Source organism: Chitinophaga lutea, assembly GCF_003813775.1.
GTDB lineage: Bacteria > Bacteroidota > Bacteroidia > Chitinophagales > Chitinophagaceae > Chitinophaga > Chitinophaga lutea.
In genome coordinates, this window is record NZ_RPDH01000002.1 from 1,959,917 (window position 1) to 2,017,587 (window position 57,671).

The 57,671-nt window shown below is 54.7% G+C and carries 47 protein-coding genes and 1 riboswitch (2 of these 48 running past the window's edge); of the genes, 25 read left to right on the forward strand and 22 right to left on the reverse strand.

Going from position 1 to position 57,671, the window contains the following annotated elements; translation table 11 throughout:
* The 3 genes in view from hemF to hemL are tightly spaced (at most 31 nt apart) and all read left to right on the forward strand, a layout consistent with a single transcriptional unit that may run on beyond the window.
* Positions 1–358: the end of an oxygen-dependent coproporphyrinogen oxidase gene (hemF, locus tag EGT74_RS20160; RefSeq protein ID WP_123848361.1), read on the forward strand. The gene continues 560 nt to the left of window position 1, outside the view; 358 of the gene's 918 nt are visible here — the last part of the coding sequence; its start codon lies off the left edge, out of view; it ends in the stop codon at positions 356–358.
* A 31-nt stretch (positions 359–389) separates the two neighbouring features.
* A complete protein-coding gene (hemB, locus tag EGT74_RS20165) occupies positions 390–1,361 on the forward strand; it encodes a porphobilinogen synthase (RefSeq protein WP_123848362.1) in 972 nt (323 codons plus the stop codon).
* A gap of 10 nt (positions 1,362–1,371) precedes the next feature.
* A complete protein-coding gene (gene hemL, locus EGT74_RS20170; protein ID WP_123848363.1) occupies positions 1,372–2,658 on the forward strand; it encodes a glutamate-1-semialdehyde 2,1-aminomutase in 1,287 nt (428 codons plus the stop codon).
* 125 nt (positions 2,659–2,783) lie between these two features.
* On the opposite strand, the gene EGT74_RS20175 is transcribed toward hemL, so the two are convergent.
* A complete protein-coding gene (locus tag EGT74_RS20175) occupies positions 2,784–5,576 on the reverse strand; it encodes a S9 family peptidase (RefSeq protein WP_123848364.1) in 2,793 nt (930 codons plus the stop codon).
* Positions 5,577–5,722: 146 nt separating this feature from the next.
* On the reverse strand, positions 5,723–6,523 hold the full coding sequence (locus EGT74_RS20180) for a hypothetical protein (protein WP_123848365.1): 801 nt from the start codon (positions 6,521–6,523) through the stop codon (positions 5,723–5,725).
* A 151-nt stretch (positions 6,524–6,674) separates the two neighbouring features.
* Between EGT74_RS20180 and EGT74_RS20185 the strand changes: the two genes are divergently transcribed.
* Both EGT74_RS20185 and EGT74_RS20190 read left to right on the forward strand, forming a co-directional pair.
* Positions 6,675–7,271 carry a DUF4142 domain-containing protein gene (locus EGT74_RS20185; RefSeq protein WP_158618238.1) on the forward strand — a complete coding sequence of 199 codons (597 nt, stop codon included), beginning with the start codon at positions 6,675–6,677 and terminating at the stop codon, positions 7,269–7,271.
* A gap of 9 nt (positions 7,272–7,280) precedes the next feature.
* A riboswitch (TPP riboswitch) is annotated at positions 7,281–7,376 on the forward strand.
* A gap of 63 nt (positions 7,377–7,439) precedes the next feature.
* Positions 7,440–8,435: a family 43 glycosylhydrolase gene (locus EGT74_RS20190; protein WP_123848367.1), complete on the forward strand. Its 996-nt coding sequence runs from the start codon at positions 7,440–7,442 to the stop codon at positions 8,433–8,435.
* A gap of 60 nt (positions 8,436–8,495) precedes the next feature.
* Here EGT74_RS20190 and EGT74_RS20195 read toward each other — a convergent pair whose 3' ends face one another.
* The 4 genes from EGT74_RS20195 to EGT74_RS20210 form a co-directional block, all read right to left on the reverse strand.
* The gene (locus tag EGT74_RS20195) at positions 8,496–10,178 is read right to left on the reverse strand and encodes a RagB/SusD family nutrient uptake outer membrane protein (protein WP_123848368.1); all 1,683 of its coding nucleotides are present in this window, start codon (positions 10,176–10,178) and stop codon (positions 8,496–8,498) included.
* Positions 10,179–10,206: 28 nt separating this feature from the next.
* Entirely contained in the window at positions 10,207–13,365 is a 3,159-nt protein-coding gene (locus tag EGT74_RS20200; RefSeq protein ID WP_220392914.1) for a SusC/RagA family TonB-linked outer membrane protein, read from the reverse strand.
* A gap of 177 nt (positions 13,366–13,542) precedes the next feature.
* A complete protein-coding gene (locus EGT74_RS20205; protein WP_123848369.1) occupies positions 13,543–14,607 on the reverse strand; it encodes a FecR family protein in 1,065 nt (354 codons plus the stop codon).
* A gap of 67 nt (positions 14,608–14,674) precedes the next feature.
* Positions 14,675–15,235: an RNA polymerase sigma factor gene (locus EGT74_RS20210; RefSeq protein ID WP_123848370.1), complete on the reverse strand. Its 561-nt coding sequence runs from the start codon at positions 15,233–15,235 to the stop codon at positions 14,675–14,677.
* A gap of 166 nt (positions 15,236–15,401) precedes the next feature.
* Here EGT74_RS20210 and EGT74_RS20215 point away from each other — a divergent pair, with 166 nt between their 5' ends.
* The 11 genes from EGT74_RS20215 to EGT74_RS20265 all read left to right on the forward strand — a co-directional run bounded on the left by EGT74_RS20215 (position 15,402) and on the right by EGT74_RS20265 (position 23,394).
* Positions 15,402–16,376 (forward strand): ankyrin repeat domain-containing protein, encoded by a 975-nt coding sequence (locus EGT74_RS20215; RefSeq protein ID WP_123848371.1) that lies wholly within the window; start codon positions 15,402–15,404, stop codon positions 16,374–16,376.
* Positions 16,377–16,456: 80 nt separating this feature from the next.
* Positions 16,457–18,760, forward strand: a complete 2,304-nt coding sequence (locus EGT74_RS20220; RefSeq protein ID WP_123848372.1) for a putative monovalent cation/H+ antiporter subunit A — start codon at positions 16,457–16,459, stop codon at positions 18,758–18,760.
* 3 nt (positions 18,761–18,763) lie between these two features.
* A complete protein-coding gene (locus tag EGT74_RS20225; protein WP_123848373.1) occupies positions 18,764–19,177 on the forward strand; it encodes a Na+/H+ antiporter subunit B in 414 nt (137 codons plus the stop codon).
* Position 19,178: 1 nt separating this feature from the next.
* Positions 19,179–19,532: a Na+/H+ antiporter subunit C gene (locus EGT74_RS20230; RefSeq protein ID WP_123848374.1), complete on the forward strand. Its 354-nt coding sequence runs from the start codon at positions 19,179–19,181 to the stop codon at positions 19,530–19,532.
* On the forward strand, positions 19,529–21,052 hold the full coding sequence (locus EGT74_RS20235; RefSeq protein WP_123848375.1) for a proton-conducting transporter transmembrane domain-containing protein: 1,524 nt from the start codon (positions 19,529–19,531) through the stop codon (positions 21,050–21,052). Before EGT74_RS20230 ends, EGT74_RS20235 begins: the two co-directional genes overlap by 4 nt.
* An 11-nt stretch (positions 21,053–21,063) precedes the next feature.
* The gene (locus tag EGT74_RS20240; RefSeq protein ID WP_123848376.1) at positions 21,064–21,540 is read left to right on the forward strand and encodes a Na+/H+ antiporter subunit E; all 477 of its coding nucleotides are present in this window, start codon (positions 21,064–21,066) and stop codon (positions 21,538–21,540) included.
* Entirely contained in the window at positions 21,537–21,809 is a 273-nt protein-coding gene (locus tag EGT74_RS20245) for a cation:proton antiporter (protein ID WP_123848377.1), read from the forward strand. The genes EGT74_RS20240 and EGT74_RS20245 overlap by 4 nt, the downstream gene beginning before the upstream one ends.
* Complete coding sequence (gene mnhG, locus EGT74_RS20250; protein ID WP_123848378.1) at positions 21,806–22,195, forward strand: monovalent cation/H(+) antiporter subunit G; 390 nt, start codon at positions 21,806–21,808, stop codon at positions 22,193–22,195. The genes EGT74_RS20245 and mnhG overlap by 4 nt, the downstream gene beginning before the upstream one ends.
* 120 nt (positions 22,196–22,315) lie before the next feature.
* Positions 22,316–22,606, forward strand: a complete 291-nt coding sequence (locus tag EGT74_RS20255) for a DUF6922 domain-containing protein (protein ID WP_123848379.1) — start codon at positions 22,316–22,318, stop codon at positions 22,604–22,606.
* A complete protein-coding gene (locus tag EGT74_RS20260; RefSeq protein ID WP_123848380.1) occupies positions 22,607–23,020 on the forward strand; it encodes a nucleotidyl transferase AbiEii/AbiGii toxin family protein in 414 nt (137 codons plus the stop codon).
* Positions 22,990–23,394: a hypothetical protein gene (locus EGT74_RS20265; protein ID WP_123848381.1), complete on the forward strand. Its 405-nt coding sequence runs from the start codon at positions 22,990–22,992 to the stop codon at positions 23,392–23,394. Before EGT74_RS20260 ends, EGT74_RS20265 begins: the two co-directional genes overlap by 31 nt.
* Positions 23,395–23,431: 37 nt before the next feature.
* On the opposite strand, the gene EGT74_RS20270 is transcribed toward EGT74_RS20265, so the two are convergent.
* Both EGT74_RS20270 and EGT74_RS20275 read right to left on the reverse strand, forming a co-directional pair.
* Complete coding sequence (locus EGT74_RS20270; RefSeq protein ID WP_246008263.1) at positions 23,432–24,223, reverse strand: O-methyltransferase; 792 nt, start codon at positions 24,221–24,223, stop codon at positions 23,432–23,434.
* Between the two features lie 2 nt (positions 24,224–24,225).
* Positions 24,226–24,963: a glycosyltransferase family 2 protein gene (locus EGT74_RS20275; protein WP_123848383.1), complete on the reverse strand. Its 738-nt coding sequence runs from the start codon at positions 24,961–24,963 to the stop codon at positions 24,226–24,228.
* Positions 24,964–25,132: 169 nt separating this feature from the next.
* On the opposite strand from EGT74_RS20275, the gene EGT74_RS20280 reads away from it, so the two are divergent.
* Positions 25,133–26,350 (forward strand): hypothetical protein, encoded by a 1,218-nt coding sequence (locus EGT74_RS20280; RefSeq protein WP_123848384.1) that lies wholly within the window; start codon positions 25,133–25,135, stop codon positions 26,348–26,350.
* A 109-nt stretch (positions 26,351–26,459) separates the two neighbouring features.
* Positions 26,460–27,413, forward strand: a complete 954-nt coding sequence (locus tag EGT74_RS20285) for a hydrogen peroxide-inducible genes activator (RefSeq protein WP_123848385.1) — start codon at positions 26,460–26,462, stop codon at positions 27,411–27,413.
* Between the two features lie 188 nt (positions 27,414–27,601).
* On the opposite strand, the gene EGT74_RS20290 is transcribed toward EGT74_RS20285, so the two are convergent.
* Both EGT74_RS20290 and EGT74_RS20295 read right to left on the reverse strand, forming a co-directional pair.
* Positions 27,602–29,728, reverse strand: a complete 2,127-nt coding sequence (locus EGT74_RS20290; protein ID WP_123848386.1) for a carboxy terminal-processing peptidase — start codon at positions 29,726–29,728, stop codon at positions 27,602–27,604.
* A gap of 259 nt (positions 29,729–29,987) precedes the next feature.
* Complete coding sequence (locus tag EGT74_RS20295) at positions 29,988–31,175, reverse strand: PQQ-dependent sugar dehydrogenase (protein WP_123848387.1); 1,188 nt, start codon at positions 31,173–31,175, stop codon at positions 29,988–29,990.
* 86 nt (positions 31,176–31,261) lie between these two features.
* On the opposite strand from EGT74_RS20295, the gene EGT74_RS20300 reads away from it, so the two are divergent.
* Positions 31,262–32,518, forward strand: coding sequence for an MFS transporter (locus tag EGT74_RS20300; protein WP_123848388.1), 1,257 nt, complete (start codon positions 31,262–31,264; stop codon positions 32,516–32,518).
* A gap of 644 nt (positions 32,519–33,162) precedes the next feature.
* On the opposite strand, the gene EGT74_RS20305 is transcribed toward EGT74_RS20300, so the two are convergent.
* On the reverse strand, positions 33,163–33,657 hold the full coding sequence (locus EGT74_RS20305; protein ID WP_123848389.1) for a YkgJ family cysteine cluster protein: 495 nt from the start codon (positions 33,655–33,657) through the stop codon (positions 33,163–33,165).
* Between the two features lie 194 nt (positions 33,658–33,851).
* Here EGT74_RS20305 and gcvP point away from each other — a divergent pair, with 194 nt between their 5' ends.
* Together gcvP and EGT74_RS20315 are read left to right on the forward strand one after the other, a co-directional pair.
* Complete coding sequence (gcvP, locus tag EGT74_RS20310) at positions 33,852–36,728, forward strand: aminomethyl-transferring glycine dehydrogenase (protein ID WP_123848390.1); 2,877 nt, start codon at positions 33,852–33,854, stop codon at positions 36,726–36,728.
* 92 nt (positions 36,729–36,820) lie between these two features.
* Positions 36,821–37,378: an RNA polymerase sigma-70 factor gene (locus EGT74_RS20315; protein WP_123848391.1), complete on the forward strand. Its 558-nt coding sequence runs from the start codon at positions 36,821–36,823 to the stop codon at positions 37,376–37,378.
* Between the two features lie 167 nt (positions 37,379–37,545).
* Here EGT74_RS20315 and EGT74_RS20320 read toward each other — a convergent pair whose 3' ends face one another.
* The 5 genes from EGT74_RS20320 to EGT74_RS20340 form a co-directional block, all read right to left on the reverse strand.
* Entirely contained in the window at positions 37,546–38,919 is a 1,374-nt protein-coding gene (locus EGT74_RS20320) for a S41 family peptidase (protein WP_158618239.1), read from the reverse strand.
* Between the two features lie 4 nt (positions 38,920–38,923).
* The gene (locus tag EGT74_RS20325; RefSeq protein ID WP_123848393.1) at positions 38,924–39,718 is read right to left on the reverse strand and encodes a hypothetical protein; all 795 of its coding nucleotides are present in this window, start codon (positions 39,716–39,718) and stop codon (positions 38,924–38,926) included.
* A 173-nt stretch (positions 39,719–39,891) separates the two neighbouring features.
* Positions 39,892–41,124: a hypothetical protein gene (locus EGT74_RS20330; RefSeq protein WP_123848394.1), complete on the reverse strand. Its 1,233-nt coding sequence runs from the start codon at positions 41,122–41,124 to the stop codon at positions 39,892–39,894.
* A gap of 61 nt (positions 41,125–41,185) precedes the next feature.
* Complete coding sequence (locus EGT74_RS20335; RefSeq protein ID WP_123848395.1) at positions 41,186–44,482, reverse strand: TonB-dependent receptor; 3,297 nt, start codon at positions 44,480–44,482, stop codon at positions 41,186–41,188.
* Between the two features lie 56 nt (positions 44,483–44,538).
* Positions 44,539–45,474 (reverse strand): FecR family protein, encoded by a 936-nt coding sequence (locus EGT74_RS20340; RefSeq protein ID WP_158618240.1) that lies wholly within the window; start codon positions 45,472–45,474, stop codon positions 44,539–44,541.
* A 231-nt stretch (positions 45,475–45,705) separates the two neighbouring features.
* Here EGT74_RS20340 and EGT74_RS20345 point away from each other — a divergent pair, with 231 nt between their 5' ends.
* Entirely contained in the window at positions 45,706–48,522 is a 2,817-nt protein-coding gene (locus EGT74_RS20345; RefSeq protein ID WP_123848397.1) for an outer membrane beta-barrel protein, read from the forward strand.
* 48 nt (positions 48,523–48,570) lie between these two features.
* Here the strand turns inward: EGT74_RS20345 and EGT74_RS20350 are convergent, their stop codons facing one another.
* Entirely contained in the window at positions 48,571–49,296 is a 726-nt protein-coding gene (locus EGT74_RS20350) for a hypothetical protein (protein WP_123848398.1), read from the reverse strand.
* A 12-nt stretch (positions 49,297–49,308) separates the two neighbouring features.
* A complete protein-coding gene (locus EGT74_RS20355; protein WP_123848399.1) occupies positions 49,309–49,818 on the reverse strand; it encodes a DinB family protein in 510 nt (169 codons plus the stop codon).
* A 71-nt stretch (positions 49,819–49,889) separates the two neighbouring features.
* On the opposite strand from EGT74_RS20355, the gene EGT74_RS20360 reads away from it, so the two are divergent.
* The 3 genes from EGT74_RS20360 to EGT74_RS20370 are packed head-to-tail and all read left to right on the forward strand — an operon-like array spanning position 49,890 to position 53,260.
* Entirely contained in the window at positions 49,890–51,779 is a 1,890-nt protein-coding gene (locus tag EGT74_RS20360; RefSeq protein ID WP_123848400.1) for a CocE/NonD family hydrolase, read from the forward strand.
* A gap of 26 nt (positions 51,780–51,805) precedes the next feature.
* Complete coding sequence (locus tag EGT74_RS20365; RefSeq protein WP_123848401.1) at positions 51,806–52,507, forward strand: membrane or secreted protein; 702 nt, start codon at positions 51,806–51,808, stop codon at positions 52,505–52,507.
* Between the two features lie 36 nt (positions 52,508–52,543).
* Complete coding sequence (locus tag EGT74_RS20370) at positions 52,544–53,260, forward strand: FKBP-type peptidyl-prolyl cis-trans isomerase (RefSeq protein ID WP_123848402.1); 717 nt, start codon at positions 52,544–52,546, stop codon at positions 53,258–53,260.
* A 286-nt stretch (positions 53,261–53,546) separates the two neighbouring features.
* Here the strand turns inward: EGT74_RS20370 and EGT74_RS20375 are convergent, their stop codons facing one another.
* The 4 genes in view from EGT74_RS20375 to EGT74_RS27080 are tightly spaced (at most 24 nt apart) and all read right to left on the reverse strand, a layout consistent with a single transcriptional unit that may run on beyond the window.
* Complete coding sequence (locus EGT74_RS20375; protein WP_123848403.1) at positions 53,547–54,542, reverse strand: chorismate synthase; 996 nt, start codon at positions 54,540–54,542, stop codon at positions 53,547–53,549.
* Positions 54,539–55,813 (reverse strand): 3-phosphoshikimate 1-carboxyvinyltransferase, encoded by a 1,275-nt coding sequence (aroA, locus tag EGT74_RS20380; protein ID WP_123848404.1) that lies wholly within the window; start codon positions 55,811–55,813, stop codon positions 54,539–54,541. Before aroA ends, EGT74_RS20375 begins: the two co-directional genes overlap by 4 nt.
* Positions 55,814–55,822: 9 nt before the next feature.
* Positions 55,823–56,848, reverse strand: coding sequence for a 3-dehydroquinate synthase (gene aroB / locus EGT74_RS20385; protein WP_123848405.1), 1,026 nt, complete (start codon positions 56,846–56,848; stop codon positions 55,823–55,825).
* A 24-nt stretch (positions 56,849–56,872) separates the two neighbouring features.
* Positions 56,873–57,671 carry the 3' portion of a chorismate mutase gene (locus EGT74_RS27080; protein WP_123848406.1) on the reverse strand. Its footprint extends 287 nt past the window's final position, so the window shows 799 of its 1,086 coding nt (coding positions 288–1,086); the start codon falls outside the window, past its right edge; it ends in the stop codon at positions 56,873–56,875.

Sequence of the window (57,671 nt, forward strand, 5' to 3'; positions counted from 1 at the left end):
TTATGACTACCTCCGCCCGCAGCCCGGCCGCACAGCCGAACAGCTGCTGCAGTTCCAGTTCGCCAACGGCAACGCGTTCATTCCATCGTACCTGCCGCTGGTCGAAAAAAGGAAAGACCTTCCTTACACCGAGGCGCAGGTGCACTGGCAGGAATACCGCCGCGGACGGTACGTGGAATTCAATCTCATTCACGACCGGGGCACGCTCTTCGGGCTGAAAACCAACGGGCGCATCGAGTCCATCCTCATGAGCCTGCCCGCCAAAGCACGCTGGGAGTATGATTATCATCCCGCCCCCGGCAGCCCGGAAGCGGAACTGCTCGAATATCTCAAACCGCGCGATTGGGTAAAAGAATAGACTATATTGTTGAATATAAAATCAGAAGACGATGATCAGAAGAAACAGGATTTTACGCAACACGCCCGCCATCCGTGCGATGGTGGCCGAGACCATACTGACCCCTGCCGACTTTATCGCACCGCTGTTCGTAACGGAAGGCAAAGGCGTGAAAGAAGAAATTGCTTCCATGCCGGGTTATTACCGCCATTCGCTCGACCTGATGGCCAAAGAGGTGAAGGAATTGTGGCAGCTGGGCATCAGGAGCGTATTGCTGTTCATTAAATGTGCGGATGAACTGAAAGACAATAAAGGCACCGAGGCGCTGAACCCCGACGGCCTGATGCAGCGCGCCATCAAAACCGCCAAGGAAGCGGCGCCCGGCATGGTGGTGATGACCGACGTAGCGCTCGACCCTTACTCTTCTTTCGGCCACGATGGCATCGTGGAAGGTGAAGAGATCGTGAACGACGCCACCGTGAACGTGCTCGCCGAAATGAGCGTGAGCCACGCCCGGGCCGGGGCAGACATCGTGGCCCCCAGCGATATGATGGACGGCCGCATCCTGGCCATCCGCGAGGCGCTGGAAGACAACAACTTTACCAAAACCGGCATTATGGCCTACAGCGCCAAATATGCCAGCTGCTTTTACGGCCCCTTCCGCGATGCGCTCGATTCCGCTCCCGGCTTCGGCGATAAAAAAACCTACCAGATGGATTACGCCAATGCCCGCGAAGCATTGAAAGAAACCCTGATGGATGTGGAAGAAGGCGCGGATATTGTGATGGTAAAACCGGCCATGGCTTACCTAGACATCATCCGCCTCATTAAAGACAGTGTGACCGTTCCGGTAAGCGCCTACCACGTCAGCGGCGAATACGCCATGATCAAGGCAGCGGCCAAAATGGGATGGCTCAACGAAGAAAAGGCCGTTCTCGAAAGCCTGACCAGCATCAAGCGGGCCGGCGCCGACCTGATCGCCACCTATTTCGCCAAAGACGCCGTTCATTTACTGAATCAATAAAATTATCCGCATGTTTACAAAAAGCAAAGCCCTGTTTGAAGAAGCCGGCAAAGTGATTCCCGGCGGGGTGAACTCGCCCGTCCGTGCATTCAAAAGCGTTGGCGGCACGCCTGTTTTTATGCAGCATGCCAAAGGCGCTTACATGTATGATGTGGACGGCAACCGTTATATCGACTACATCAATTCCTGGGGCCCCATGATCCTCGGCCATGCCTATGAGCCCGTGGTGAAAGCCATCCAGGAATACGCCGCGTATTCTACCTCTTTCGGTGCGCCCACGCAGCTGGAAGTGGAAGTGGCAGAGCTGATCGTTGGCATGGTGCCCAACATCGACATGGTGCGGATGGTGAACTCCGGCACGGAAGCCTGCATGAGCGCCCTGCGCCTTGCCCGCGGCTTCACCGGCAGGAATAAAGTGATCAAATTCGAAGGCAACTATCACGGCCATGCAGACTCGTTCCTCGTGAGCGCAGGCAGCGGCGTGGCCACCCTGGGCATCCAGGCGGTGCCCGGCGTAACGGCCACCGTAGCGGCAGACACCCTTTCCGTGGCTTACAACAACCTGCCCGCCGTAGAGCAGCTGATCGCCGAAAACCCGGACGAAATCGCCGCCATCATCGTAGAACCGGTGGCCGGCAACATGGGCTGCATCCTGCCCCAGCCGGGCTTCCTGGAAGGGCTGCGCAGCCTCTGCGACCAGCACGGCATCATATTCATCATGGACGAAGTGATGACCGGTTTCCGCCTCGCCAAAGGCGGCGCACAGGAGCTGTTCAACATCAAGGCAGACATCGTGACCTTCGGCAAAATCATCGGCGGCGGCATGCCCGTGGGCGCATTCGCCGGCAGACGCGAAATCATGGAGCACATCGCCCCGGCCGGTAAAATATACCAGGCCGGCACCCTCAGCGGCAACCCCATCGCCATGATCGCCGGTTATACCCTGCTGAAAACACTGAACGAACATCCTTCCATCTATACCCAGCTCGAAGAAAAAACGAACCAGCTGGTAACCGGCCTCCGCGCCGCCCTGGGCGCCGCGGGCGTAGTGCACCAGATCAACAGCATCGGCTCCATGATGAGCGTGCACTTCGCCGAATATCCCATCGTGGATTTCACGGCCGCATCTGGCGCCAACAACGAACTGTTCCGCCGCTTCTTCCACGCCATGCTCGAAAGAGGGGTATACCTGCCGCCGTCCGCATTTGAAAGCTGGTTCATCAGCCACGCGCTGGGCCAGGAAGATATCGACTTTACCATCGATGCCGCCAAAGCATCCATGCAACATATTCTGTAAAGAAGTTAACGATCAATCCAGTTATGTGTGAGTGAAAAAGCTGCCTTCCGGGGCAGCTTTTGTGTTTATGAAAATGCCCCGCCATACAGATACGGCGGGGCATTTTACAGTTTATATCCTTTGTATTATTTCGCAGCCTTCTCCTGCACCTTCATCTTCTCCACATAACTCACGCCTTCGGTGATCCACTTCGCCGCCGGTTTTCCCAGCAGGTAGTGGTCGAACCATTCGCGCTGCCGCTGCTGGTAGTCGATCTGGTTTTCTTTTTTCGCCAGGCCGTGGTTTTCGTCGGCGTACACCAGCATCACGTGCGGTTTTTCCATGCGGCGCATGGTGCCGTACATTTCGATGCCCTGGTGCCAGTCTACCGCGCCGTCTTTATCCCCAAAAGCAACGAGCAGCGGCGCTTTGATGTTGGCGGCCTGGTAGATGGGCGAGTTGCGCATATGCTCCTGCATGCGCTCGTACCACGGGCCATCGAAGCGGCCCTGGCTGGTTTCGAAAATCTTCTGGTCGGGGATGCCGCTGTTCCAGTAAATGGAAAGCGACATGCTGATCAGGTTGGTGAGCGGCGCACCGGCGCAGGCAGCTTTGAAAAGGTCGGTTTGCGTGATGATGAAGCTCGTCTGGTACGCGCCCCAGCTATGCCCCATCAGACCCACTTTGTTTTTGTCGATCATGCCGGTTTTCAGCACTTCCTCCACGGCCGGCACCACACAATCCACGGCGCTCATACCAGGGTCGTTGATGTCGTACACGATGTCAGGACGGAAAATGAAATAACCGCCGGTGGTGAAGTTGGTGGTATTGTAAGCGCTTCTGCGGTTGGGCTGGGTATAAAAATGCACGGTGTTCGACAGGGTTTCATAAATGTACACCACCATCGGGTACTGTTTGCCAGGCTGGTAATCGGCGGGGTAAAACAGTGCACCCTGCATCTTTTTGCCTTTCTTGTTGGTGAAAGATACCAGCTCGCTCCTGCCCCATTTGTAATCTTTCTGCTGGGGATTGGTGGAGGCTACTTTGTCTTCGCCCTGGAAAGCCTTGCTGACATAAAGCTCGGGGGACTGGTCGTAGTCCATTTTAACGTACGAAAACACATCGGCTTCCTTCGCTTTGATGAGGCCGGTGTACATCACGTTGTCGTATGCCAGCCGCGAGAATTTGCCTTTCTCTACTTTGCCGTAGCCGAAATATTTTGTTTTATCGCCGTAGAGGTTCATGAATATCGGCTGGCTGTCGTCGAGGTAGGGCTCTTCATAATCTACGCGGGTTACGCGGTGCACGATCTCCTCTTCGCGGCCGTCGGTCAGTTTGCGGGCGCCCTTTCCGTCGGGTTTAACAGCGTACACGTCGAACTCGTCGTACAGCAGCACTTCTTTATCGCCCTTCGTCCATCCGCCCATGCCAAACGGCGGTTTAACGGCAGGATGATCGTCTTTGTAATTCTCGAACGTTTCGCCGATGTGCTGTGTGAGGTTCACGGTAGCACCGGTACCGGTATTGTAGGAGAACCAGTGTTTGTCTTTGTAGTACAGCACGTATTTGCCATCGGGGGAAATCTGCGGGGCGTAACCATACGACAGTACGATCTTTTCGCCGAACAGTTTCTTGTCGCCATTGCGTACGTTCACGATGTAATAATCCGCATAGTCTTCTTTAAAGGCCGGCCGGTATTTGGCATCGTTGGCCAGCAGGGTGTAGTGCTGGTTGGCGCCCATCATGGACGACGGCGTGGTATCGCTCGCCAGCTGGAAATAGCGGCCGGTGGCGGCATTCCAGACAGACTGGAAACTGCGCTCCTTGTCCTGCATGTAGGTGATTTTCTGGCGGGGCTGGATTTCCTTGTCTTTCCAGTGCCACACGTCCACTGCGGCGGGTTTGTCTTCTTTTTTAGCAACGGCCGGCGCGGATTTTTTCGCGGTATCCGTTTTGGCGGCCAGCGCTTTGGCGGTATCCGCTTTGCCGGCGGTTTTGGCCGTATCTTTTTTAGCGGCGTCTTTTTTCTTCGTCCAGTTGCGGATATTGAAGAACACGAGGCTGAGGTCGTCGCTCACGCGCAGCGAGGAAGCCGGGTTGACGCGTAAGCTGTCCGGGAAACCGGCCTGTTTGGACGGGTCGAATATTTTCAGGGAAGGATTTTTATACAACGGCGCATAGAGATATACCTGCGCGTTTTCTTCCTCGTATTTGTCGTTTTTCACGGTTTTGAAAAACGTCAGCCCGTCGCCTTCTTTCGACCAGGTGAGCTTCGAGAACTTGCAGGTATCGCTGGCCAGTACTTTCAGGGAATAATTGCCGAGGTTGAACAGCTCCACGGAGTTGCCGGCCTGGTTGGCGGATTCCACGATGTAGGCGAGGTAATCGCTCTTTTTATTGAACTCGAAGGCCGTGACGTTCCCGATGGTGCGGGTGGTACTGTCTGCCAGGTTGCGGAGCAGCACCACGGAGCCTTTGTCTTTATTTTCTTTCGGCGGCGTGAGCTGCACGGCGAGGAATTTCCCGTTTTTGGAGAAACCAAAATTGTCCACATCCGAGATCACTTCCTTGCGGCCCGTGTTCAGGTTGAGCAGGCCCATGTTGGTTTTGGGTGGCATCTTCTGCTCGCGCAGTTTTTCGGCCTCCTTGTACGACACGCCGATTTTGTAGGCCACCCACTGGTTGTCTTTCGAAAACTCCGGCGCGCTGGCGAACTCCAGGGCAAAACGTTTGCCGTTGCCGTTGTTCACGAGGTAGAGGGTATCATTGTCTTCCTGTACGGTGATCTGGTAGCCGATCCAGTGGCCGTTGTGGGAAAGTGCGGTGCCGGCTATGTTCTGCCATCGGGCATAGTCGTCGGGCGACAGGTCTTTTTTTTGTTGTGCGCTGGCGGAGATACCGGCCGTGAGCGCCAACAACATCACATAGAAACGTTGCATTATTCAGGTTTAGGTTGATTCAAAGAGCGAATGTAACGGTAACCAACAGCAGTGCGGGTCAAAAAGTGATGAATGGGGCCATTTTCGTGTCAGGCCGGTATCAGGAATAGGATGACTGTACGCAGGCGCATTGATTGTACAGTAATTTACGGATTTGGGGGCAGACTTTTACCGGTATGCTGCCAGGAATATCCTTTTACCTGGCTGAAAGCCATCAGGCTGCTGCTTTTGCGGGTGTGGATCTGTACCCCGGAGAAATGCCGCCCGTACTTCATGGCGAAAAATACGGCGCCCAGCGTGGGCGCGTCCGCATCGGCATACTGCAACTGTACCTCACGCGCCTTCCCCAGCCGGAACCCTTTGAAGCTGCCCTGGTAATACTCATTGCGGCTGAGTATGGAAGTGCCCGAAGGGTCGAACAGGTAATGGAATTCCGCACCGTACAGGGCGATCTCGTTGGGCGCCAGCGCGGGCATGAGCCAGACGGAGACGGTTTTATCGCGGTGATACCGCACGAACTTGTTGAACTTCACATACGACTTGCCCAGCACAAACCCTGCTTCGCGGTAGGCCAGCCCGATGGCGCGCGACACGGCGTTGAGCATCACCGTATCCGGCGGGTCGCACACCACATCGACACTGTCCGGCCGCCATATCTTGTAATGCAGCACTACATCGTACCGCCCGTCCTTATACTTGCCGAAGATGCCGTTCCACAGGCTGTCGTCCCCTTTGTAACAAAACCATTCACGCCCCATGCGGCCGAGCTCCTCCCAGCTCACGGTGGTCACCATTTCAGAGAGGCGCCAGGCAACGGTGTCGTAATCCACCATCCAGCGGGCGGTTTCGAGTTTACTGTTGAAAGAGGACAGCGGGAACGGCGCAGGCTTTTGCGCGTACAATGTTTGCACAAACAGCAGTGCAGCTATCAGGCAGGTGCATTTCATAGGACAGGGCGGTAATTCCTCATAAATATAGTGTTTTTATTTAATCTAATATACAATCCGTGCATACAATTCCCCATTTGGTCTGACAAACAGCTATATGCGGTTCGTGGCATACTATTTTCACTACAGTAGGAGCACCAAAACCATCCACATGAGAAAGATATTATTGCCGCTCGCTTTTGCATGCCTTGCTGCCGTAGCCTGTAACAACCAGGCCAGCCGTAACGCACAGGACACACTCTCCGGAGAAGACACCGGGATGACGAAAGACATGGCACAGGACGTAAACAAGGAAACATTCGAGAATGATTCAGTGCGCGGGGCTACCAATAATATTTCCAAGGCAGCGGAAGACGGGCTTTATGAAGTAAAACTGCTTTCAGACGGGCAGGCGAAAACCACCAACGCCGCCATCAAAAAAATGGCGGCGCACATGCTGAAAGCACACGAAAAACTGAACAAGGAACTGGCTGAGCTGACTGCTAAAAAAGGCATCACCATTCCTACGGTTTTAGAAGACAGCAAGATCAGGGATATTCAGCAGATCACCGACAAAACGGGTACTGATTTTGATAAAGCTTTTGTAGACGAATTAGTGGATAAACATGAAAAGGCTATCAACCTGTTTGAGAATACGGCCAACGATGCAACAGACCCGGATATCAAACAGCTGTTCACGAAAGCGATACCCGAATTGAAGGAACACCTGACAATGGCGAAGAAAGAACAGGAGAAGCTGAAAAAATAACTATTTCCGTCTTTTCTTCAAGGGTGGCAACTCAAAGCCTGAGATTAAACCTTTAGCACCTGATCCGGGTAATGCCGGCGAAGGAAATGAAAAGATTGGAATATAGCTCCGGCCTCTTAGGAGGCCGGAGTTTTTTTTATTACTTTGGCAGAAACGTCTGCATTCCACATGAAAAATTTACTCCCCTTCCTGCTGTGTATCAGCATGATACACCAGGCGGCCGCTCAGGCCACTTACACCAATCCGGTATTCGATCACGACTTCCCCGACCCGAATGTGCTCAAAGGCAAAGACGGGTACTTCTACGCCTACTCCACCCAGTCCGACTGGCGGCGCCAGAATGCGGGCGGTCCCTACATCATGCCCATCCTGCGTTCCAAAAACCTCGTGCAATGGGAACATGTGGGCGACGCCCTCTCCAAACGCCCCACCTGGAAAAAGGAAGGCGGCATCTGGGCCCCGGACGCACTGGTGTACCGCGGCAAGTACATGCTGTATTATTCGTTCTCCACCTGGGGCGATCCCAATCCCGGTGTGGGCATTGCCGTGAGCAACGACCCCAAAGGGCCGTTTGAAGACAAAGGCAAACTCTTTCTCAGCGAAGAAGTAGGCGTCAAAAATTCCATCGACGCCTTCGTGTATGAAGATAAAAACACGCCGTACATTTTCTGGGGCAGCTTCAAAGGCATTTACTGCGCGGAGCTGTCGAAAGACGGCCTGCAGCGGAAAGGCGATACCATCCGCATCACCGGCGATAAGTACGAAGGCAGTTATGTCTACAAAAGAGGCGGCTACTACTATTACTTCGGCTCCGCCGGCAGCTGCTGCGAAGGCGCGAAAAGCACCTATCATGTGATGGTGGGCAGATCAACATCCATCAAAGGCCCTTATGTCGACAAAGCCGGCGTTCCGCTGCTGAACAACGGCGGCACGATGCTGCTGAAAGCCAATACGGGAGAAGAGGGCTTTCTCGGCCCCGGCCATAACGGCGATATCATCACCGATAAGAACGGCGATACCTGGATGTTGTACCATGCCTTCCACAAAAAGAACGATAAAAGAGGCCGTGTGATGCTGCTCGATAAAATCGAGTGGGTAGACGGCTGGCCTGTGATCAAGGGGGCCGCGCCCAGCGTAGGGCCGCAACCCGCACCGGTATTCTGATAAAAAAAGGGTGTATCAATAACTGATACACCCTTTTTGTTTTTACGCCTTTCCTTCCCGTTAATATCCGTCGTTCTGCTTCAGGTTGTTGTTCCCCGAAATAGCCTGTGTAGGCACCGGGAAGCGGTTATAATGCCTGGCAGAAGGCTGATGGTCCCACCAGGTTTCCGTTGTAAATTTTTTCCAGCGTATCAGGTCTGTTCTGCGGCGGCCTTCGCCGAGGAACTCGATGCCCCATTCGCGGAGCATGCGGTATTCGTCGAGGTTGGCGGCAGTCACCGGGTCGGGGTCTGCACCGCCGGTGAAGGCGCGTTTCCGCACGGGATTGATGAGCGCGGCAGCGCCGGCTTTATCGCCTTCGCGCAGCAGGCATTCGGCCAGCATGTATTGTATCTCCGTCAGGCGGATAGCGGGATTGTCCGCGCCCCAGCGCAGGCTTTTATCGGCATTGTTCGGCACCGGTACCTTCACGAGGCGCACGCCGGTATTTTCTTCTCCTTCAGACATTTTTGAGGGCAGCACGTTTACGGAAGCATACCGTTTGCCGGGGCCTACTTCGGAAAAACGCCCCACCTGGTCTACGAACGTCAGCGGCAGGTTCTTGTATTCTTCGCCGCCGTTGATCACCGCACCGGAAGGCGTGAGGTGCGGGCCTACGATGAACATGCCTTCGTAGCGGCCACCGCCGAGGTATTTGTAAGGTTTTTTGCGGAGGTCCTGGTCGCTGAACTGCTCATAAGGCGAGCCCAGTTTGAAATCCGCCGTATACAGCTCCCCGGTCGGTTTGCGGGAAGGCTGCAGGTGGCTGCCGTTATTGTTGCCGCCGTCGATGTCGAAATACTTGTTGGTGTTGTAGTGATAAAAGTTCGCGTAGAACCAGTCGTATTGCAGCTTGTTGAATTCAGAGGGGATCGACCAGATGATCTCGGGCGATTTGTCGTTACTGAAAGCGTGCGGACCGTACCAGCTGGCATCCAGGCTGTATTCACCGTAGGTTTTGGCAAGGATGTCCTGGCAGAGTTTTTTGCATTCGGCGAACATCGGTTTGTTGATGTAGGCTTCCGCGTTGAAATAAAGCGTTGCCAGCAAGGTGGCCGCGGCGGCCTGGCGCAGTGCGCCTTCTTCCTTGTCGCCCGCTTTTTTCTTCGGCAGTTTTTCTATCGCGGTTTTGAGCAGCGTTTCGATGTGGGTGAACGTTTCGAGATCGGTGTTACGCGGCAGCGACTCCCCTTCCAGCGATTCGAACACGGGCAGCCCGCCGAAATAATCGAGGCCGCGCAGGTAGAAAAACGCGATGAGGGTATTGAGCTGGTTCAGGTGATCGTCTTTATCCGCCTGTGTGAGCGCAAACTTCGTATAGTCGAGTTTCTCCAGGTCTTTTTTGGTATCGAGCGCCAGCGCCACGCCCATCAGCGTACCGCGCCAGGTGCCCCAAATCCAGCCGTCATCGGGCGTCCAGCGGTGGTAATGGTAGCGTTCGTTTTCGCCGCCGTTATACCAGTGGCGGCCTTTAGTGGTGATGGCAAAATGGTCGGCCGTATACTCCTGGAGGTTCCAGCGGTCGGCTCCCAGGTACCAGCGTGCGTGTGTGAACGGGCGGTAGAGTGCGGCCTTGATGTCTTTTTCGCTTTTGTAAAATGTTTCGGGCGTCACCTTGTCGTAAAACGTCTGGTCGAGTTTGGTGCAGCCTGCCGATAGTATGAATGCGGCGGTGAGAATGTATATGCCGAATATTTTTTTCATCAGTACTTTTTTTGAATGGAAACCTTGTTTAGAAATTAGCCTGCAGGCCGAACATGAACGTGCGTGTTTCAGGATACACGTTCCTTTCTTCGAAGCCGGGTTCGAGCCCGTTGATGTTCACCTCGGGATCGAGCCCGCTGTATCTGGTGATCACGAACAGGTCGCGCACGGTGGCATACAAACGCAGGCCTTTCAGGGGTTTCACGGTTTGCTGGTTGAAAGTATAGCCGATGCTCAACGCATCGAGCTTCACGAAATTGCCCTTCTCCAGCCAGTAATCGGAGAGTTCCTTTTCCCCTTTGATGTTTTTGTGTTTGCCGTAGGCGTCGCGGAGCAGGTTCTGGCCTTTGACGTTGGGCAGGCTGTAATACATGTTGATCATGTTGAACACGTCATATCCCAGCCAGCTGCGCAGGTACACGGAAGCGTCGAAGTTTTTCCAGGTAACGGCGTGGTTCCACGACAGCATGATTTTAGGAATCGCGTTGCCGACGAAAGCTTTGTCTTCGATCTTCTTCGCCTGTTTGGTGACGTCGAACGGTTTGCCCGTTTTATCGTACAGCTGCCAGTTGCCTTCTTCGGTGAATCCGGCAAAGCGCCAGATGAAGAAGCGGCCGATGTCCTGGCCGGGGTAGAGTCTCACCGCCGTACCAGGACTACCGGGCGCCGGGAACGATTTACGGTCGGCGAACGTGAGGCCGCCGTTGAGCGTGCTCAGCGTGCTGCGGTTGCCGGAGGCTACGATGCCCGTGGTGTACGTCCAGTTGTCCGTTTTCACCGCGTTCCAGTTCAGTTCGAATTCGTAGCCTTTGTTTTCCATGCTGCCCACGTTCACCGATGTTTTGTCGTGAATGGCGGGCGGCTGGGAAACGCTCACGTCGTAAATCATGTCTTCCACCCGGCGTTTGTACAGGTCGAAGCGGCCGCTGAGGCGGTTATCAAACAATGCGAAATCCAGGCCGACGTTGTATTCTTTTTTGACTTCCCAGCGGATGTTGGGGTTCTGGTTGTGCAGCACGCCGTAGGTGCGGAGCCAGGTGCCGTCTACCAGCCACCAGGTATCCGCGCCGTACATTCTCGTGGCCACGTTGGCGTCGAAGCCTTCGTTACCGGTAGCGCCATAGCCGCCGCGCAGCTTCAGGTCGCTGACGATGCGGGAGCCTTTCAGGAACGATTCTTCAGACACGCGCCAGGCGGCCGAGATACCGGGGAAATTGCCCCACTGGTTGCCTTTCGCGAATTTGGAGGAGCCTTCGTGCCGCAGCGAAGCGGTGAGCATGTAGCGGTCTTTGAAAGCATAATTCACCCGCCCGAAAAATGCAATGAGTTTCACGGATGGATTCCTCCATGAGCCCATCCCGGCACGGCCATCGGCCAGCCAGGTACCTGTGCCCATATTGTTATCCTCCACCCCGTCTACCGGGAAGTTGGAGTTGTTGGCGTTGAAACCCTGCCCGTTGAAATCCTGGTAGGTATAACCACCTACGGCGCTGACGCGGTGCTGGCCGAAGGTTTTGTTGTAGTTCAGCGTCAGCTCCAGCGTACGGTCGTCCCAGCGTTTGTATTCCTGGCTGGCGTATCCGTCTACCTTATCGTTGCGCGAAATGCGGTGCTGCGACGAGCGGTAGAAGTTGCGGTGCTCCGTATTGTTTTTGATGGCCACCATGCCGGAGGCATACAGGTCTTTGGTCAGATTGAGCTTCAGGGTGGTGCTGGCCAGCAGGTATTTGAACTGTCCCTCGTCTTTCCGCAGCTTCACTTCCGCCAGCGGGTTGAAATAATCGTAACCGCCCGTGAGCACGTTGTAACCCGTCACATCCGTAGCGTCGTACGGCGTTTCGGTGGGGTTCATCACCAGCGCCATGTTGAAAATATCGTTGTTGCCGAAACGGGCGTTGGCCTGCATGTAACTGATGTTGGTGGCCAGTTCCGCGAACCCGTCGAGGAAGCGGAAGTTGGAGTTGATGCGGCCCGCCATTTCTTTCCTTTTGGATTCGATGGCAATGCCCACGGCGTCGCGGAGCATGAAGGAAGAATATACCTGCGCGTTTTCGGTGCCGCCGTTGAGGTTGAGCACATAACGCTGGCTGACGGGCGAAGGTGTGGTCACCACATCGTACCAGTCCGTCACATGACCGAGGTCGGTGCCGATCTTATTCGCCACGAACTCCCCTGCGCCGAGCGATTCAGGGCGTTTGCGAATGGTTTCGAGGAACACCTCGCTGGTGAAACCCACGTTCACCTGGCCGGCCTTCGCTTTTTTGGTGGTGATGAGGATAACGCCGCCGGAAGCCCTGGTACCGTAGATGGCGGCGGCCGACGCATCGCGCAGCACGTTGATGGATTCGATGTCTTCTTTCACGACGGAGTTGATGCTGCCGCCGGGAATCCCGTCTATCACCACCAGCGGGCCCTGCGAGGCGTTGATGGAGTTAACGCCGCGCAACTGCAGGGAAATGGAGGCGTTCGGGTCGGTGCCGTTGGTGGAAACCACGCTCAGGCCGGGCACCTTGCCCTGGATGCCCATCAGCGGCGATACCGCGCCGGCAACCAGGTCTTTCTGGCCGAGTTTGGTCACCGCGCTGGTGAGATCCCGTTTATTCACGGTGCCGTAACCCACCACCACGATTTCGCCCAGCTCGGTGTTTTTGCTTTCGCTGAGGGTGACGTTGATGGTGGACTGTCCGTTGACGGCGATGCTCTGCGGGGCGTAGCCGATGTAGCTGAAGGTGAGGGTGGCCTTTTCATCCACGCGGATGGAGTACTCCCCCATTTCGTTGGTGACGGTGCCCGAGCGGGGCCCTACCATGATGCTGACGCCCGGCAGCGGGTCGCCCTTGGCGTCCGTCACCTTGCCTTTTACCACGATAGTGCCTGCCGGCGCTTCGTCGCGCTTGATCACCACCAGGTTGTTTTCCAGCTGGCTGTAAATCAGGCCGGTGCCGGTCAGCATTTTTTTCAGCACGTCCATCACCGGCATATCGGTAGCGTCTACCGTTATTTTTACATGTTCGTCCAGCACCTGGTTGCTGAATACGAAGCGGTACTGGCTTTTCCGCTCCACTTCTTTCAGCGCCCTGGTGAGTTTCGTATTCCGGAAATCGACGCTGACCCTGTCCTGCGAATTCCCTTCGTACGCGATAACCTGCAATGTAGTGATGAGCAACAATACAATTGTCAGTTTCATAAGTAGAATCATTTTAAACGCCCATTCGACGGGCAGTTTAATACGGGTGTTTTTCATACCTTTAGTGTAGGTTTAAATGTTAGGAATACGGAGCCAACAGGGCATAGTGATCCTATGCACCGGCTCGTGTTTTTAACCGGGAGCGGGCAGGTACCAGCTGCTCACTCCCTTTTTTATTTACGGACGTTGCTGGCGGCGTGAATGCTGATTGCTGATTTTAACGGTTTTCCCTTCCATGCTGCAGGTAAACGGATAGGACGCCTGCAGCGCTTTCATAACCTGTACAATGTTTTCCTTTTCAAATGTGGCCGTAAAGCGGTATTGTTCTATTAATTCATCTTCGAATATGATGCGCACGTCGAACCATCGTTCCAGTTTTTCGCGCATGTCTGTAAAAGTTTCATCTTCAAACACCAGGCGGTTGTCTGACCAGGCGGTTTCTATATTGACGTTTTTCCGGTTGTAAGACAGGGGCAGGATGGCGGTAGCCTGCGGCTCTTTCTTTTTAGCGGCGGGCAGGGGCTCCAGGTCGCGGCTGATCACGAATTTCTCTTTCGGCCGCAGCACTTTCGAGCCGGCCGCATCGGGCAGCTGGATTTCCACTTTGCCGCAGATCAGCGAGGTTTCGCTTTTCTTTTCGCCGGGATAGGCTTTTACGTTGAACACGGTGCCCAGCACCCGCACGTCGTACCCTTCCGTTTTCACGACGAACGGCAGCGCCGCATCGTGTTCCACCTGGAAAAAGGCTTCTCCTTTCAGTTTCACGCTGCGGTTGTGGCGGCCGAACCCTTTTTCCACGGTCAGTTCCGAACCGGCGTTCAGTATCACCGAGGTACTGTCCGCCAGGCGAACGGTTTTCTTTTCCGCCATGGCCGTGGTATAGACCTGCGCCGTATCCGCCTGCTGCGCCAGCTGTTGCTGCGCTGCGGGGCGGAACAGGAAGAAGCCCGCCGTCCCTACCAGCAGTATTACCGCGGCGGCAGCCGCCCACATCCGCAGGGGCCTGCGGGGATTGATGGGCGTCACCACGGTTTCCATCACCGGCAATTCTTCCGCCGGCTCCTGCAGCATCAGGGAAATACCCATCACCAGCTCCTTGGCTTCCGCCACCGTGGCGGCTTCGGCGGGGCGCTCCAGCAGGTATCGCTCCCAGAAAGCCACATCGGCTTCGTTCCGGCGGAAACAATAGTTAATAAAGGAATCATTAATGACCAGTTCTTCAAGCTCAAAACGATCGGGCATACGGCACCTGTTTCAGATATAGACGGATGCACATACCCGGTTTACCAACTTTTCATGAACTTTTTTTTCAAAGCAGGGGCAGCAAGGAGAAAACCGCCGCAAATTTCAGGCGGGGATGGGTTTTATGGAGCTCCGCCCGCATGGCTTTGATGCCTTCGTAGAGGTTATTGTAGACGGTCCTGGTATGAAGACCGGTGCGCTCCGCGATCTGTTCCGTGGTGAGGCCTTCGTAATATTTCAGCTGGATGACGCGCCGGCAACGGGCGGGCAGGCGTTTGTAGGCGGCCCTGATGGCGGCCATCAGTTCTTCGTTCGATTGTACCTGTACCAGACTCTCCAGCACAGACGGTTCATAAGTGTTACCGGGCTGCAGCACCTCGCGTTTTTTCTGCACCCGGGCGCTGCGGTAATGATCGATGAGGCGGCGGCTGAAGGCGCTGGTCAGGTAAGCCTGCGGGTTATCGATTGTACCGGGCTCGAGGTTCTTCTGCAATAAGTCAAGGAAAAACTGCTGCACCAGGTCGCGGCTTTCATCGTCGCCATAGCCCCACCTGAGCGCCAGGCGCATCAGTTGGACGTGGAAAAGCGCATACCAGTTATCGACGTGTTGTGAAAGGGTGGCACTCATACTAAACTCCGTAGTGGCCAAAAAGTAAGAAATAAAATTGATTTGGGGGAATAATTCCTTCGGAGGAGAGCGTAACGTCCGCGTTCCGGCATGGCCGGGCCAGGATAACCGCTTTGGAAAAATCCCGCTTTTCCTGTACCTTTTATAGGCACCACACCAGGTTTTTATGACCACCCCCCACGAGCTCACATATCATCTGCCGATAGATACGCCCAGCGGCACTATCTCCAACACGGCGCACGTGTGGCGCATCCTGCAGGCCAGTTATGATGGGAACCTGGAAGCCGTCCGGCACGCCGCAAAGGAGAACCCGGCATTGCTCTACGCGCAGTTTAATTACACCCCGCCGATCCACTTCGCCGTCAGGGAAGGCCATACGGCGCTCGTGCGTTACCTCCTGGAACACGGCGCTTTCGACCCCGCCTATCGCACCTACCCCTTCCTCGACGATCTCGTCACCATTGCTTTCGACCGCGGCCATGATGCCATCGCCCATCTGCTGCAGCATTACATCAATCACCCGCCGGAGCACGCGTTCAAAGGTGATTGCGGCAGGATTTATTTTTCGCGCACCGCTGCGGCACAACAGTTTGAAGCGCTGGCAGACAAAGGAGATGTGCCTGGGGTAGAGCGTTTGTTGCAGGAGAATCCCGCGCTGGTGCATGATGCTACCTATTTCTGGGGCGAAGGCATTCTCTGCATGCCTGCCAAGGCCGCCGATATTCCCATGATGCAACTGTTACTCCGCTATGGCGCACGGTTTCCCGCCGTGTCCAAATGGCCGCAGTTTTATTATTTCGAAAAATATGACGGCACCGTGTTCATCCTGGAAAACGGCATGAGCGCCAATCACCGCACCTGGCAGGAAGTGACCATCCTGCACGACATGGCGCAAAAAGGAAAATTGCAGATGGCGGAATTATTGCTCCGCCACGGCGCAGACATCAACGCCATCGACGATGAATATCAATCCACGCCACTGGGCCTCGCCGCAAGATGGGGCCACGCACCGATGGTGGAATACTTACTGCAGCAGGGCGCAGACCCTTACGCGGCAGGCGCTTCATGGGCACGGCCCATCGCGTGGGCTACACGAAAAAATCATGAAGCGGTGCGCCGTTTGCTCGTCGACGCTACCTGACACGCATATTTTTTTCACTAATTCCGCGGCATTCCAGCACACTTTTGTTATATTTAGCACCATCACCAATACCCTATCTAATGATATCTGCCGTGCTTTCCGGATTTGTATTTGCGTTGATAGTACTGCTCGCGGGCAAGTATGTGAAAGGAAAGATGGCTGTGCTCACCACCCTGTTACCCCTCGGTCTTTTTGTTTATTTCATCAGCATGCTGCCGGCTATCGCCATCGGGCCGCTTTCATTCAGCAGCAGCTGGATCCCTTCCATGGGCATCAACCTGGATTTTAAACTGGACGGGCTTTCCATGCTGTTCAGCCTGCTCATCACAGGCATCGGCACGCTGGTATTCACCTACGCATCCTATTACCTGAAAGGGCATCCGTACCTCGACCGGTTCTATTGTTATCTCAGTCTGTTTATGGCCTCCATGCTGGGGCTCGTGCTGGCGGATAATGTGATGCTGCTCTTCGTATTCTGGGAGCTCACGAGCATCACTTCCTTTTTCCTGATCGGTTTTAACAACGACGATCCCGTGTCGCGGCGCAATTCACTGATGGCGCTGGCGGTAACGGGCGGCGGCGGATTTTTGCTGATGACGGGATTCGTGCTGCTGGGCGCCATGTCCGGCACTTATTCCATCGCGGCGATGCTGTCGTCGGCGGAAGCATTGAAAGCGCATCCCTGGTATGGCTTGCTGCTCTTTTTCGTATTCGCCGGCGCCTTCACCAAATCCGCGCAATTCCCTTTTCATTTCTGGCTGCCCGGCGCCATGAAAGCGCCCACGCCGGTATCCGCCTACCTGCATTCCGCCACCATGGTGAAAGCAGGTGTGTACCTGCTGGCGCGGTTTACGCCGGTATTGGGAGGGCATACATACTGGAACACTACTTTATTGATCGTTGGCGGCATCACCATGCTCTACAGCGCCTGGCATGCCATTCAGCGCACCGATCTGAAAGGCATCCTCGCCTACTCCACCATCGCCGCACTGGGCACGCTCGTGTTCCTGTTAGGCGCCGGCACGCCGGCAGCCATGACCGCCGTGGCCGTGTTCATACTGGTGCATGCGTTATACAAAGCCGCGTTATTCCTCGTGGCCGGTATCCTCGATCACGAAACGGGCACCCGCGACGTAACGGTGCTGCGCGGCCTGCGGAAAGTGATGCTGCCCGTGGCCATCGCAGGTCTGCTCGCTGCCCTGTCCAGCGCAGGCGTGCCGCTCACCTTCGGGTTCATCGGGAAAGACCTTATTTACGAAGCCACGCTGCATACGCCCGCATACGGATACATCCTCACGGGCATCGCCGTACTGACCAATATCCTTGTACTGTACGCCGGTTTCCAGGCCGGCATCCGGCCATTTGCCGGCGCATTGCCCGACGGCTTCAAAGGCGTTCACCTGCCGGAATGGCGGCTGTGGATACCGCCCCTGCTGCTGGCTGCGCTCGGCCTGGTGTACGGCATACTGCCCATGCTCACCGACGCCTCACTCGTGCAGCCTGTTGTACTGTCGCTCGGAGGCGGCACACCACCGCCCCTCAAAATATGGCACGGCTTCAACCTGGTGCTGCTGCTAAGCGGCGTTACGCTCGCCGGCGGCTGCCTGTTGTACTTTTTCCGCCAGCCGGCCGGCCGCTTCGAACTGGCGCTGCAACGGTTTGACGCGATGAGCCCTGAAACCCTCGTGGTGAAAAGCGCACGGGGCTTTGCGGCTTTCTCGGGGTGGTACACCAACAAACTGCACAACGGCAACCTGCGCTCGTATGTGCACATCATCATCATTTTCGTCTCCGGCCTGCTGGTGTACAAACTCATCACCGGCGTGCACCTCTATTTCGATATGCGCACGAACGTGGCGCGGCTCACCGTATACGACATCACCGTGTTCGGCATCATCCTCGTGGCGATCTGGAAAACCGTTTCCACCTCCTCCCGCATCACCGCCGTGGCCAGTATGAGCGTGGTGGGCTATTGCATCTGCATCCTGTTCGTGATCTACAGCGCCCCTGATCTCGCCATGACGCAGTTCACCATCGATACCCTCACCGTGGTGCTGTTTGTACTGGTATTGTTCCGCCTTCCGCGCTTCCTGCGTATCAACGACCGGAAAGTGATCGTGCGCGATTCCATCATCGCCGGCATTTTCGGCATCCTCATTTCCATCATCGCGCTGGAAGTGATGAATGAGCCGACCAATAAAGAAACCAGCCGCTTCTATGCAGAAAACGCATACCTGGCGGCCAAGGGCAAAAACGTCGTAAACGTGATGCTCGTCGATTTCCGGGGATTCGATACCCTCGTGGAAATCACCGTGCTGATCATCGCCGCGCTCGGCGTGTACAGCCTGCTGAAATTGAGAATCAGTTCATCCGAAAAAGAATAACGTATGAAAAGTGTCATCCTGAGAACGGCATCCAATTACCTGCTGCCGCTGCTGTTATTATTTTCCGTGTTCATCCTGCTGCGGGGGCATTACAATCCCGGAGGCGGGTTCGTAGGTGGACTGATCGCCTCGATCGCTTTTGTGCTGCATGCATTCGCCAATACACTCGGCAACACCCGCAGGCTGCTGCGTTATCCGCCGGGAGCGCTCATCCCGGTCGGGCTGGGGATTGCGCTACTGAGCGGCCTCGCCCCCGTATTCGTCGGCAAACCGTTCATGACGGCGCTGTGGTTCTCCACGCCCGTGCCCATCATCGGGCTGATCGGCTCGCCCCTCTTTTTCGACATCGGCGTGTACTTCGTGGTGATCGGCATCACCCTCACCATCCTGTTCACCATTTCCGAAAACATCCTGTAGTATGGAGTTATTACTGATTATACTGATCGGCATCCTGTACGCCACCGGCATTTTCATGATGCTGCGCCGCAGTATGGTGAAGTTGCTGATAGGCCTCATTCTGCTCGGCAACGGCGCCAATATGCTCATCTTCCTGCTGGGCGGCATCACCAAAGGGAAACCGCCCATTATCGGCGAAGGCGAAAAAATCCTCAGCGGCATTTATGCAGACCCCATCCCGCAATCGCTGATCCTCACCGCGATCGTGATCAGCTTCGGTTTGCAGTCGTTTGCCATCGTGCTGCTGAAAAGAGTATATGTATTGATTGAAACGGACGATCTGAGCGATCTTAACACACCAGACACGGATATATGACAGATAACTACATCATTTTGCCGGTCATCGGCCATTTAACGGTGGCAGTGCTGCTGATTTTTTTCTGGCGGAAAGTGACCATACAACGGGTGATCAGCGTGGCGGGAAATATTTTAGTGCTGGGCCTCAGCATCGGGCTGTTCGTCAAAACATGGCGCAGCACTGGTTATCTCATCATGCAGGCGGGCGACTGGCCGGCGCCGTTCGGCATCACCTTCGTGTCTGACGTGCTCAGCGCCACCATGGTATTGCTGACCGGCATCGCCGGGCTGGCCGTCTGTATCTTTTCCACCACCGGCATCAGCCGCCACCGGATACAGTACGGGTACTTCCCCATCCTGCATTTCCTGCTGCTGGGGCTGAACGGCGCATTTCTCACGGGCGACATCTTCAACCTCTACGTCTGGTTCGAAGTGATCATTATTTCTTCCTTCGTGCTGATGACGCTCGGCGGCAAAAAACCGCAGATCGAAGGCGGTATCAAATACGTGACGCTGAACCTGCTGGCTTCGGTGATGTTCCTCACGGCGGTGGCCATCCTGTACGGCCTTACCGGCAGCCTCAACATGGCCGACCTCTCGCTGAAGCTGGCGGAGATCAGTAACCGCGGGCTGGTGAACGTAACGGGATTGTTGTTTTTCCTGGGCTTCGGCATCAAATCCGCCGTGTTCCCGCTGTACTTCTGGCTGCCGTCGTCGTATCACACGCCGCCTTCGGCCATCGCCGCCATCTTCGGGGGGCTGCTCACCAAAGTGGGCGTATATGCGCTGCTGCGGGTGTTCACGCTCATTTTTATCCCCGATGTGTTTACCAGCAACGTGCTGATGATCGTGGCGAGCGCCACCCTGCTCACCGGCGCCTTCGGGGCTATGACCAAACGCAACATGCGCATGATGTTCTCGTACCTGATCGTGTGCCACATCGGCTACCTCATCGGCGGGCTGGGCATGTACACGGAGCTGGCCCTGGCCGGCGTGATCTTCTACCTGATACACGACATCATCGTCAAAACCAACCTTTTCCTCGTCAGCGGCATTATCTATAAAATACGCGGCACCATGAACATGGACAAGCTGGGCGGCCTGTATGCCGATTATCCCAAACTGTCGCTGCTCATGGCCGTCGTATTTTTTTCGCTGGTGGGCGTGCCGCCCCTGTCCGGCTTCTGGCCCAAGATTTACCTGTTCGGCGAAGGACTGGCCGCGCCGTACGCCTGGCACCTGGTGGGCGCCATGATCGTTGCCAGTTTTGTAACGCTGTATGTGATGGCGAAGATGTGGGCCGATGTGTTCTGGAAAAACCGGCCAGCCGGCGATGAGGCGCCCGATGCGTTTGCGCCCATGAAACTGTCCAATCGCGCCCTGCTGGTGCTTCCCGTGGTGATGCTGGCCGTAGTGTCGCTGTACATCGGCTTCTGCGCGGAGCACATCATGACGTTATCCAAACGCATCGCCGCCGATCTGAAAAACACCACCCCTTACATCGAAGCGGTGCTGGGGCGAGAGATTATTAAACCGTAACAAGGCAGCTTATGATCAAACAACTATTACTGAACATCATGCTCACCTTCATCTGGGTGATGCTCACCGGCGAACTGGTGTTCACCAATTTTGTGTTCGGTTTCCTGCTCAGTTATGTAACACTGTGGCTGGTAACGGCCGACCAGGAACAGAAGCGGTATTTCAGCCGGGTACCGGCGGTGATCAGTTTCATTTTCTTTTTTATCTACGAAATGCTGCGCGCCAATTTCCAGGTGGCGTACGATGTGATCACCCCGAAGTTCTTCATGAAACCGGGCATCGTGCAATACCCGATGGACGCGAAAACAGACCTGGAGATCACGTTCCTCACCAACCTCATTTCCCTCACGCCAGGCACGCTGATCCTCGACGTGAGCGACGATAAAAAAGTGGTGTACATCCATGTGATGTACCTGGAAGATAAAGACGCCTTCATTCAGCAGATCAAAGGCGGATTGGAAAAACGATTGTTAGATATTTTACGATGAGCCTGAACGACTACCTGTTTTATGTGATATTGCCGATGCTCTGCCTGGCCGTGGTGCTCGTGGCCTACCGCTTTTTCAAGGGGCCCAGCATCGTAGACCGGGTGATTGCGCTCGACCTGCTGATCACCATCGGCATCGGCATCATCACCATTTACAGCATCATGACCAAACAGTCCACTTTCCTCGACGACGCCATGATATTGGCGCTGATCGCGTTCCTGGGCACAGTGGCCTTTTCTTATTACCTCGAAAAAAAGGAAGAACAATGAGCGATATTCTCATCATGATACTCAGCACCCTCGGCGCCATCACCGTACTGATCGCGGCCGTGGGCATCGTGCGCATGCCCGATTTTTACCTGCGCCTGTCCGTGACCATCAAAGCCGCCACGCTGGGCATCGGCCTCCTCCTGGCCGCCGCGGCCGTGTTTTTCGCCGATATCTCCATCAGCACCAAAGTGCTGGCCATCATCTTTTTCCTGTTCCTCACCGCACCGGTGGCGGGCCACATGATCGGCAGGGCCTCGTATTTTACAGGCACGAAGATGTGGAAAGGCTCGGTGCTGGATGAGCTGAAAGGGAAATATGATAAGGAGACGCATAGTCTGGGGAGCGGGGATGGAGAGGAAGACAAGCATAATGACCACTCTAAATAACTGATAAACAATTACATATATTCGCAACTGAGTGTAACTACCGACTGACTCAATACCTACAACATTGAGCCTACAGCCTGTAACTCTCCAAATTAGCACTAAAATCAGTAAATTTGATAGGTGGATAAGGCCGTTAAAATATCGTCTGTTTTTCCCAAACACTTATTTTGGGATGTAAAACTGGAGCAACTGGATGCTGACAGAGATCAGGATTTGATTATTCCAAGGGCCCTGTTCATGACCAGTGAAATATCCTTTCAGGAGGATATAGAGAAATTAGAACGCATTTATAGCAGCGCTGCTATTATCAATACACTCAAGAATACAAAAGAACGAATCAGCAATCGTGTCTGCGAAATGGTTGCTGACAGATACCATATTCCTGTTTTTCACAGATACTCACACCGTTAAATGTCTGACAACCGCTTTAACAAAGAACTTACCCAAAAACTTGTCGACACTATTCTTGAGCTGCAAGCATTGCAGTCCCTAGATTCATTTGCATTGGCAGGAGGTACGAACCTGGCACTTCGTTTTAATCACCGGAGATCTGTTGACATTGACCTATTTTCCAATATGGTTGTTGGATTGGAAGGATTAGCATTGATCAAATCGGAGCTTGAACAACGCTACAATGGAAATTTGATTCATTGTGAAATCATTGATCCCGAAGCTGGCGAGCAGTATTGTTTTTTAAGAGCTTTTATCAATAAAGACGTAGACTTCACAGTTAAGGTGGAGGTAATTCAAAACATCGCACTGTTAGATCAAGTTGAGACAGTTGATAAAATCCGATGCTCACCCAAAAGGATATTGGACTTTTGAAGTTGATGAGCGCAAGTAATCGAAAGGCCCGGAAAGATATTTATGATCTCGATTTCCTTACAGATCAAATTCCTTTGGAAGACTTTCTCCTCATGCTAAAAGAAAAACATTTCAGATTTAGCGGAGAAACATTCAAATGCCTCTTTGATCTTGACCACCAACAAAGTCCGGCCGAAGATGTTGCCCTGCTGCTGGCCTTCGACCAGACCGACTATAGTGCCTTACCTAAGCGACCAAACCATTCAAATGATATCATAGATATTTTACCTTCAAATAAATCCTGGATTACAGCAAGGTCAAGCTGGCGAAGAAAGGTGATTGATTACATGCGCTCAAAGGGAATAACACCCCCACCTGTTCAACCTGTGAACTAGCACATATTTTTCCTCAAGTAAAAGTGAATCCCCCCTCTCAAAACTTCAACACAAAATCCTGCTTCACCTTGAAATCGGGGCTTACGAACACCAGGCCGATAAAAAACAGGTCTATTGTGAGCGTGACGGACGGATGGGCCTTGATGGTTTCCCAGGCGCGTTCCATACCGTCGGTCCAGTGTACGTCGTCGAATATTAAAACAGTGGAGGGTTTGATTTTAGGCAGGCTGTCGAGGAAATACTGCACCGTGGGCTCTTCGCGGTGGTTACCGTCGATGTAGATGATGTCGGGGCTGGGCATGGCGCCCAGTACTTTGGAGAGCTCCGTATCGAAGTTGCCTACGTACTGGTGCACGTTTTTCAGGCCCAGGGAGGCCAGGTTGGCGGATGCGCGGGCGGCGATGTTGGGGCAGCCCTCGATGGTATGCACGCTGGCGCCTGCTTTGGCCATATAGGCGGTGGAAAGGCCCATGGAGGTGCCCAGTTCCAGCACCGTTTTAGCGTTGAGGTACTTCACCAGCCGGTAGAACAGCTGCCCGAATTTGGGTGGCTTGGCGGCGTGGCGCACGATGTCCCGGATTTTACGGGTATTGGTGGCGCCCATCAGGGAACCTGCGCCCAGGTCGGTGACTTCGATAATGTCAGGGCTGGCCAGCAGCTGCCGGCGCAGCGCCTCCACGGGCCCGTAGGCCGGTTTGGGCGCACGGTCGTTCAGCACTTCCTCCAGCAACGCATACACGAAGGGGGAATGCACGTCGTGCCGGTTACCCGCATTAAAATAATAACGGATGTATTTTTTCGCCAATGCCGCCTGGTGCCGTAAACTCACTATTAATAGATTTTTGCCTTGATCAATCCCCATTTGTGCAGCCGGTGCTGGAGCGATACGCGCAGTACGCCGAGGCCGTAAATGCTGCTCCGCTTGAAGTTGATACTGGAGGCTTCTTCAAAATATTTGGTGGGACAGGTCACTTCCGCAATGTCGTACCCCTTCATGAACACCTGCGACACCATTTCATTGTCGAAAATGAAATCGTCGCTGTTGGCCATGAAGTTGATGTCCCGGAGGATTTCCGCGGAAAATGCCCGGTAGCCGGTATGGTATTCGCTCAGTTTCTGCCCGATGAGGATGTTCTGCGTCAGGGTCAGGAAACGGTTGAAAATATATTTATATAACGGCATGCCACCTTTCAGCGCCCCCTTCCCCAGGATGCGGGAGCCGAATACGGCCGGGTATACCTCGTTGGCGATGATGCTGCTCATGGCCAGGATGAGCTTGGGAGTGTACTGGTAGTCCGGGTGCACCATGATCACAATGTCGGCCCCCAGTTCGAGCGCCTTGTTGTAACACGACTTCTGGTTGCCGCCATAGCCCTTGTTGTTATCGTGCCTGATAATATGCTGAATGCCAAGCTTCCGCGCCACGCCGATGGTATCGTCTTTACTGGCGTCGTCTACCAGCACCACTTCATCCACCACGTCCGTCGGTATTTCCAGGAAGGTCTTTTCGAGTGTTAAGGCTGCGTTGTAGGCAGGCAGTACTACCACTACCTTTTTGTTATTCAGCATGAAACAAGGTCAATTTAGGCAGCAAAGGTATAAAAAAGTATAATGCGTTAGTAGCCTTTTACAATTCTTATGTTTATGCAGTAGAATTAATCATTATCTTTGTCTCTTGGGAATTTTTTGGCATTATATTTTCTTAAGGTTTTCTTAACAAAAAAAAGGACTTTCAAGCATGCTCAAGCTAATCAGATGGATGATGCCATTGTTGATGACAGGTTTTGTGACGATGACCGCTACAGCGCAGGATCCGGAAACCCGGCCACCCGTACGTACGGCCGATACCACTATCAAGAAGATCCTCGACGAACTGCAGAAGGTGGCGGACAGCGACCGGCAAAACGCAAAGAACATTGAAGAACTCTCCCGTGGCCGCGACCTCGACAACAGCGCCAAATACGATCTTATTAAAAACAACCTGATTTACGCGGCGGAAACCTATTACCTGCTCAATAAAAAGATCATCGACCTGAAATCGAGGACCACCACGAGTAATCTTGACGTGTTCATCACCTCCCTCAACAACCCGGAAAGCAAGGAACTGGGCTTCTCCCTGAGCGATCGGGTGGTGGAGCTGGTGGAAAAGATCATCCTCAAAGGCAAATCGGATAAAAACGAACGGAATACCAAACTGGTGGAATCCACCAAATCCATTATCAACAGCCCCATCTTCAAAAGTTTCACTTCGCTCACCCCGCCCCTGGCCATCGCCAGCTCGGTGATGAACTTCCTGCACAGCGTAAGCCAGAGCAACAAGGCCATCAACCACAAGCTGCTCCAGGAATTCGAGAAAGAGCTGAACAAATACGTGATCTATTATACAGCCCTCAACGACGCGAACCAGAAGTTCGAGTTCGGGCTGAACTTCAATAAAGACCAGCTGTCGCTGTTGCAGGACAATATGTACGATCACCTGGCCTTCACCGCCAACGTACTGAAAATGCCCCTGCCCGCCCGCGGCAATAAAACCATCGCGGAGTCCCTCAACGAATACTTCTTCGACTTCAGGAAGGAAAAAGTGGTGGACTTCTTCGGCAAACTGGAAGAAAAATACACCGCCGGCAAAAAGATCGACTACGAGAAGCTGCTGCGCGAGAACCCGAACCTGAAGGAAGCGAACAACCAGCTGGAAGACCTGGTGCTCCAGACCAAACGTTTCGAGAACCTCTACAACGAATACTTCAGCCTGCTGGATTCCTACTACACCAAGGTGAACCACTCCCTGCGCCTGGCCCAGGACAATGCCCTGGCCGAAAAAGGCATCGTGGAAGCCAAACAGGCGGAGTTCCGCCAGCTGAAAGACGAGGCGGTTAAAGAGATACAGGCCTCCATCAACATGCGGGAACTGACCGTGAACGTGGAAAAAGTAAAATACCGGTACCGGATATTCTAAACAAGCTTGAAAAGCGGGCCCTCACGGCCCGCTTTTTTTATCACATTTTATACACCCCGCCTCCCGCCCTTCGCCCGTTTCCCCCTTATTATCGTTAATTTTGTCCATCATGACCACCGTACAACTCGAATACGTGGTGGCGGTAGATACCTACCGCAGCTTCGTCACCGCCGCAGATAAATGTTTCGTTACACAACCCACGCTCAGTATGCAGATCCAGAAACTGGAAGACGAGCTGGGCGTGAAGATATTCGACCGCAGCAAACTGCCGGTGGTGCCTACCGAAATAGGTTCCGCCGTGATCGCACAGGCCCGCGTCATCCTCAAGGAGAACAGCCGCATCCGGGAAATCATCGCCGATCAGAAAAAGGAAATACAGGGCACGCTGAAAGTGGGCATCATCCCCACCCTCGCTCCTTACCTGCTGCCCAGGGTGCTCACGGCATTCCTGAAGAAATACCCGAAAGTCAAACTGGAGGTATGGGAATATTCCACCGAGCAGATCATCCAGCAATTGCGCCAGGAGCAGCTCGACTGCGCCCTGCTGGCCACGCCGCTGCATAACCAGCACCTCGAGGAACACCCGCTGTTTTATGAGAACTTCGTGATTTTTGCGGCCAAAAGCCACAAGCTGGCCGATAAAAAGGTGATACTGCCCGAAGACCTCGACACCAAAGACATCTGGCTGCTCAACGAAGGCCACTGCATGCGCAACCAGGTGCTCAACATCTGCCACGACAAGTTCGGCATGGGCGGCGACTTCAAAAACCTGGAATACAACACCGGCAGCGTGGAAACCCTCAAACGGATGGTGGAGCTGAACGAAGGGTATACCATCCTGCCCGAACTTTCCCTGCAGGACCTCTCGGCCAAACAGATGAACATGGTGCGCTTTTTCAAGGCCCCTGAGCCCGTGCGCGAGATCAGCCTGGTCACCCACCGCTATTTCATCAAACAGGGCGTAATTGAGGCCTTTAAGAAAGAAATACTGGCCAGCGTGCCGGACAAGATGAAAGTGAAGAAAACGAAAAAGGTGGTGGACATCCTGCTGGAGAAGAAATAACAGGCAGGCAAGGGAAACCCGAAAGTCGTAGCATTCTGCCGGAGAAGAACGAACCGGCACAATCGTACCAATACAACAACAGGAATATATTGCGGGGACAGGAATGATTCCAAAAACCCCGGCATCAACAAAAAAGGGTAAAACGGAACATCCGCTTTACCCTTTTTTTATTGTCAGTGATCAGTTGATCAGTTCGGTGTTTTCACTTTGTTCGCCTCGGTGTAGTTGTTCTTCAGCTTGGGGAACGACTGCATGATGAGGTCGTTCATCACATTCACCGCCTCGCTCAGGTAAGCGTCTTTCACGCGTGCCTTCAGCCAGTCTTTATTGCGGGCCAGCTTCACGGTGTCGCCCTGGAGTTTGGCGAGGTCGGCCTTCAGGCTGGCGATGTTGATCTCTTTCACTTTATCGTTCACGGCGTCGTAGCGCTTGAGGGCCGCGGCGTTTTTCTTCTGATCGGCTTTGTAGGAAGTGATGTCGAGCGGATAGGTTTTCTGCTCGTCGAGCTTCTTCAGCGTGGCGATATTTTCATTGATGATTTTGAACGCTTCGTTATTGGCCACGCGGCGGGCGCTGTTGGCTTTAAGAGGAGCCACGTCTACCGGGTCCGACCAGGTGGCGTAATCCGCTTTCGGGATAACGTCCCATTTCAGGGCGTCTTTATCTTTTTTCTCCCCTACTTCGTAGTACGGCGAAGGCAGCACCACATCGGATTCCACGCCTTTCAGCTGCGTGGAGCCGCCGTTGGCGCGATAGAACTTCTGTACGGTGAGTTTGATGCCGCCGAGACTGCCGCCCAGGTCGCCGCGTACAAAATTATCGAGGTCGAGCAGGCGCTGCACGGTGCCTTTACCGAAAGTGGAAGGGCTGCCGATCACCACGGCGCGTTTGTAATCCTGCATGGCGGCGGCCATGATTTCGGAAGCGGATGCGCTGAACTCGTTGACCATGATGGCCAGCGGGCCGTCGTATTGCACGCTCTTGTCGCGGTCTTTCTGCTGCTGCGTTTCACCGCCGCGGGACCGCACCTGCACGATCGTGCCGTCCGGTACGAAGAGGCCGGCCATCTTGATCACGTCGGGCAGGGAGCCGCCGCCGTTAAAACGAAGGTCGAGGATGATGCCTTCCACCTTTTCGGCTTTCAGCTTCCTGATCTCTTCGGCCACGTCGTTATAGGAGAAAGCGCCCTGGCGGTCGTTAAAGTCGGCATAGAACTCCGGCAGGTAAATATACCCGATGCGGTGTTCGCCGGTGATGATGGCCGATTTGGCGAATGTATCGTCGAGTTTGATTTCGTCGCGGATGAGTTTCACCGTTTTGGTGGTACCGTCCACGCTTTTCACCGTGAGTTTCACCTCGGTGCCTTTCTGGCCGCGGATGAGGGTCACGGCTTCGTCTACCGCATAACCGCTCACGTCGGTCGTGTCTACCTTCAGGATCACGTCATCGGCCTTCAGCGTCCCTTCTTTCCAGCTGGGGCTGCCGGTAACGATGCTCACGATCCGGATGCGGCCTTCTTCCTCACGCAGCTGGGCGCCGATGCCGAAGAACTTGCCGGCCATCTGCTCCTGGAAAGAACGTTTCTCCAGCGGCGGCATATAGTCGGTATGCGGGTCCATGGTGGTGGTGATCGCATTCACGTACATGGAAAAACGGTCGTCGTCTTTCATGCGCGTTTTCATACGGTCGAAATATTTGTCGTAGATCTTTTTCACTTTCTGGCGCGCTTCCACTTCGAGGGCGGCGTCTGTTTTGCCGGACTTGTCCTTGTCGCGCGCTTCGATCAGCTCGGCGTATTTTTCAAGGGTACGGAACTTGAGCGACTTGCGCCATGCTTCGGTGCGGCCCGCGTTATCCGCCGGCCAGTCCATCGATTCCGGGTCTATCACCACCGTTTCCTTCTGGTTGAAGTCGAACGGCTTTTGCAGGATCACCGGGTAAATGGCGGCGGCTTCCGCCACCCTTTTACGGATGAGCTCGTTGGTTTTGTTGAACAGGTCCAGGGGCGCGCCGTTCAGTTCATCATCCACATGTGTGTCGAGCACTTTCAGGGCGTCGATATCGCTTTTGAGGAAAAATTTCTTTTCGCCGTCGAGGCTGCGCAGGTATTTGGAAAATACTTCTTTGGAGAACTTGTCATCGATCGGCTTGGGCTGGTAATGGCCTTCTTTCAGGATCTGGCCTACCAGGGTGATGATGGCTTCATATCTTCCGGGAGGGTCTTCTTTCCCTCCTCCGATCTTTGCAAAGGCAAATATTCCCGCGGAAATGCTGATCAGCATTACCGGTACAATCACTTTCAGTTTCATCCGCATAACAATCAATTACGAATTACAAAATGCGCAGCATTCTTGAGCCCCTTTGAAAAGACATAGCAATGATGCGAAATATACGAGCAACGGAGACGGCCGTTCTTCGCTTATCAAATATAAGCCAAATCCGGCCATCTCCCTAAGGCCCCACGGGCGTTTTAACAAAATATTACTGGCAAATACCGTGCTGTAAAATCAAAAAATTTACCATTAGCCCGTACAAATTAACCACTCGTAATTCGTAATCCGCAGTTTGTAATTTTTATTTCACCAGCTTGTAAACCATCCCTTTAACGGCTCCGCCGGACTGGGGAATGGTGGCCAGCATGTACAGTTCTCCGGCTTCGTCCTGGCCCCAGCTCAACAGCTGTACGTTACCCTCGGGTTTGTTCTCGAACACGAGGTCGTTGCGCTGCCATTTGGCGCCCTTCTGCTGCAGCGTCCAGGTTTTGCCGTTATAATCGCCGAACACGTACTGTCCCTGCAGGCCGGGAATGGCTTTGCCGCGGTATACGTAACCACCGGCAACGCTGATGCCGTCGTCGTGGTCGTATTCATGGATGGGCGCAATCAGCTTGCGTTTATCGGCGCCCTCGGGCACGTTGAATTCGTGGTAGCCTTCCATGATGCGCCAGCCGTAGTTGCCGCCTTTGGTGATGATGTCCACTTCTTCATACTTGTTCTGACCTACGTCGCCGGCAAACAGCTTTTTAGTGCCTTTGTCGAACGAAATACGCCAGGCATTGCGCAGGCCGTACGCCCAGATCTCGCCACGGGCGCCTTCTTTACCGGCAAAAGGATTGTCTTTCGGCACACGGTAAGGGCTCGCGTTCACGTCTATACGCAGAATCTTGCCCAGCAAGGTGTTGAGGTCCTGGCCATTGCCGATGGCGCCGTGTTTGTCGCCCCCACCGCCACCGTCGCCGGAAGAAATGTAGAGGTAACCGTCGGGGCCGAACACGATATCGCCGCCGTTATGGTTGGATTCCGGCTGGTCGAATTCCAGTATTACCCGCTGCGATGCGGGCAGTGCGGTATTGTCGGTGGATTTGCCCACTTTGAATTCCGCCAGCACGCTTTTATGGTTGAGGCCTTTCACCGGTTTCGGCACCGGGGCGCTGTAGTAGAGATAAAATTTGCCGTTGGTCCTGAACTGGGGATGGAAGGCCATGCCCAGGAGGCCGCGCTCGTCGTACGCGGGGTTCACTTTCACCATGTGGCTGCTCACGTCGATAAAAGGTGTGGGCAATAATTTGCCGTTTTGCACCACCCATACTTTTCCTTCTTTCTGAACGATAAACTGGCGGTTGGAACCATCACCGGGCACCGCCAAAGTAACAGGCGACTGCACCTGGTCCGTCACCAGCTGCAGCTTCACTTTGGGGGCCTGCGCCATGCCTGCGTTTCCCGCAAACAGGGAACCGGCCAATAACAGATAAACTAGCTTCATACGTGTTTGGAATTTTAAAGCCCTAAAAATAATGATCTGAACAATACAAATATTTTATTTTTGACCTGTTGATTAAAACTAACGGATTGGAAAGCGCTGATTTAACCAGGAATGATCCTTACGCGGCCTTGCGGTATAGAGAGTTCCAGTTTTTCCTGGTCATACGGTTTGCCCTGATTTTCGCACTGGCCATGCAGTTTTCCATCGTCGAATGGAAAGTATACATGCTCACCAGGAACCCGCTCAACCTGGGCCTCATCGGCCTGGCGGAGTTCGTGCCAGCGATCGGCCTCGCCCTGTTTGCCGGCAACATCGTGGATAAAACGGAGAAAAGGGGCATGGTGATGAAATGCATCGCCGGTTATCTTTTTACCGGAACGGGGTTGTTCCTCCTCACCTGGGACGAACTGATGGCTGGCATCCCCAAAAACAGCGTACTGCTGATGATCTACCTGCTGGTTTTCTGCGGGGGCATCATCCGGGCTTTTACCAGTCCTTCCAACTTTTCCCTGCTCGGTTTGCTGGTGCCCCGCCAGCTGTATCCCAACGCGACCACCTGGAGCACGTCCGCCTGGCAGATCGGCGCCATCGCCGGCCCCGCTTTGGGCGGCCTCAGCATGCACTGGCTCGGTGTGCACTGGTCGATGCTGCTGGTGCTGGCGTTTGTATTGCTCGCATTGTACTGCATCCTGCAAATATCCCCGAAGCCCATCCACTATAAAGAAATCGGCGAAACGGTGCGGCAGCGGCTCACCAAGGGCCTCCGGTTCGTCTGGGACACCAAGGTGCTGCTCAACGCCATGGCGCTGGATATGTTCGCCGTGCTCTTCGGCGGTTCGGTGGCCATGATGACCATTTACGCCAACGACATCCTGCACGTGGGGCCCGTCGGTTTCGGGATGATGCGCGCCGCGCCCGCGGTGGGCTCTTTTATCACCCTGTTCCTGCTGGCGTACAAGCCCATCGTCACCAAACCGGGCATGAAACTGCTGCTGGCGGTATTCGGGTTCGGGCTGTGCATCATCATCTTCGGCATCTCCAAAAACTTCGTGCTGTCGCTGGCCGCCCTCTTCTTCAGCGGCATCTTCGACGGGGTGAGCGTGATCATCCGCCAGACCATCCTGCAGCTCAAAACGCCCGACGACATGCGCGGGCGGGTTTCGTCCGTAAGCTCCATCTTCGTAGGCTCCTCCAACGAGCTGGGCTCCTTCGAAAGCGGGGTGGCGGCCAAACTGATGGGCCCGGTCGTTTCCGTGGTGTTCGGCGGCTGCATGACCCTCGGGATCGTCATTACCACCTACATCATCTCCCCCGCCATGCGGAAGCTGGAGCTGAAGCCGTGACATCGGAACTCCGTCCTTTGCCCCATAAATCAATTGATTATCAATCTATTTTACACAACCCTCCATTGCGCCGAAGCCGTAAAGTCGTTGATCATCCATCCCCCCATCCTCTAATGGGCTATAGCCCTGCATTCATTGATTATCAATCCATTCCTCCATCCTCACCATTGTTTCTACCGCCTTCTTCCCGATGCTTCATTGGTCTGAAACTCTTACTGCTATTATGTTTCCCTTAGGATGTCCCACTGATATCCCACTGATGTCCCAGAGATGTACCACAGATGTTCCACATCTTAAAGGATGTGGGACATCTGTGGGAGAGCAGTGTAACAGCTCTCTTATAATAGTGGCTGAGCATAAATGCTTTGCCTTGGCAGTCTAAGGGAATGACCAGGTTTACACAGGGGAATCGATGGGGAGGACAAAGAAAAAACCTGCCCGGCGGAATCGACCGGGGGCAAAAAAGCAGGAACAGGCTCCGGTAGCGAGAAACAAAGGGGGGCCACGTTGCGGAGGACGGTAGTGAGAATGCGTGGTTGCAGAGGAAATCAGGCTTTTACGGCCGCGTTCCGCGACGTGGTGCGGAGGAATTACACATTCCAGGCCCTTTCAGGTGGCTCGGGGAAATAACGGTCCGGGGCGGCTCACCCCTTCACCGTCGCTTTCAGGCGTTCCAGCACGTAATACACGGCGGGACAAATAACAGAATTCATTAATGTGGTGTTCGGGCGTTTGAAGAACTCGTCGCTGTCCGTGTAGGGGTAATTGCGGCAGTCGCCGGGCCGCACCTCATAGATGCCGCAGTAGTTATCCGCGCCAAGGAACGGGCAGGGGCTGCGTTTTACGACGTAATCGCCGTCTTCGTCGAGGCGGAGGTAGGTTTCAATGAAAACAGATTCGCGGAGGCCCAGGAATTTGGAGACTTTTTTAATATCGGGGGTTTTGAAACGGGGGCTGATGGTTTTACAGCAACCGGCGCATTGCAGGCAGTCGATTTTTGAAAAGGCTTCGTCGTGCAGCTCCGGCAGGAGGCGCTCGGCGCCTTTACCTTTCTTGGTCTGCATTTTCTGTAAGAACTGTTTGTAGGATTTCTGCTGTTCTTTGGCCTTTTTCTCCCAATCCGAGAGCTCATCGTGCATGGCTGGTTATTTTCTGCAAAAGTAGCGGAAACATTCCTGCTTCCAAAACCGGGCGGCATGAAGATTTCATGACAATACACGTCCTTCTTCCCGGCAGAATATCATGCCCGCCTCCCGCCCGGTGCGGTTGTTTGGCTGTTGCTTAAAAACATCATAGCTTTGCGCATTCTTTTCTTAAATACCTGCTTTATATCATGAATCTTTTGAATACTTTCAGGAATGAGTTCATTGGCCGTCATATCGGTCCCAATGAAGCGGAAACCCGTGAAATGCTCGGCAAGATCGGCATCGGGACGTTAGATGAGCTGATCGACAAAACGGTACCTGCGGCCATCCGCATGAAACATGAGCTGGACATCCCCGAAGCGGTGAGCGAGCATACTTACCTCGGCCAGCTGAAGGACGTTTCGTTACAGAACAAAGTATTCAAAAATTATATCGGTCAGGGTTATTACGATACCATCACGCCCAGCGTGATCCTGCGGAACGTGTTCGAGAACCCGGGATGGTATACCCAGTACACGCCCTACCAGGCTGAAATTTCACAGGGCCGCCTGGAAAGCCTGCTGAACTTCCAGACCATGGTGAGCGACCTCACCGACCTGCCGATCGCCAACGCCTCCCTGCTCGACGAAGCCACTGCGGCGGCGGAAGCGATGACCATGTTTTTCAACGCACTGAATAAAGACCACGACCACATCACCCGCGGAAAATTTTTCGTGGATGAGCGCGTGCTCCCGCAAACGAAAGACGTGGTGCTGACCCGCGCCACCCCCCTGCACATCGAAGTGGTGTTCGGCGACTTCACGAAAGCGGACATCACGGCCGATTACTTCGGCGCGCTGGTGCAATACCCGGACGCTGAGGGCCATGTATCCGATTACCGCGCCTTCATCGAAAAAACACATGCCGTGGGCGCTTATGTAGCCATGGCGACCGACCTGCTGGCCCTCACCCTGCTGACCCCTCCGGGCGAGCTGGGCGCTGACGCCGCAGTGGGTAGCGCACAACGTTTCGGCGTACCGCTGGGCTTCGGTGGCCCGCATGCCGCGTTCTTCGCCACCAAAGACGAGTTCAAACGCGCCATCCCCGGCCGTATCATCGGTGTGAGCATCGACGCGCAGAACGGCCGCGCATTGCGCATGGCCCTGCAAACCCGCGAACAGCACATCAAACGCGAAAAAGCCACTTCCAATATCTGTACCGCACAGGCGCTGCTGGCCAACATGGCCGCCATGTACGCCGTGTACCATGGCCCCGAAGGACTGAAAAACATCGCCCTGAAAACCACGCTGCTCACCGCAGCGCTGGCCGCCAAACTGAAAGCAGCCGGCGTTCAGGTGCGTAACACCAGCCACTTCGACACCATCACCATCGAAACCGCCGATGCCAACGCGGTACATGCCAAAGCCGAAGCGGCCGGTATGAACTTCCGCCACATCAGCGCGCAGCTGCTGGGTATTTCGCTCGACGAAACCACTTCCGTGGCCGATGTGAACGCCATCCTCGCCGTGTTCGGCGCGGGCAGCGTTACAGACAGTGATGTGGAAAACGCCGCCAGCGGCATTCCCGCCGCACAGCAGCGTACGTCCGCTTACCTGCTGCACCCCGTGTTTAACAGTCACCACAGCGAAACAGAGATGATGCGTTATCTCAAGATGCTGGAAAATAAAGACCTTTCGCTCAACACCTCCATGATCTCCCTGGGCTCCTGCACGATGAAGCTGAACGCGGCATCCGAAATGATCCCCCTGAGCTGGAGCCACTGGAGCAAAATGCATCCCTTCGCGCCGCTGGCGCAGGCGGGCGGTTACGCACAGATCGTAAAAGAGCTGGGCGACTACCTCTGCAAAATCACCGCCTTCGACGCATGCAGCCTGCAGCCGAACTCCGGCGCACAGGGCGAATACGCCGGCCTGCTCACCATCCGCGGTTATCACGAAAGCCGCGGCGAAGCGCACCGCAACATCATGCTCATCCCCATCTCCGCACACGGCACCAACCCCGCCAGCGCCGTGATGGTAGGTTATAAAGTAGTCATCGTAAAAGCGCTCGACAACGGGTATATCGACATCGCCGACCTGAAAGCAAAGGCCGAACAGCATAAAGACAACCTCGCCGGCGTGATGATCACCTACCCTTCCACTTACGGTGTGTACGAGGAAGGTGTAAAAGAAATCTGCGAGATCATTCATGCCAACGGCGGCCAGGTGTATATGGACGGCGCGAACATGAACGCACAGGTAGGGCTGACCGCTCCGGGCCTCATCGGCGCCGACGTTTGCCACCTCAACCTGCATAAAACCTTCGCCATCCCGCATGGCGGCGGCGGCCCCGGCATGGGCCCCATCTGCGCGGCGAAACACCTCGCTCCTTTCCTGCCTTCCCACGTATTCATCCAGGGCGGCAGCAACGGCAGCAAACAGGCGCACGCCGTGTCTGCCGCTCCGTACGGCAGCGCCAGCATCCTGCTGATCTCCTACGCTTACATCCGCATGCTCGGCCGCCACGGCGTTCGCAAGGCTACGGAATACGCCATCCTCAACGCCAACTACATGAAAGCGCGCCTGAAAGACGCCTTCGAAATCCTGTACACCGGCGTGAGCGGCACCTGCGCGCACGAGTTCATCGTAGACCTCCGTCCGTTTAAAAACACCGCCGGCGTTGAAGCCGAAGATGTGGCCAAACGCCTGATGGACTATGGTTTCCACGCACCGACCATGAGTTTCCCGGTTCCGGGCACCATCATGATCGAGCCCACGGAGAGCGAGGACAAAGCGGAGCTCGACCGCTTCTGCGACGCGCTGCTGGCCATCCGCGAAGAGATCCGCGCGGTGGAAGAAGGCAGGGCTGACAAAACCGACAACGTACTGAAACACGCTCCGCATACCCAGGCCGTGATCACCGCCGACGAGTGGACACGCCCCTACACCCGCCAGCAGGCCGCATTCCCGCTGGAGTATGTGAAGCAGAATAAATTCTGGCCTTCCGTGAGCCGCATCAATAACACGTACGGCGACCGGAACCTCATCTGCACCTGCGAGCCCGCAAGTGCTTACGCCGAGGCATAAAGGCATCATCAAAAAATTACCCGGAACCCGGTGGCTGCAAGGCCACCGGGTTTTTTCTTTCCGGCAGCGGCGGGGCTTAACTTTCAGGTAATATGCCTTTCCTAGATTTAAAGCCGAAACAGCCCAACGGGAAATTTATGCCAGGTAACCCTTCTCATGTACTCTTTTCACGATTGTTCCGGGAGAACAGGGACAAGGTTTTCCGTTTCGCGTACAAACTGACGGCAGACGAAGCCCGGGCAGACGAGATCACCCAGCAATGTTTCATCCGCCTCTGGGAAAGTATCGATACCGTGCGCGAGCAGGACGACATCTTCCCGCTGCTTTTTGTGCTCGTGAAGCGGCTGGTGATAGACGATACCCGCCGCCTGTACCGCGAAAAAAAGAAGATGGCCCAACTGCGGGAATTGCCCGAAGAACAGGCGCAGAACAATACCCTTCAGCATAAAGAGCTCGTAAGCTACATGGAGCGCCTCATCGAAAAGATGCCCGAGCAGCGCCGCCTGATCTACCGCATGAGCCGGCAGGACGGTCATAGTTACAAAGAAATCGCCCTCCGTTTAAGATTGTCCCCCGCCACCGTACGCAACCACCTCAGCCTCGCCCTCCAATACATCCGCCAGGAACTGGCCGTTTATTTCGGCAAATAAAGGGCGAATGAATAAATGAAAGTTCCCGCTTCCCGGCAGCAGACGTTGTTAAAACCGCCAGGTTTATAAACACCCCGGAACAGGCGTCCATAAAAAAGGCGCAAAGTAGATACTTTGCGCACAGTGCTGTATGCGTTTGAAACTTTACATGTTCACTCTATACACGATTAAGGAGAATGCGGAATAATGACGACAGCATGGCGGCCTGCCCGTTCCTTCGAATCGAACAATACCGCCGGCGCAGCCGTTTCGGGTTTTGCTGCGCGGCCCTGGCCGGTGATGACGGCCAGCGCCCTGGCGATCAGCGGATCGGCCCGGTCGCCTACCGGCGATAAAGGCAGCCGGCTCTTTTCATCTACGGCATAGCGCGGCGCGATGCCGTCGGGATAATTGCCTTCGCCGCGTGCGTTCGCGAGTTTGAAGGTAACGGGCAGCAACACCCAGGGAATCCGGCGGGGCGTGCGTTCGTCGGAGATGCTCACCGCCCCTACGTCTTTTCCATGCGAGGTTTGCCCGATCTGCACCACGTCCATATACGGCTTCAGGTTATTGATCATGAGCTCCGCGGCAGAGGCCGTAATGCCGGTGCTGAGGATAAACACCCTTGGCAATTGCAGGCGGGCCGGTTGCAGTTCGCTGAAAGGGATGACTTTATTTTCACCTGAAGGGGCAGCCAGCACATCTTTGAAGGAGCGCACCCGTACGCCCTGCCGGGCATTGCCGGTGAACTGCACGAACGGCTGCTGTTCATCGATGCCGGGCGCTACCAGGGCGCTGAGCAAAGCGGCAGCGGTCACACTGCCGCCGGGGTTGTACCGGAGGTCGAGGATCAGTTCTGAAACACCCCCTGCCTTGAGCTGCTGTACGGCCTGTAATATGTTGCGGTTATAATAGTCGTCGAAATTGTTCAGGAAGATATACCCGATGTGCTTCCCCCCTTCCGTCCATACTTCCGAGCGGTACAAAGGGTTTTCCACGATGGTGCGGTTTTCGAGGCTAAGGGCGCCCGTTTCTTCCGGCTGCCCGCCTGCGGGAATTTTAGCCAGCGTGATGGTGGCCTTGTTTTGTTGCAGCATGGCGTTGCCCAGCTGTTCCGCATTACCGGCGGTGAGGCGCGTGCCGTTGATGCGGGTGAAATAATCGCCCCGTTTCAGGCCGCTCTGCGCGGCGGCGGTGCCGGGTATCACGAAGTTGACAATGCCTGTTATCACGCCCTGCGGGAGGGCTACTACATAGTAGTCCATGCCGAACGTGCGCAGCATGCCGCGGGGGATGGTGCTGTGGTCGAGTGCGTTGTAGATGGCGGAAAAACGGTCGCCGGGATGTTTGAGGCTGTTGAAAAAAGCGATGGTTTCCGCGCCCGTTGCCGAAGCCGGCAAAGATTGTTCCCAGAGGTAGCAGGTGCGCATCTGCTCCAGTATCCAGTTGTTGGTTTCCTGCTGCGACGCGGGGCCGGATGGGCCGGGCGCAGGATCGTGCTTGCGGCAGGATGTGGCTGCGCAAAGCAATGCAGGAAGGAGGAACCGGGAGAGTTGCTTCATGATTTTAGTAAGATACCAGGCTGTTAGCAGTATAAGTGTTGCCGGTCGGCCGCACATTTACCCTGATGCTGAAGATGTGGTTGGCCATGCTTTCCAGGTTTGCCGCCCCCGGTAAAAAAAACCTTCCGCCCTTCGTATACCGGATTGGATCTATTTCTCCCGCGTTGGGAACATATTCACCCGTCTGGGCGTTTTTCAGTTTGAATACTATCCGCTCTCCCACACCGAATCCTTTTGCATACGGAATGCCGGTAAACCCTAAAAATTTGCCCTTCGTCAGGCCCTTGAATACAGCGTAAGGTGCGTCCGCTCCGCTTACAATAGTGCTTCCGTTCACGACCACCCTGTAAAGTTCCAGTTCAAGCGCCCCGGGCAGGTTCGGATCAGTGTAATAGAATCCGAAGTTCTTTTTTGCAGGGTCGGATTGTTCTTCATTCTTCACTATCAGCTGCGGAACACCTTCTCCCAATTGCAGGATCGATGCGGAAAAGAAGTTACCGTTGACGGTCAGGGATGTATCTATCCAGACATTGCCTGTTTTACGGTCCGTCAGTGTCAGGTGCTGTTTACCCTTCACTTTTTCGATGGTCTGGTTGATGACCAATGGCATCTTTGTGCCGAAGCTGTCGGAGAGTATTACATTGTCCATCCGCAGTGTCGTCACAACTTCAGGTTCGGCCCAGAAGCTCGAAATGGATACATTCACAATTTCTTTTTCTACTTGCAGTACGCCTTCTTTTTTACAGGCGACCAGAAAAATAGTCACTGCGGCAAAAGCTGATAGTAATAAATACTTCATGTTATACAATTGGATTGGAAATTTTAATGAGCAATAACAATCGATAATGTTTCATTCCTGCCTGTTTTCCCCGACTTCAGGAAACAAGCAAGTGATAGACCAGCTATCACCTGCTTGTAAAGTCCTTGCATCAACTTTCTTCAGACGAAAAGTTGTTGTTGTTGTTTTGTTGTTTACAGACCGGCAGTCCAGCCCAGGTACCAGTAATTGCCGCCTACGATAGCGCCTTTACCGGGGTGTTGTGTTTCGCTCGGGTCGAAATTTGCACCAACAGCGAACGGATCCACCAGCGCGATGTCTGCATTGGAATCGGTGCCGTTCAGGTGAGTTTCATTGCCTGCGGGAATGGTGCCGAGTGAAGAAAAGGCATGCACCACGTTACCGGTGAAAGTACCGGCGGTGCAGGCGCCTTCAACAGCGAAACCATTGTTGTAACCCAGGAAGATGGAGTTGGTGATGGTGTAGCCCGTAGACCTTCTGAGACGGCCTGCGTTCAGGGTGCCGGCGAATGCGGCGTTCTGTCCGCCGATGAAGGTTGCGTTAGATACCTGTGCGTTGGTGATGGGCGTCAGCGCGGGGCAGGTACCGGTTGCTTCGTTGTCGGACTCGATGCCGTTCGCATCGTTGTAAGTAAAACCGGAGCGGCGGATACCCAGTACATATTGTACGGAGCCCTGGTAGCCATGGTCGAAGTCCAGGATGTCGTCGTTGGTGTTCAGTGAAACGAGGTAAGAAGCGTTTACAGTACCGCCGAAGAACTCGAACGCATCGTCGCGGCCATAAGAAGCCTGAACGTGGTCGATGGTGGTGCCGCTGCCTACGCCGCCCAGGGTGAGGCTGTTCAGCTCGTTGTTGGTAGATACATTGGCGCCGGCCCATTCGATGCGCACATATTTCAGTACACCTGAGTTGTCGCCGGAAGTGGTGCCGCCATAATGAACGTCAACACCAGGAGGCAAGGTAGGCAGATCGATACCTTCGATTGTGGGGTTAGACTGGTTGGTGGGAGCATTACCCAGGATCACGATGCCGCCCCAGTCGCCCACAGCCGGAGTGGCGTTGTTGGAGGTGAATACGATGGTACCGTTTGTACCGTCGGCATGGATCTGGCCGCCACGAGTGATCACCAGTGCAGAAGCCTCAGCAGGAGTGGATTTTGAAATGCCTTTTACCGTAACGCCAGCGTTGATCACGAGGTCGCCACCGGGTTGTACGTAGGTTTTTCCGTCGAGATAATAAGTACCGTTGGCTACCAGTTCTACCTGTGTGCTGATAATACCGGGCAGTGTGGAACCATCGGGCAGTACACCTGCTTTTACGTTTTCAGGTGCTTTTTGCGCATCTTTTTTACATGCGCCAAAGGCTAACAAAGAGAGTACGCCTGCTGCGAACATAAGTCTTTTCATGGCTTAATTTTTTTTGTCGGGTTTAATAGAATGTTAGTGCTTTATTGATGCAATGGATTTTTTAAAATGAATAGGTTACGTTAAGGCTCAGGTTCCTTCCTTTGAACCATCGCTGCCGCACATAATCCCGGTCTTTATTGAAGCGTGTCCCTTTAGGGTCGCTGTTTTCACTGCCGAGCGTGTATGGGTCCTCCGCAGGCGTGACATTAGCCGATTTGACGACGCCCCTGTTCATATACAGGATGTTATCCTGCTGCAACACATCGCTGATGTTAAACCGCACCTGCATTTTCTTTTTCAGCAAGGTGGCGCTGAGCTGGACGTCTATCAAATCCCGCGGGTTTTCATACAGGTCTTCCCAGGGCTGGAAACCGGCGGTCACAATGCGTTGGCCGTAACGGTTGTAGGTGACATTCACCCCGAACACATCACCGAAATAGCCGATACCGCCGTTGATCACATAAGGCGAGAGGCCCTGCAGGGGACGGTCCCTGGAATCGGACGCGTTCTTTTCGAGGTCCGGGCGGCCCGTAATGCCACCGGCGGCATTCATCAGCTGGTCGGTATTGTAGCGCACCTTTGCTTTCATCCACGATCCGTTTGCGCTCACAAATACATGGCTCAGCCATTTTTGCGCGGGATTGATGAACCGCAGCGACTTACGGAGGTCCAGTTCCAATCCGGTATTAGTGGAGTTCCGCAGGTTGAAGTAAAACAACCGGGGGTCTACCGAGCCGCTCCATACGCCGATGATCTCTACGGGATCCTTGAATTTCTTGTAGAATGCCGATACCGATATCACTTCACCCGGCGCGGGGTAATACTCGTACCGCAGGTCAAAATTGTCGATACTGGCATCCTTCAGCCCCTGCGCACCATAATAGGCGGCCCTTTCCTTGAATTCATAATAGATGTAAGGCGCGCGCTCCCTGAATTCAGCCCTGGCAAGGGTTTTTGAATATGCCGCGCGGATGTTCATCCGGTTGTTGACGGCGTACACCAGGTTAGCGGAAGGCAGCCAGTCGGTTTTTTTATACCGCATCGTGGAATCCACCCCATAGCCCATTGGCGGGGCATATACGATACCGGTCACTTCCATGTTGCTCTGTTCCATCCTCACCCCTCCGATAAGGCGGAAGCGCTGCAACAACTTCAGATCCGCCATCACATAGGCCGCGTGTATCTGTTGTTTTCCCTTGTAATCGTCGCCCGAGAAACCGAACGATCCCAAACCGGTGGGCACATAGTTCAGCATACCGGGCCGCAGGAATTCAGGTGAATGCAGTTCATGGTCTGATTTACCGAACATCAGCGTATCCCGATAACCAATGGAGTATTGCGAGGTGGGATCCACCAGCAGGCGGAAAACCTGGCTTTGATAGTCTACCTTACGGAACACCCCGGCATACCCGGCCTTCAGGGTCTGGGCCGCGCCACCTACGTTGAAAGGCATCGATAAATTGGCCGCAACGTTTTTCCGCCGCTCCTTCAGCATCGCATTAAAAATGTTAATCCCTTCCGTCATGTACCCCAGTGCTTCATTGACGATGTAAAACCGGTACTGGCCTGCTACGCTTTCGTCATACGGCCATTTATCGCCGGAACGGCCACGTGAGCTCCTGGTGTCCGGCTGTTCGCGGTCCAGCGTAATGTTGTCCGCAGCCCAGTCGAGCTTCAGTTTTTTGCCCAGCAGGTGCTCCCCTTCCAGCCTGTTTTGCAGCAAGGAATTGATGAGCGTAACGTTGATGTAATGATTGATGGGAGAAACGATGCTGGACCAATCCATACCCTTGTTCACATTCATCTCATTACTGAACCGCCTGTTATAGAGGTTCTTGAAGGCCACACGGTGGCCTTTGGTCTGAAAGCCGATGTTTGCCACCGCGCCCAGCGCCGTATTGAAATTATAGGTGCGCGAGCTGTCGAAGTAATAATGGTAATAACCCGGGTTGTGACGGCTTTCATTCACCACCGACTCCTCGTGCCGGTAGGTTCCTGCCAGTGTGATACCCAGCGAGGAGACCCTGTCTTTCAGCATGATCACTCTTCCTGCGGCCAGCTGATAATTCTGCACGGGAGAATAATCATATTTGTACATTCCCCAGTTGTTGGGAATACGCCGTTCCATTTCGCTTCTTTTCATCTTGTCGCCGCTTCTGATCACCTCCCGGAATTCCTCCGCACCCCAGCCATGGTTCCACCAGCGCCGCGTACCGTCGTCGAACCCGAGGTAATCCCGGCCGCCGCGTTTGGTGCTGTACAGCGTTTTACCGGTACTGTTGGTGTTGATGCCGGTGCCGGCCGTGAGCGTCAGGAAATTACGGTCGGGAATGTTGCGGGTGTTGACCTGCACCAGTCCGCCGGCGAACTCCGACGGCATGTCTGGCGTGGCGGTTTTGTTCACCACGATATTGTCGATCAGCGCGCTGGGAATCACGTCGAACGAAAAGTTTCGCCTGTTGGGCTCCGTGCTGGGCAGGCTGGCGCCGTTCATCATCACGTTGTTGTAGCGTTCGCTCAGCCCGCGCACCGTCACGAACTTATCGTCCTGCACGGTGAGGCCGTTCACCCGCTTCAGTACCTGCGCCGCATTGTTATCGGGCGTGGCTTTGATCTGCTCGGCGCTGATACCGTCAGACACGGCGGCGTTGTTTTTCTGCAAAGCGTACAGCCCTTCCACGGACGCCCGCTGGTAACTGGCTGTCACCACCACCTCTTTCAGGGAAGAAGGCGAAGCGGTCATCAGCACGTTGAGCGTGGTGGCCTGCCTTGATTTCACCGCGATGTCTGTAACCTTCCTGGTGCTGAACGACACATACCGGAACACCAGCGTGTATTTGCCCGGCGGCAGCTGGATGGAATAGCTGCCGTCTACGCCCGTGGTGGTGCCGCTTCCGCCTTCTATCATGATGGTTACGCCCGGCAGCGGTTCGTTGCGGTTATCGATCACCCTGCCGGTGATGGTGCCTTCATTTTCTTTTTTCATCGCCGCTTCCACCTGGCCTTTCCGGATGGCGACGGTATTGTTGTCGTATTCGATGTCTACCGCCGCATGCCGGTCGAGGTACTCCAGTACCGCACCGAGCTTTGCCGCGGTGTAGTCCATCGCCGGCACCCGGCATTGTTCGAGGTACAGCGGATCATATACATAGGTAAGGGATGTTTGCGCCTGTAACCGTTTGATCACGTCCGCCACGCTGGTGCGGGCGGTCTTTACCGTTACCTGTTGCTGCAGCGATTTGTACGATTGCGCCGCCAGTACCAGGTGCTGGCCAAAGAGCAGGATGAACAGCAAAGGGCAGATGTACAGGCATAGTTTTCCATGCCCGGGAAAAAATCTTCGGGTAGATTTTTGCATACTTCTCGTTACTTTTTATTTATTGAATCGAATGAAAAGGGTGAACTCGTTATGTATTATTTCCGTTTTTCTTTATACACATAGGTGGTATCGCCGTGCCGGTCGAACCGCAGTTCCTGCACAAAGGCCAGTTTCTGCAGGATCAGATCCACCGTCACCTGCGCCGGGAATGAAGCCGTGAGCCTTTTACCGGCAAGGGTTTTATCCATCATCACGAACCGGCGGCCATAGCGGCGCTGCAGTTTTGCGAAAGCATCATCGAGGCGGGTGTTCTCGAAGATGACCTTCCCGTCTTTCCAGTCCACCGCTTCGCGGACGAGGAAAGTGGATTGTTTGAAATGCCGGTCGTCCGTGTAAGTGAGGCGGTCGCCGGGCAGCAGCACCACCCTTTCAAATGACGAGGCCGAATCCGCCGCGCTGATGGCTACTTTCCCGGAGATGAGGCTGACCTGCACCGTTTTTTCTTCCGCGGCGGGCGAAGCGATATTGAAGGAAGTGCCCAGCGCCGTAGTGATCAACCCGCCTGCATTGACGCTGAAAGGCGCCCGGTCGCTGGCGGCCACCTCGATGTAGGCTTCGCCGGTCAGGCGCAGCCGGCGGCTGGTGGTATTATAGGTATCATCGAATATGATGCAGGCCTGTGCGTTCAGCCATACCTTCGAGCCGTCCGGCATGCTCACCAGCTTTACGCCCGGGCCGGGATTGGCGATGGTATCCATATGGCGCGCAATGCCGGTGGTCGCCGTCTTCCTCCCCTGCAGCCACCAGCCGGCCAGTGCCACGCAGCCTGCGAGCATAGCGGCTGCGGCGGGGCGCAGCCAGTGCAGGCGGCGGACCTTCGTTACCGGGGCGGGGTTCGCCTGGCGCCAGCTTGCCTTCAAAAATCCGTCGAGCCCATCTTCGCCAGACTGCTCCAGCCAGGCTTCCACCTGCTGCACCTCGTCTTCCGAACAAAGGCCTTTGAAATATTTATCCAGCAATTGTTGATTCATATACGTCCCGGTAAACGGCATCTTTTTTCACCGCCTACAATAAGAGTACGCTCACCGCGAAACGATGTACCAACCCCGGAAACGACTTCATAATTTGGTAACATTCGCCCGGCCCCACATCATCCTTTACACCGTTCTCCCCATAAAACGAACCTTTCATCACAGATTTAACTATTTACTTCGTTTTTCTACGAATGTTTCGTATTTTAGGCTCCTCAACTAAATTCCGCCATGAATCGAATTGTATGTTTATCTCTTATTTTAAGCCTGTGCGGGTTTGCCGCCTCCGCGCAGAAAAACCAGTTAACCGGCTCGGTGGCAGATTCCAGCAGCAAGGAGCTGATGGAGATGGCCACCGTTACGGTGCAGGATAATAAAGACAGCAGCCTGCTGACTTACACGCTGACCGACAAAAAAGGCGGCTTTAAACTGACCGGCCTGCCGGCAGATAAAACCCTCCGCCTGCTGATTTCCTATACCGGGTACCGTACTTTTGTCCGCATCCTGCCTCCCGGCCATCCGGCAGACCTGGGGAAAATTTTCCTGGCTCCTTCCGCCCATGAACTGAATACGGTGGTGATCGAAGGCGACCGTCCGCCGATCGCCATCCGGAAAGACACCATCGAGTTTAACGCATCCGCGTTCAAAACACGCACCAATGCCATGGTGGAAGACCTGCTGAAAAAACTGCCCGGAGTGGATATCGACGACGAAGGCAACATCACCGTGAACGGTAAAAAGGTGACCCGCGTACTGGTGGAAGGCCGTGAGTTTTTCGGCAACGACCCCAAGCTGGCCACCAAAAACCTGCCGGCCGCGATTGTGGACAAAGTGCAGGTGATGGACACCAAAACCAGGCAGGAAGCCAAACTGGGCGTTGAAAAAGACGGGGAAGACAGGACGCTCAACGTGACGCTGAAAGCGGATAAAAAGAAAGGCCTGTTCGGCCGCGTATCGGCCGGCGGCGGTACCGACGACCGGTTTGAGCTGGCCGGCATGGTAAGCGGGTTCGACGGCCCCCGCCAGCTCAGTGTGCTGGCTTCTTCCAACAACCTCAACAAAATCGGGTTCTCGCAGGGGGAAATGGGCGCCGTTGCAGAAAAGAAAGCCGGCGGTATGTCGATCAGCATTTCCGATAACGGGGCGTTCTCCATGAACGGCATCTCCTTCGGCAGCGGCGGCGACGGCATCCGTACCGCCACCATGGCCGGGTATAATTACAACGACCAGTGGAACAAAAAACACAACGTCAATAACAGTTACTTCTTCAACAACACCGACTCCCGCTACCGCACGTTGCGGAATACGCAGTATAACGACGGGCGGCAGACCCGCAGCAACCGCGAAGGCACGGGCCGCAACGCCAATCACCGTCTTAATTTCGGGCTGGAAACACAGCTGGACTCCGTGACCATGCTTTCTTTCAACCCTTCTTTCGACTACGCCGAAACCAGCACCCGCGCCAATGGGCTGGACACTACCTGGTCGGACGGCTCGCTGCTCAACCACAACACCACCCGCAACCGCAATTCCAGCACGCGCACCAACTTCAGCAGCAACCTGAACATCTCGCGGCAGCTGAAAAAGAAAGGGCGCAGCATCGCCCTGGGATTCAGCAACAATAACAGCAACCAGGACGGATACGCTTTCAACTATTCGGAGCGCGGCTTTTATGAGAACGGCATCGCCGATTCCAGCGCCATCACCGATCAGCGCAACACCTCCACCAACACCAATGAAAACTACGAAGTGGTGCTGAAGTATACGGAGCCCATTTCGAAAACGTGGAGAGTAACGGCCGGTTACGGCTTCCAATACAGCCAGAGCCGCTCCGACCGGCAGACTTACAACTACGACGAAGTTGAAAAAGGGTACACCGATCTCGACCCGTTGTACACCAATAAATTCAAAACCGTTTTCACCTCTCAAAACCCGCAGCTGTCTTTCAACCACTCCGGCAAAGCATGGACGGCGAATATCGGCGGCTCCGTGTACCTGAATGTGCTCGACAACTACTCCTATACCACCCGCACCGGCTTCCGCCAGTACCAGACGAACATCGCTCCCAGTTCCCGCCTGGCTTACCGGAATAAAAAGAACGGCAACTGGTACCTGAGTTACTTCGGGAATATGCAGCAGCCTTCCATCGACCAGCTGCAACCCCTGAAGGATAACAGCAACACACTGAACGAGCGCATCGGTAACCCCGACCTGAAGCCCGCTTTCACGCAGCGCATATCGTTCGGCTTCAACCAGTTTTCGCCTACCGGCATCGGTGTTTTCTCCAGCATCGGTTATTCGCCCACCATGAACCGGATCACCACGGTGATCAAAGCCCGGCCCGACGGCAGCCAGCAAACCCGGTTCGTGAACACGAACGGCTTCTATAACCTGAACGCCAACGCGACGCTCAGCAAAAGCAAAAAGGCCAAGGATTACCAGTGGAGAGCCATGCTTTTCCTGAATGCATACGGGGGCCGGAACATCAACTTCTCCAACATCAACAATCCCAAAGGCGACACCACCATCCGCCGCATCGAAACGTTCAGCATGAACTTTTCCGTTGGCGCCCATGGCACTTACGCCTACAAGGAACTGCTGGAATTTACGCTCAACTACCGCCCTTCCTTTTTCGTCACCAAATACCCGCAGGGTGTCACCACCCAGGGCAATTACATACAGCACCGCGCCACGCTGGGCAGCACCGTGTACTGGCCGCGTAACTTCGCGTGGGAAAACGATATCAACTACGTGTACAACACCCGTATCACGCCCGGTTTCCGGAAAGGCGTGGCCATGTGGCACATGGGGCTGGAATACAGTTTCCTGAAAAGCAAAAGAGCGCAGGTTAAAATTTATGCGTACGACCTGCTGAAGCAGAGCACCTCAGTGCGGCGCAACGTGAGTGAGTTTTCCATCGACGATGTGCAGACGGAAATCGTGGACCAGTATTACATGCTGACGCTCACTTACAACATCAGCGTGTTCGGCGCGAAAGCGAAGACAGGGAACAGGCGGGTTGACGGGGGGAGATTTTTCATATTCTGAGACCATGCTATATGACATAAAAAAGGGAGCGCTTCATGGCTCCCTTTTTTATTGTAATTCATTGGCGGTATAATGCAGCCCCTTCAGCAATCTTTGCAGTTCTTCCTCCGAATGCGCATCCGGGTGTAACTCGATCACCACTTCACCGGTGATCAGGTCACAGACGAAATGGATCTCCCGGTTCGCGTCTTTGATCACAAACAGATCGTTCGTTACCCATTCCTTAAACGTAAAGAACCTGCTGAAAAACTGCGTCAGCGGATGGCAGCGGTACACGGGCATCGTATGCAGGAGTGCTCCTTCCCTGTCGTACACCAGCAATACAAACTCGACGTATTCGAACGTGTAGGTATAATCGAGGGCCACGATGCGGGTGAGGGCCGGGTTCAGCGACTTCGGGTAGTAGCTGACGGGGAGGACGTAATCCGCCGAGCGGATGCCGTCGTGGATGCGGCGGAGCACTGCCACGTCCCGGTTGTTTGCCGCGGCCAGTTCTTCCATGATCTCGAACACCGCTTCGTAGAGGCATTGTTTTCTTTCATCCGGCGGTCGGGAAAGGTATAGTTCCATATCCACCGGGTACACGACGTTGCGGCGGCTGCCGGCTGTATCGATGACCTTCGTGCCGCTGATATCCGTTATTTCGATGTGCAGCCGCTGGAAGCGGATAAACTTCAGGCCGCCTATCCGTGAACGGTAACTCTCGCCTACGGCTACGCCTTCGCGCAGCAGTGCGGGATGGTGCCGGAAAATTATCTCGAGGGTGTTGAGCATGGTGATCGTCCCTTAGAGGTAGCGCTCCTTCGCCACGTCCTGGTGATGGATGGCATGCCCTACGATCACGTAGCCGAGGGCGCGCACGCTCATCGGGCGACCACTGGCGACGCCGCTGCGCTCCATTTCCTCGCCGTCGAAAGAACGGAACAGGTGCTCGGACGCGTTGCGGACGTACTGGAATTCTTCCACCATATCGGCCCAGCTGCGGTGATCTACCCGGGCCTCATCCGCGTAACTGTTTTCATCGAAGCTGGCGAGGGGCGTCATGTCTTTACGGGCAAAGCGCAGTGCGCGGTAGGCAAAGATGCGCTCCGCGTCGATGATGTGCTGCAGCATCTGCTTCAGCGTCCATTTACCGGTGGCATAGGCATAATTCTGTTTGTTTTCCGGCAGCTCGCGCCAGAACTGGAGGGAAACAGCCGTTTGGTTGCGGAAGGCTGTCAGCAGGTCGTCTTCCTTCACTTTCGTAACGTAACCGTGGTAAAACTCAGCGTATTCCGAGGCTAAGGGTCTTGCCATATATCATAATTTTGAACCTAAGTTACGGCAGATCGGCTTATATTTAATCACCCAATCAACCGCTTAAACAAATGCGACAAAACCTGATCCTGCTGCTGTGCATTTTTGCCCACATGACAACGTTTGCCCGTTCAGCCGAAGACTCTCTCTGGATAAGGGAAAACTATACAAAAAAGGAAGTGCTGATACCCATGCGCGACGGGATAAAACTGTTTACCTCCATCTTCATTCCGAAAAACACCATTGAAAAACATCCCATTCTCATTACCCGCACCCCTTATTCCTGTGCGCCTTACGGGGAGGATAAATGGCCGGCGTACCACCATTGGTATGTGACCCAGTATTTCCGGGAAGGTTATATTATCGTCACCCAGGACGTCAGGGGCCGCTGGATGAGTGAGGGGGAATTTGTGGACGTAAGGCCTTTCAATCCGAATAAAAAAGGGAAAGATATCGATGAAGCGAGCGATTCCTACGACACCATCGACTGGCTGGTGAAAAACATCGGCAACAACAACGGGAAAGTAGGCGTATACGGCGGTTCCTACCCCGGCTTCTATTCCACCATGGCCGCACTCAGCGGGCACCCCGCCCTCAAAGCAGTAAGCCCGCAGGCGCCGGTGACGGACTGGTTCATGGGCGACGACTGGCACCATAACGGCGCCTTTATGCTCAACGACGCCTTCAGCTTCTACCATGCCTTCGGCAAACCCCGGCCCAAACCCACCACGGTAAAACCAACGGGTTTTAATTTCACCGTGCGCGACAATTATAAATTCTTCCTGGAGGCCGGCGCCCTGCCCAACGTGATGCGCATGATCGGCGACAGCATTGCTTTCTGGAAAGACCTGTTCGCCCATCCCAACTACGACAGCTGGTGGAAAGCGCGCGACATCCGCAACTTCATCAAAAACATACAGCCGGCCGTACTGGTGGTTGGCGGCCACTTCGACGCGGAAGACTGCTTCGGCGCATGGGCCACTTACCAGGCAATCGAAAAACAAAGCCCCGGTACAGACAACCGCATCGTCATGGGGCCGTGGTACCACGGTCAGTGGGTCGACAATGAAGCCACCAGCCTCGGCAACGTGCGGTTCGGCAGCAACACTTCCAAATGGTACCAGGATAGCATAGAGTTGCCTTTCTTCAACCATCACCTGAAAGGTAAAGGCAAGGGAGCCGATATACAGGACGCCGTGGTGTTCTTCACCGGCGCCAACGAATGGAAACAGTTTCCTGCCTGGCCCGCGCCCGATATGCAGCAGCGGCCCGTTTACCTGCAGGCAGCCGGCGGCCTCGGTTTCCAGGCGCCCAATACTGCCGATGCCTACACCCAATACGTCAGCGACCCCGCCAGGCCCGTGCCCTATACAGAAGATGTTCATTTTATCCGCACCATCAGCTATATGACGGACGATCAGCGTTTTGCCGCCCGACGGCCGGACGTACTGGTATTCCAGACCCCTCCGCTGGAGGAAGACCTTAGCCTGGGCGGTCCGCTGATAGCGGATCTGATGGCCAGTATCAGCACTACCGACGCGGATTTTGTGGTTAAACTGATCGACGTGTTCCCGGACGATTTCACTTACGGCGACCCGCCCGCCCCGGTTGTCAACAAACGTTACATTCCTGCCGCCTACCCAATGGGCGGTTACCAGATGCTGGTACGCGGAGAGGTGATGCGGGGCAAATTCAGGAAGAGTTTTGAACAGCCCGTGCCTTTTGCGCCTAACCAGCCCGAGCAGGTAAAATTCACCTTACCGGACATTGCGCACACGTTCAAAAAAGGCCACCGGCTGATGGTGCAGATACAGAGCAGCTGGTTCCCGCTGGTAGACCGCAATCCGCAGCAATTCACGAATATTTATACGGCAAACGATAAAGATTTTGTTCCGTCCACTATCCGGATTTATCACGATGCAAAGCGGCCGTCGAAACTGATACTGCCTGTTTTGCGTTGATTCCACCACGTTAAAAAATACGCAATATGAAACTTCTGTTTTCTGCAGCCCTGGCGCTGCTGACACAATTGTCCTTCGCGCAGGCCGGTCTTTCCGGCGCCTGGCAGCTGATGCCCGTGGGCAGCGAACCGCAAACCGTGCGCATCATCGAAGACGGGTATTTTATGCAGACCGTCTTCAACCAGCAGGGGAAAGAGTTCGTGAGCACGCTCGGCGGGCGCATCACCGCATCCGGCGGCAACCTCACCGAAGTGATCGAATTCAACACGGCCGACAAAGAGAACATCGGCAGCACCAACACCTGCACGTACAAATTGCAGAACAACCAGCTGACGGTGAGCTGCGCCGGCAAAACCACCACCTGGCAGCGCCTCGATGAAGGGAAGGCACCATTGGCAGGCACCTGGCGCATCACCGCCAGGGAAAACAACGGTAAGATGGACCCCATGCGCCCCGGCCCGCGTAAAACCCTTAAAATCCTTTCCGGCACCCGCTTTCAATGGGCGGCCATCAACACGGAAACCAAGGAGTTTTTCGGCACCGGCGGCGGTACGTACAAGTTTGAGAACGGCCAGTATACCGAAACCATCACCTTCTTTTCGCGCGACAATACGCGGGTGGGCATGAGCCTGAGCTTTAACGGCAAAGTGGACGGCAAACAATGGCACCACAGCGGCAAAAGCTCCAAGGGCGACCCCATCAGCGAAATATGGAGCAGGATTGAATAATGTGCTTATATTGCGGTTCAAATTTTACAACCCGGTATGATCAGAAAATGCCTATTTATCGGCGCTTTAAGCGTACTGACCGCACAAGCGGCCTTCAGCCAGAAAAAACAGACGGCTGCACCTAAACCTTTGCTCCGCACGCAACTGGACTCCGTGAGCTATACCATCGGCAACGACCTCGGGCAAATGCTCAAAGGCCAGGGGCTCGACAGCCTGAACCTGAAACTGCTGTTCAAGGCCATCGAAGACCATTATACCGGCAAAACACCGGTACTCTCCGCCGACCAGGGCACTACCCTGGTGAGGGACTACATCCTGAACAAGAATAAAGTGGAAGGGGAAAAGTTCCTGGCGAAAAACAAAACCAAACCCGGCGTGGTAACGCTGCCCAGCGGCCTGCAGTACCAGGTGCTGAAAACCGGCACCGGTCCCAAACCCACGCTGAACGATAAGGTAAAAGTGCATTATCACGGCATGCTGATCGACGGTACTACATTCGACAGCTCCATCGACCGCGGCGAGCCCATCACACTGCCCGTTACGGGCGTGATCAAAGGCTGGACGGAAGCCCTCCTGCTGATGCCTGTGGGCAGCAAATGGAAACTCTTCATCCCTTCGCAGCTGGCGTACGGCGAAAGAGCCGCCGGCCCGAAAATCAAGCCCAACAGCGCACTGGTGTTTGATGTGGAACTGCTGAGCATCGAAGCGGCCACACCTGCGGAAACGCAGCCTGCCGCTCCCGTGAAAGAATAGTATATATTACAATATTGAAAAGCCGGATGGGAGTGATTCCATCCGGCTTTTTTTATTCGCGCTGCCGCAAACATGTGCTTTCCCCCGTATAACATCACCCGCTGTGAACCTGATCATTGCCACTTCAAATATTCAGCACCGCTACCGCGATGCCTCTTGCGGTTCTTGCACACCATCCACTTTCACATCCTGATGCGAACGCATGCCGAAGATGAAGTGCCTCCCTGTCTAAAAAAGCGGCGGCCCCGTTCACACGAGGCCGCCGCTCTGTATTTTCTTTCATCCGTTATTTGAACACTCTCGGCGCGCGCATTTCCAGCAGCATAAAATCCGCCAGCACCATGGCTGTAACGGCTTCCAGCACTACGGGCACGCGCAGCGCGATGCAGAGATCGTGACGGCCTTTCACGGAAAACTGTTCCACCTGGCCGCTGGCTATATTCAGCGTTTCCTGCACTTTGGGGGTGCTGGAGGTGGGTTTTACCGCGATGCGGAACACCAGCTGGTTGCCGTTGCTGATGCCGCCCACCACGCCGCCGGCGTTGTTGGTGGCGGTTTTTCCGCTTGTATCGATGATCGCGTCGTTGTGTTCCAGCCCTTTCATTTTAGCGGCGGCAAAACCGGCGCCGAATTCGATGCCTTTGATGGCGGGGATGGCAAACACCGCATGCGCGATGTTGGACTCGATGGAATCGAAGAAAGGTTCGCCCAAACCGATGGGCAGCCCGTCTACCGTACATTCCACGACACCGCCTACCGAGTCTTTGGCGGCGATGGCGGCTTCGAGGCCCTGTTCGGGATCAGGGTAACCGCCTACTTCTTTCAGCTCCGCTTTTACCTGGATGCCGCTGCCGAGTATTTTTTTGGCGATCACGCCGGCCGCCACGAGGTTGAGCGTCAACCGGCCGCTGAAGTGGCCGCCGCCGCGGTAGTCTTCAAACCCGCCGTACTTCTGCGTAGCCACAAAATCGGCATGGCCGGGGCGGGGAAACTCCCGCAGTTTGGCGTAATCGGCGCTGCGGGTGTTGTTGTTTTCGAACAGGATGGTGATGGGCGCTCCTGTGGTATGATCGTTGAACACACCGGATTTCAGGAAAGGCAGGTCGTCTTCCTTGCGGGGCGTGGTGCCTTTGGCGCCGGCTTTACGCCGTTCCAGGTCGGGCAGGAAATCTTCCTGCTTTAAGGGAATGCCTGCGGGCACGCCGTCGATATTGACGCCCACGCTTTCGCCGTGGGACTCGCCGAATACATTCACCCTGAATATTCTTCCGAAACTGTTCATGATTGTACTTTTTCTTCTTTAGTGACTGCCGCGCCGAGCGTCGCTATATGATCATAGAATTCCGGGTACGATTTGTTGATCGCTTCGGCGTTCTCCACCGTTACCGGTCCGTCGGCCGTCAGCGCCGCCACGGCGCAGGCCATGGCGATGCGGTGATCGTTATGCGAATGTACGGTAGCGCCTTTGATGCCGGTGCCGCCGTGTACGAACATATCGTCTCCTTCGAGGTTGATGCGGATGCCCATTTTACCGAACTCCTGCTGCAGGGTGAGACCGCGGTCGCTTTCTTTATGCGCCAGGCGGCTTACGCCCTTGATCCGGGTCACGCCCTTGCAGTTGGCGGCCAGGGCCACCAGCGGCGGGAACAGGTCCGGGCAGTCGGTAGCGTCCAGCTCAAACGGCTTCAGTTCCTTTTTGGCGATGATCATGGTGAACACGCCGGGCAGGATTTCGGCGCCGGCTTTTTCGAGCGCTTCCATGATCGCCTTGTCGGACTGTGCGCTTTGGGTATTGAGGTGATGCACTTCCGCCTTGCCGGCTACGGCGGCCGCTACGAGCAGGAATGCCGCGCCGCTCCAGTCGCCTTCCACGGTATATTCCACGGGGCGGTAGGATTGTTTGCTGTCGAAGTGGAACACTTCAAAGTTCTCCTGCCGCACCTTTACGCCGAAATGCTCCATGATCTGCAGCGTGAGGGCGATGTAAGGTTTGCTTTTGAGGTCTTTCACCGTAATGGCGGCTTTATCCGCCACGGCGCCGAAAGCCATGAGCAGGCCGGTGAGGAACTGGGACGACAGGGAGCCGTCGATCGTCACGTTATTGGCCTGCAGCGGTCCCCTGATTTCCAGGGGCAGCTTGCCGTCGCGGCTTTTGATCTGTACGCCCAGCTGGGGCAGTACTTCCTCGAAGAAATGCATGGGGCGGGTCACGAGGCTGCCGTGCCCGTTGATGGTGATGGTCTTTTCAGACAGGGCGGCCACCGGCGTGAACATGCGGATGCCGAGGCCCGATTCGCCGCAATTGATCTCCTCGTGCAGGGGCTGAACGCCATTGCCGGTGATCTCAATCGTTTCTTCTCCCCTTTTCACCACAGCCCCCAGGTTTTCCGCTACTTCGAGCGCGGCCAGGCAGTCGTTGCTCAGCCCCGGGTTATGTATGACGGTTTTCCCTTTCGCGAGCAAGGCCGCTGCCACCGCACGCTGCATCGCACTCTTGGAGGGATTGGCGGTAACGGCGCCTTTGATCACGGAAGGTGAAATTGAAACTCTCATATTGGACGGTTACAGTTCTTTTAAAATTTGTTTCAGCTCGTCGAGCGGGATAGGCTGTGTTTGCGCCTTACCCAGTTCTTCCAGCAGCACAAAGTGAATATGGTCTTTTTCTCGTTTTTTATCCAGCTTGAAGATGTTGAACACCGCGTCTTTGTCCGATTGCATCGTTACCGGTAAACGGTAGTCGTTGATCAAACGGATCAGCCGGTTGGTTTGTTCGGATGGCAGCTTGGTTATTTTTTCGGAGATCTTAGCAGCTGCTACCATCCCGATCGCCACCGCCTGGCCGTGTGCAATGTTTTCCAGCTTTTCTACCGCATGCCCGAGGGTATGACCAAAATTCAGCCAGCGGCGTACACCGCTTTCAAACTCGTCTTCCAGCACAAACTTTGTTTTGATCGCCACCGACCGTTCCACCAGGTATTGCAGCACGCTTACATCCTGCGCGAGGGCCTTGTCTTTATTGTTTTCCAGGTAGGTAAACAATTCCGCATCGTATATGCAGGCATACTTGATGATCTCGGCAAAACCGTTGCACCATTCCGTTGCGGGCATGGTAGACGGCAGGGTGTAGTCGAACAGGATGAACTGCGGCTGGTTGATGGTGCCCAGCATGTTTTTATGCATGCCGTGGCTCACGCCGTTTTTACCGCCGATGGAAGCATCTACCTGCGCCAGCAAGGTGGTGGGCACAAACCCGAAGGGAATGCCGCGCATGTAAATACTGGCTGCAAAGCCGGTGATATCTGTGAGCATACCGCCGCCAATGCCTACCAGCGTGGTTTTGCGGTCTGCCTCCAGTTCTATCAGCCCGTTGATGATCTGGTCGATCACTTCCATGTTCTTGTGATCCTCCCCATCGGGCACTACCAGCTTTTTCCAGCCGGGCAGCAGGTCTGCGTAATGATGGTCCACATTTTCATCCAGCAGCAGGATGGTGCGTTCTTTATTCACGTAATTCCCCAGGTTGGCGAGACTTTCGCCGAGGTAATACGTGGTGGCGGCGTGTTGAAACTGGTGCGTTTGCGTTGTCATATAAGTCTGATACTGAAAAAAGGCTTAGTCGTTCATCACTTTATTCTGGCGGTTGATGGATTCCAGGTGCACGGCATCAAAGTATTTCAGTACGAAATCTTTGGTGAGGCCCAGTTTCTCGCCGGCGCGGATACCACGGTCGAGGATTTCATTCCAGCGGTTGGTTTGCAGGATGGTGATGTTGTTCTCTTTTTTATACTGACCGATTTTTTCAGCGATTTTCATGCGGTTGCCCAGCAGCAGCATGATTTCGTCATCGATGCCGTTGATCTGGTTGCGCAGTTTTTCGAGGGCGGTGTTGAACTCTTTCTGGTCGGTACGTTCGTGCCTCCAGGTGATGTTGCTCAGCAGCTCGCCGAATTTTTCGGGCGTGATCTGTTGTTTGGCATCGCTCCAGGCGTTGTCCGGATCGATGTGTGTTTCCAGCATGAGGCCATCGTAATCGAGGTCGATCGCTTCCTGTGAAACAGCCTGCAGGATGTCGCGGCGGCCGCTGATGTGGCTCGGGTCGCAGATCATCGGTAATTCAGGATGACGGCGTTTCAGTTCGATCGCCAGGTGCCACATGGGGGCGTTGCGGTATTCGGTGTTGCCGTAGCTGGAGAAGCCGCGGTGGATCAACCCTACTTTTTCGATACCGGCTTTCTGGATACGCTCTACCGCACCAATCCACAGTTCCAGGTCGGGGTTGATGGGGTTTTTGATCAGCACGGGAATCTTAACGCCTTTCAGGGCGTCGGCCACATCCTGTACGGAGAACGGGTTTACGGTGGTGCGCGCACCAATCCAGAGGATGTCCACGCCGAAGTGCAGCGCATCTTCC

Bases quoted from the DNA above. Each gene is read 5' to 3' on its own strand.
- hemB (WP_123848362.1), top strand. From the start codon at position 390: ATGATCAGAAGAAACAGGATTTTACGCAACACGCCCGCCATCCGTGCG.
- hemL (WP_123848363.1), top strand. From the start codon at position 1,372: ATGTTTACAAAAAGCAAAGCCCTGTTTGAAGAAGCCGGCAAAGTGATT.
- EGT74_RS20175 (WP_123848364.1), bottom strand. From the start codon at position 5,576: ATGCAACGTTTCTATGTGATGTTGTTGGCGCTCACGGCCGGTATCTCC.
- EGT74_RS20180 (WP_123848365.1), bottom strand. From the start codon at position 6,523: ATGAAATGCACCTGCCTGATAGCTGCACTGCTGTTTGTGCAAACATTG.
- EGT74_RS20185 (WP_158618238.1), top strand. From the start codon at position 6,675: ATGAGAAAGATATTATTGCCGCTCGCTTTTGCATGCCTTGCTGCCGTA.
- EGT74_RS20190 (WP_123848367.1), top strand. From the start codon at position 7,440: ATGAAAAATTTACTCCCCTTCCTGCTGTGTATCAGCATGATACACCAG.
- EGT74_RS20195 (WP_123848368.1), bottom strand. From the start codon at position 10,178: ATGAAAAAAATATTCGGCATATACATTCTCACCGCCGCATTCATACTA.
- EGT74_RS20200 (WP_220392914.1), bottom strand. From the start codon at position 13,365: ATGAAACTGACAATTGTATTGTTGCTCATCACTACATTGCAGGTTATC.
- EGT74_RS20205 (WP_123848369.1), bottom strand. From the start codon at position 14,607: ATGCCCGATCGTTTTGAGCTTGAAGAACTGGTCATTAATGATTCCTTT.
- EGT74_RS20210 (WP_123848370.1), bottom strand. From the start codon at position 15,235: ATGAGTGCCACCCTTTCACAACACGTCGATAACTGGTATGCGCTTTTC.
- EGT74_RS20215 (WP_123848371.1), top strand. From the start codon at position 15,402: ATGACCACCCCCCACGAGCTCACATATCATCTGCCGATAGATACGCCC.
- EGT74_RS20220 (WP_123848372.1), top strand. From the start codon at position 16,457: ATGATATCTGCCGTGCTTTCCGGATTTGTATTTGCGTTGATAGTACTG.
- EGT74_RS20225 (WP_123848373.1), top strand. From the start codon at position 18,764: ATGAAAAGTGTCATCCTGAGAACGGCATCCAATTACCTGCTGCCGCTG.
- EGT74_RS20230 (WP_123848374.1), top strand. From the start codon at position 19,179: ATGGAGTTATTACTGATTATACTGATCGGCATCCTGTACGCCACCGGC.
- EGT74_RS20235 (WP_123848375.1), top strand. From the start codon at position 19,529: ATGACAGATAACTACATCATTTTGCCGGTCATCGGCCATTTAACGGTG.
- EGT74_RS20240 (WP_123848376.1), top strand. From the start codon at position 21,064: ATGATCAAACAACTATTACTGAACATCATGCTCACCTTCATCTGGGTG.
- EGT74_RS20245 (WP_123848377.1), top strand. From the start codon at position 21,537: ATGAGCCTGAACGACTACCTGTTTTATGTGATATTGCCGATGCTCTGC.
- mnhG (WP_123848378.1), top strand. From the start codon at position 21,806: ATGAGCGATATTCTCATCATGATACTCAGCACCCTCGGCGCCATCACC.
- EGT74_RS20260 (WP_123848380.1), top strand. From the start codon at position 22,607: ATGTCTGACAACCGCTTTAACAAAGAACTTACCCAAAAACTTGTCGAC.
- EGT74_RS20265 (WP_123848381.1), top strand. From the start codon at position 22,990: ATGCTCACCCAAAAGGATATTGGACTTTTGAAGTTGATGAGCGCAAGT.
- EGT74_RS20275 (WP_123848383.1), bottom strand. From the start codon at position 24,963: ATGCTGAATAACAAAAAGGTAGTGGTAGTACTGCCTGCCTACAACGCA.
- EGT74_RS20280 (WP_123848384.1), top strand. From the start codon at position 25,133: ATGCTCAAGCTAATCAGATGGATGATGCCATTGTTGATGACAGGTTTT.
- EGT74_RS20285 (WP_123848385.1), top strand. From the start codon at position 26,460: ATGACCACCGTACAACTCGAATACGTGGTGGCGGTAGATACCTACCGC.
- EGT74_RS20290 (WP_123848386.1), bottom strand. From the start codon at position 29,728: ATGCGGATGAAACTGAAAGTGATTGTACCGGTAATGCTGATCAGCATT.
- EGT74_RS20295 (WP_123848387.1), bottom strand. From the start codon at position 31,175: ATGAAGCTAGTTTATCTGTTATTGGCCGGTTCCCTGTTTGCGGGAAAC.
- EGT74_RS20305 (WP_123848389.1), bottom strand. From the start codon at position 33,657: ATGCACGATGAGCTCTCGGATTGGGAGAAAAAGGCCAAAGAACAGCAG.
- gcvP (WP_123848390.1), top strand. From the start codon at position 33,852: ATGAATCTTTTGAATACTTTCAGGAATGAGTTCATTGGCCGTCATATC.
- EGT74_RS20315 (WP_123848391.1), top strand. From the start codon at position 36,821: ATGCCTTTCCTAGATTTAAAGCCGAAACAGCCCAACGGGAAATTTATG.
- EGT74_RS20320 (WP_158618239.1), bottom strand. From the start codon at position 38,919: ATGAAGCAACTCTCCCGGTTCCTCCTTCCTGCATTGCTTTGCGCAGCC.
- EGT74_RS20325 (WP_123848393.1), bottom strand. From the start codon at position 39,718: ATGAAGTATTTATTACTATCAGCTTTTGCCGCAGTGACTATTTTTCTG.
- EGT74_RS20330 (WP_123848394.1), bottom strand. From the start codon at position 41,124: ATGAAAAGACTTATGTTCGCAGCAGGCGTACTCTCTTTGTTAGCCTTT.
- EGT74_RS20335 (WP_123848395.1), bottom strand. From the start codon at position 44,482: ATGCAAAAATCTACCCGAAGATTTTTTCCCGGGCATGGAAAACTATGC.
- EGT74_RS20340 (WP_158618240.1), bottom strand. From the start codon at position 45,474: ATGAATCAACAATTGCTGGATAAATATTTCAAAGGCCTTTGTTCGGAA.
- EGT74_RS20345 (WP_123848397.1), top strand. From the start codon at position 45,706: ATGAATCGAATTGTATGTTTATCTCTTATTTTAAGCCTGTGCGGGTTT.
- EGT74_RS20350 (WP_123848398.1), bottom strand. From the start codon at position 49,296: ATGCTCAACACCCTCGAGATAATTTTCCGGCACCATCCCGCACTGCTG.
- EGT74_RS20355 (WP_123848399.1), bottom strand. From the start codon at position 49,818: ATGGCAAGACCCTTAGCCTCGGAATACGCTGAGTTTTACCACGGTTAC.
- EGT74_RS20360 (WP_123848400.1), top strand. From the start codon at position 49,890: ATGCGACAAAACCTGATCCTGCTGCTGTGCATTTTTGCCCACATGACA.
- EGT74_RS20365 (WP_123848401.1), top strand. From the start codon at position 51,806: ATGAAACTTCTGTTTTCTGCAGCCCTGGCGCTGCTGACACAATTGTCC.
- EGT74_RS20370 (WP_123848402.1), top strand. From the start codon at position 52,544: ATGATCAGAAAATGCCTATTTATCGGCGCTTTAAGCGTACTGACCGCA.
- EGT74_RS20375 (WP_123848403.1), bottom strand. From the start codon at position 54,542: ATGAACAGTTTCGGAAGAATATTCAGGGTGAATGTATTCGGCGAGTCC.
- aroA (WP_123848404.1), bottom strand. From the start codon at position 55,813: ATGAGAGTTTCAATTTCACCTTCCGTGATCAAAGGCGCCGTTACCGCC.
- aroB (WP_123848405.1), bottom strand. From the start codon at position 56,848: ATGACAACGCAAACGCACCAGTTTCAACACGCCGCCACCACGTATTAC.